A 46,535-nucleotide genomic window follows, 5' to 3' on the forward strand; every position below is an offset into this window, starting at 1 on the left:
CGCGGTGGGCCATGACCGAACCTCCGGCGCTTAGAAGACGTGATGCAGTAAACCGACCACCATCAGAGCATACCACAGCCTGTGCGGAGCAGCATCTGTAGGCCGCACGCGGTGCCCATAAGCGCCCAGCGCCGATCCTCTGAGCTTGGCGGCTACAGGACAACCTGCGACTATCGTCGAACGGAAATCCCGTCAGCATTTCCTGGAGGTGCAAACAGGATTAGAGTTAAAGGTCCCTGACCTCAGGGCCTCTGTGAATGCCAAGCTCGGTTAGGTGTCAGGTCAGCCTCGCTTTGAAGACAAGAGGGGGAGTTGCCAAGAATGATCGCGCGCATCTGGCATGGCTGGACCACAACTCAAAATGCAGATGCCTATGAAACGCTGCTCCGGGCCGAGGTCTTTCCTGGCATCCTTGCCAAGCAGATTGTGGGCTTCGAGCGGATCGAGCTATTTCGCCGTCCGTTCGAGCCTGCCGGGGAGGTCGAGTTCATGACAATCATGTGGTTCGCCACGCTTGATGCGGTGAAGAGCTTTGCGGGCGAGGATTACGAGGCTGCGTATGTCCCCGATGCCGCTCGCGCTCTCCTGACCCGCTACGATCATCGCTCGCGCCACTACGAGGTGCGAGAGGGGCAGAGCGCCTGATCGGGCGACCCAGTTAGCCTTTGGACTTCTTCCGCGCCTTAGATGATGCCTTCTTCGCGGACGGGGATTTACGAGTCGGGCGCGCTGCCGGTCGGGTCATCTCGTTCACCATCGCTTTCTGCTGACGGTGCAGCTCCGCCGCCCAGAAGCCACGGGCCGCACCGGCCCAGGTGTTTGCAGCGCTGAGCCAGAGGCTCAACCAGGGGTTCTTCGCCATGTCGAACTCAGCCTCCCAATCTTGCCTATGCAGCCGTGTGGGACTTGCGGAACGGTCTTGAAGGACAGTCGCCTGGCTTGCGCCGGTCAAGTCTCATCTTCTTCAGGCAGGGACTCCACACCGCCCATGTCCCAGACCCGGCGATCAGCACGTCTTTCCAGGGCTTCTACTTGCCGGAGAAGCTGTGTGGCGAGCATCGCCTCGCGCCGAAATCCCTCATCGCCGGGTTCGCTTCCCAAGCGCATGTGCATGTCGCGCGCTCTCGCCTCAAGAGCACGTCTCAGGACCCTTAATTGCTCTTTGGTTAGTTCGAGCAACATCGCGACACCGGGCAGGAGCGCGCCGGTTTTCAAGCTCATATGCTCCCCGCGCTCTGGCCGTCGCTGGGATTGATTCTGCTGCTCATGCCGTCTTGGAGAGCCTTCTCGCAGCGCTCCATGTGGCTCATAGCTCGCTGGCGCATCTCCTGCATGTCATGGCAGGGGTCCTTCACGTCCTGATGGCAGTATTGGCAGATCATCAACTCTGTCCTCGAAGGAGGGGGTGTCAGGCCAACAAAGGTGTAGGATAGGAGTTCCCTCTACTCCTTCACAGCTTTCTACCTCTGATGATCCTGAGCTTCCACATCATCGGCGGGAGATCTGGGGGAGGGCGGCTGAGTTAACACAAGTTATCGCCAAGCTTGCCCGTTCAGGCTAGATTCAAACCGGATCGGCGAAGACTTATTGGATGACCAAGCAGGCCAGCAGCAGACCGCTTGTCCTCGTCTCGGAGGACGAAGCCCTGATCGCGCTCAACCTCCAGGACGAGTTGCAGGATGCGGGCTATGACGTGGCTGGTCCCTTCACGACCTGTGCCGCTGCCCTGGAATGGCTCCGGACCGCAACGCCCGACACGGCCGTTCTGGATGCGGCTCTGAAGGACGGTCCCTGCCGCGAGATCGCTCTGGAGCTTAGCCGCCGTGAGGTGCCGTTCCTGATCTATTCAGGCCACCACGAGGATCGGCAGCTTCTCTCTGAATTTCAGCACATCACCTGGATCGAGAAGCCAGTCCCGCCTGCGGTACTGGTCGAAGCGTGCCAGCAGCTTCTGCCAGGCTGCCCCTGAATTGCTTTGGGACAAGGCCGCTTTAGGTTGAACCCGAGCACAACCTGCACGTTCACACGTGTGGTTCCTGTGATAACGGGCTCGTGTTGAACGATCAACGGCTCCCTTCCTGGACAGAGCATGACCGGCTCGCAGCCCTGCGCAGCTACCGGGTTCTCGACACGCCCCCCGAGCCTGCGTTCGATGATCTGGTGCAGCTTGCCGCCCGTGCTTGTCAAACGCCCGTTGCTCTCATCAGCCTCATCGACGAGCACAGACAATGGTTCAAGGCCGAGGTGGGGCTCGGGGTGCGCGAGACGCCGCTCGACCGCTCGATCTGCCTCAGCGCCATGCTTCAGCCTGGGCTGACCGTGGTTCCGGACCTGACCGGGGATTCGCGCTTTGACCATAACCCGTTGGTGGCCGGGGAGCCGCGCCTGCGCTTCTATGCCGGGGCGGTGCTGCGAACGCCCGATGGGATGCCCTTGGGTGCTTTGTGTGTGCTCGATCATGTGCCCCGTGACCTCACAGAGGAGCAGGCTTCCAGTCTGACGATGCTCGCGCGACAGGTGATGTCGCAACTGGAGCTGCGTCGGGAGATTGCCGAGCGGGATGAGCGGCTGCAGGCCGCTCGGCAGATCGAGCAACGGCAGGCCCTGCTCGTGCGTGAGCTTCACCACCGGGTCAAGAACACGCTGGCCATGGTCCAGGGGCTCGTCGGTTCCACAGGCCGGTCCACCGACAGCTTCGAGCAATTCTACCGCTCGGTCTCAAACCGCATCGCCGCTTTGGCAAAGACCCACAACCTGCTGACGGAGGACTATTGGCAGACTGCGTCTCTGCGGGAGATCGCTCTTAACGAACTCAAGCCATTTGCCGAAAGTCGAGTGCCTCGCTTCATGCTGATCGGTCCACCGGTCGAGTTGGCGGCTGATCTGGCGGTGCCGGTCGGCATGGCACTCCACGAACTGACCACGAATGCAGTCCGGTACGGCGCTCTCTCGGTTCCGACAGGCTATGTCCAGCTCCGGTGGAGCGTGAACAAGGTTGAGGGAGGCAGGGAACTCCATCTGGAGTGGCGAGAGCAAGGCGGGCCTCCGGTGACCGAACCGCAGCATCAGGGCTTTGGCTCGATGCTCCTCCAGCGGGTTCTGCCGATGCAGTGCAATGCCACAGTCGAAGTCCACCATGACAGGGCGGGCCTGCGCTTTTGTATGAATGCGCCTCTGATCGAACAGCGGCTGGTCCCGGCTTATTAGCTGGCCCAGCTGCCATGATGGCGTTGTCATGTCTGGATGGCGCCCCGCAATCTTCAGCCGCCATTTGCGGAGCAATTCGACTTGCTCGCCGCATGAACGCCTGCCAGATTTCGTTCCACCTTTGCGGCTCTAGGCCAGATTTGCGATACAGTCCGTAATTCTCACAGTCATTTTGCCCAATGCGAGTCGAAACTGAGACTGCCACTCCACTGTGAGTGTGATTAGAAGCTTCATAGACGCAAGAGGGTCGCAATCCATGCCGCAGCAACGTGCACCAAGGCTTTTCAACCCGGGCATCCACCTCAGCTCAGCGGCAGCACGGCAGGCGAACGAGAAGCGGGGTTAGTTTCGAACTGCACTCGCAAACTGTTGTAGATTGGTATCATGTGTCCTGTGACCTAATCCGCCAATAGTCCGCAAAATGAACATCATCTTGAGGCTTGGAGTGAGGCGTAAGTGCCTCGATTGGGTTTCGAGAGCCTTAGTTAGAATGCTTGATAGCATGCATTCAGCGCAGCCCTTTCATGAGGCATGTTGCATTGCAAATAAGTCGAATGCAGCCAATATGGGCATTGGCTGATTTCAACGCGGCACCGCTTTTCTTCCTCCCGGCGCTGCCGTGTCGGCCGTTCCCTCTGGAAGGTTTTGACTTCTATTTGTCGGACCTCACTTCATGCCGGGCCTTTGGCCCGGCTTTTTTTCTGAACCCTGTCAAACGAGCGTACGATCGGACGCGTCAGCACGTGGCGGGAGAGGAATGCAACTCGACTCATAGTGCCGCTCTTTCCATCTCCGATGATACGGCCCAGGTGAAGTTGCAATCGTCAGGGGAAGCGACGGAAGCTCTCAAAGATGACGTCGTAGAATCCTTCAGCATCGATATCGCGAACCACGTAGGCGTTCTTTCGCCGGTCGGTGACGCCCCACCAATCAATTATGGTCATCCCGGTTGTCAGGGGCGAGACTGTCTCGATTTCGACATTCACCTGGCGGCCTGAGAACAGCTCAGGTCGCAGGAGCCAGACAACCGTCGTGGGATCGTGCATCGGGGCTCGGTCAGCTCCGTACTTCTCCCAATCGAACTGCTTCGCGTAAGTGAGGAGTTCTGCAAAGATAGGACCGACCTTGTTTCCGATGCTGCGAAAGCGTTGGATCCGATCAGCCGTCACATGAGCTTTGTGGGTGACATCCAGCGGCATCATCACGACTGGGGCGCCAGAACTCAACACGCGGGCGGCGGCCTCCGGGTCAACGTAGCAGTTGAACTCGGCCGCAGGCATGACATTACCGCCTTCCGACAAAGCGCCGCCCATCCAGACAATCTGCTCGATCCGTCCGGCAATGCGCTCATCCCGTTCGAGGGCAAGAGCCATGTTCGTCAGTGGTCCCAGGGCACAGATCGTCACCGTCCTTGGCGGACGGCTCATGACCTCCTCAACGATGAAGTCTGCCGCGTGCTGAGGCTGGACCGGCATCGTCGGCTCCGGGAGATCATATCCGTCAAACCCGGTTTTGCCGTGGACATACTCAGCCGTGAAGAGGGGGCGGGTCAGGGGAGCCTCGGCCCCGGCGAAGGCTCTGACCTCCTGACGCTCTGCAAGCTCCAGGATCTTGCAAACGTTCCGGATGGTGTAGGGGAGGGGGACATTGCCGGCGACTGCACAGATCCCGAGCACCTCGATCAGGGGAGAGCCCAGAGCAGTCAGGATTGCCACCCCGTCATCCGGGCCTGGATCTGTGTCGATAATGATCTGCTTCTTCATTGATCCACGTTTGGGTTACGCTGTGCGAGGCTTGCGTCATTGCACAAGCGTGTGCGGAATACCGCGTTGGCGATAAACCAGTATCAGCGTCAGGGAAATGCGTCTTCTCACGCGATCTTGGAAGGCAGCAGTCTAGAATTTCCGATGGCCGGTGCGGTCATGAATGCGCTGTTCCGGCCCGAAAAGTCGAAGATCCTGGAAACTGTCTAGACGTTGATCGATGGTAGCCGCTGTCAAGCAACCGATTTGCTTAGAGAAACGGCAGGGTCATTCGTTCTTCTCTGCTTGGGTTGCCGAAGATACTTTCTTCAGCAACCTGCACTGGCTCATCGGCCGGAAGGTTTAGTTGTGAGGGGCGTGATCCATGCCTCGCCGCATCATAGCACGGGGGCCCCGCCGCTCGACCACGACCTGTCGTCCAGAGGCTGGACGAGGTGAGGTCGACAGCCGGCTTGGGGTACAGGCTGCTGGTGCGGCAGCTTTCAGAACTGCGGCCTTGACCTCGGTTTCCGGCAGGCCCATCAACATGGCGGCGATTTCCGTTTGCCCTTCAACATCATTGGCCAAGCCCTGCGCGGCGAAGATCGCCTCATCGAGCGTCGGCGGTTCAAAGCGGAGGCTGGAACGGGAGCGCGATGGTTTCTTCTTGACTGGTGGCATTGCTGGCTTCCCGAGAAGACGCTGAGGTGTTCATCCAATATCGGCAGGGTGAGGCTCGACAAGCGAACGCCCGCCCTATGGCGGGCGCGTCTTGGAGCGAGAACCGTGGCGGCTTACGCGAAAGCAGCCTGACGGGCGACACGGGCGATATCGAAACGGGCGATGCCCAGATCGGCCAGCTCACGGTCGGAGAGCTGCGCCAGCTCCCGCACGGTTTCACGGTAGAGCTTGTAGGCGCGCATCTTGGACAGGAGGTAAGTGACGAACATGGAAAGCCCCAGCAGTTGGCTGGTCACCCTGACCAGCGATCGTTGCTCTTGTTGCGATGCGGCATATAAGGACGCACGGGCGCCCTGAGGAGCGGGGATTCCTGAGGGCAGTTATGCTTCAGTGGCATGCCTACTTGCCAGATTGTGTGCCGTTATCTTGTGATCTGGTCCCTTGACGAGTGGTAGATGCTCTTGTGCTGGCCTGCTCACCTGATGGAAAAGGCGCAAGACGGCTTCCAATCACAGGAGCGTATCAGACGTGCAGGACTATATCCGAAAGATCCTGGCGGCCCGGGTCTATGACGTGGCCATCGAAAGCCCGCTCGATCCCATGCCGCGTCTGTCGCAGCGGCTCGGCAGCCCAGTCCGCCTCAAGCGCGAGGATCTGCAACCGGTGTTCTCGTTCAAGCTGCGCGGCGCCTACAACAAGATGGCAGGTCTGCCGCAGGATGCTCTTGAACGAGGCGTGATCTGTGCCTCGGCCGGCAATCACGCCCAGGGTGTCGCCCTGGCGGCCCAGAGGCTGGGCGCCAAGGCGACTATCGTGATGCCGCGCACCACGCCGACCATCAAGGTCCAGGCGGTCAGAGGGCAGGGCGGCCGGGTGGTGCTCCATGGCGAGAGCTTCGACGAGGCCTACACCCATGCCCGGCAGCTCGAGGCCGAAAAGGGCCTGACCTTCATTCACCCTTATGATGATCCTGACGTCATCGCCGGCCAGGGCACGGTCGGCATGGAGATCCTGCGCCAGCATCCCGATCCGCTCGAGGCGGTGTTCGTACCGATCGGCGGCGGCGGGCTTGCCGCAGGAGTTGTGGTCTATACCAAGTTCCTGCGGCCGGACGTGAAGGTGATCGGGGTCGAACCGGAGGACGCCGCCAGCATGGCGGCGGCTCTTGCGGCAGGGGACAGGGTCATCCTGAACCAGGTCGGCCTCTTCGCCGATGGGGTCGCGGTGAGGCAGGCGGGCGAGGAGACCTTCCGTCTCTGCCGCGAGCTGCTTGATGAGGTGATCACCGTCAGCACGGACGAGATCTGCGCGGCGGTCAAGGACATCTTCGAGGACACGCGGGCGATTGCCGAGCCCTCCGGAGCCGTCAGTCTTGCAGGATTGAAGAAGTATGTGGAACGGGAAGGGGTGCGGCTACATGGGCTGATTGCCATCAACAGTGGCGCCAACATGAACTTCGACCGGCTCCGCCATATTGCCGAACGGGCGGAGATCGGCGAGCATCGGGAGGTCTTGCTGGCCGTCACCATCCCGGAGCAGCCGGGCAGCTATCGTCGGTTCATCCAGCTTTTGGGCAAGCGCTCGATCACTGAATTCAACTATCGCTACTCGGATCCTCGGGCGGCGCAGATCTTCGTCGGCGTCCAACTCTCCGAAGGTGATCAGGAAAAACATCAGATCATCGCGATGCTGCGGGAGCACGGCTATCCCGTGCTCGACATGAGCGACAATGAAATGGCCAAGCTGCACGTGCGCTACATGGTGGGCGGACCGTCCCCTGGGCTTGAGGACGAGCTGATCTTCCGGTTCCAGTTTCCGGAGCGACCCGGTGCCCTGCTGAAATTCCTCAATGGGCTGTCCGGCAACTGGAACATCTCACTATTCCATTACCGCAACCATGGTGCCGATTACGGGCGGGTGCTCGCCGGCATCCAGGTTCCGGTTGAAGAGCAGCCGCAGCTGAAGCGCAGCTTGGATGAGCTCGGTTATCCCTATTGGGACGAGACCGACAATCCGGCCTATCGGCGCTTCCTGAGCACTGGTGCGGTGGAAAACAACGGCCAATCCTCAAGGATCTCCTCGTGACAGACTTCCTGTATCACTCCATTCTGATCGGTATCGGAGCAACCGCCCTTCTCGACCTATGGACGCTGCTGCTGAACCGGATCTTTGGGTTTCCCATGGCCAATTGGGCGCTCGTGGGACGCTGGTTCTGCCACCTCGCAGGCGGCAAGATATTTCATGAGGACATCGCCAAGGCCCGCGCTCTCCCGTTCGAGTTGGCCGCCGGGGGTGGATCGGGCACTACGTCGTCGGCATCGTTTTCGCCGGCATTCTCCTTGCCGTCGCGCCATCCGGCTGGGACGCGCAGCCGACGTTGACGCCTGCCCTGTTCGTGGGGCTCGTCACCGTCGGCGCAGGCTGGTTTTTGCTACAACCCGGGCTGGGAGCCGGCATCGCAGCCGCCAAGCGATCGAATGCCAGCCAAGTTAGGGCGCTGAACATCCTCGGTCACATTGTCTTCGGCCTTGGTCTCTACGGAAGCGCCTTCCTCATCCGATAGAATGAGAAATACCGTGACATATCCGTGAAGGCAGGATGCCAATCAAGGTCGAATACATCAACGGCTGCCCAGCACGGCGAGGTTCGGCGGCCCTTGGACAAGCGCTGACATTAAGCAATTGCGGCATTCTGTCTTGCTTGTGCGTTCGCTTCGTTTGTACGAAAGCCGGAGCAGGCTCCCGTGCTCCCTCGATCGCCATCATCCTATGACAACGACCCGCCGCTTTCTGCTTGCCCCGTCCTTTGCCCGTCTCATCCTGAGGGAGCGCGGCGGCACGAGGCGGATCGAAGGCTATTTCCCGGAACGGGATGGCCGGATCTCCTACGTGCTCCTGGATGACCGCAAGAGCGTTCTCATCCTCAGATATCGCCACCAGAACGGCTTTTCCGAAGAACGCACTGAGGTGCCCCAATCGCACGCGGAGGCTTTGCTCGACGTGACAGCCGGCGAGATCGACTACGTCCGCACCAGGCTTTCCGTCGGCAGCAGGGACGTTTTTGTCGACCAGTTCATCAGGCCCAACCCTTTGCATCTGGTGACGACCGAGTTTGAGAGCGAGGCCGAGGCGCGGGATTTTTACCCGCTGCCGTGGTTCGGCCCTGAGGTCACTTCCGATCGCCGCTACAGCTACCCGGCATTGGCCGTGAATGGGATGCCTGGCACAAGGGTGGCTGAGCCCTCCGACGCAGCTTTGGGCAACCTGCTCGACTCTTTGGAGAACAGGTTCGCTGACGTGCGGCCTCCGCAACGCGCCCCGATTAGCCAGCCCGCTCCCAGACAGGCTGGCCTTGCGGCGCCCCAGCCGTTATCGGGCGGTTTGCGTCCTGATGGGAGCCGCCAGCTGCATCAGGCCAATCTCGATGACGTTCAGGCAGCCATGATGCGGGAGATGGAACGGGCTCTGCTGAACTAGCGGCCCTACTAGATCCTCGGACGCTTACACGGACGCATATCCTGCGGCCTTGAGGTCGTTCCAGCATTCCTGCGGCTGGAACAGGTTGCAGATGTCGCCGAGGGTGCGCCAGAGCGCGTCAAAGGTGCGGGCTTGCGCGGCTTTCTCGCTCTTATGGACCGCCAGGTTGTCGAGGATCACCACGTCGCCTTGGCCCAGGGTGGGCGCCAGCTGCGTCTCGATGTAGGGGGCAAAGGCCGAGCGGGTGATCGGGCCATCGATCGTCCAGGGCGCGCTCATGCGGAGCCGCTGGCCTTTGCGAGAGCGCCCGCGCAGGCGCGTCATCTTGGTGTTGACGTACGTCTCCTCGAGGAAGATCAGCCGGTGCGGCTGCTCGCGCATGCGGGCCTGACGCCGGCCTCTCCAGACCCGGCGCTCATCCCGCACGTCGGCGCGTACGCATTCCGCGGCCATCTGGTGTTTTTTTATACGTGAAGCCGTGTCGGCACAGCAGACGTGAGAGAGCCGCCGGGGCGGCGATGCTCCCCTGCTCCTCGAGCAGCCGCACCGCGAGTTCGGGCATGGTGATGGCGGGCTGGGCCTCCCCGCATGTAGCAGAAATGCCTCATAGGAGGCCAGCTTCCTGCCTCCAGGCGGGCGGCCCTGGCGGACCGGAGCCGGCGAACCGGACTGGCGCTGCAGCAGTTTGATGGCCCAGCTGTCGCTGGCCCCAAAATGGCGTGCCGCCGCCCGGCAGGAGTGGCCGGCTTCCACAACCGCCACCACGCGCACCCGCAGATCGAGAGAGTAGCTCTGGGTCATGATCCACCTCCTGGCCTCAGAAGGGCATCACACCTCCGGCCCGGAGGGAAGCCTTTGAATCCGCGTTTCCATCCGAGGCTCTAGGCACAGACAAACCGGCTCACAATTCACTCTGGATCTGTTGCGGCGATCCAAGTGCTGTCCTGTTAACGTGCGGTTAACCATGCTGGAAGATCCTCATCATGGGACCGATGATCGGTCTATGGCTTGGTCCTCCCACTGACGAGCGCTTATGACATCCGTAATCTCCGCCGCAGAAATGAACGATAAACTCAGCACGATTGAGCGTGTCTTGTCCGGTATCGAGAGGGGGGGTGGAGCAATTCACCTGCGTGATTTGACAGCGCTTCTCGTCGAGACGATCAGCATGCTCGAACGCGATCCAGGACTTGAGGTCGCCGCTGACGATCTTTATGCCGCTGCCGAAAGGTTCGTGCGCGACAGTCACGTGGGCTCCCAGCCTCCTGCCAGGAAGCAGCGCCTCCTCACCGAGGCCCACATGCGATTTCACCGCCGGCTGAAGGGTAATGTGGAACGATGCGAATTGGACGACCAGCGGGGATGTCGTGAATCCATTACTCTGCGTGCCGCTTGACGGCTATCTGTTCGTTCTTCCCATCGCGGCACGGTAAGCCAGGCCTGCTCGGCCATGTGTCTACCCAGGCCTGAAGACGGCATGTCGCGGAGCAACGCTTGGCTCCGTTTCTCCAACTTTAGCCACGATTTGCGACAGAGCCCAAATGGCGCCTGGATGAGGTCCTGATCAGCATTGCGGGCAAGAGACACTGGCTCTGGCGGGCCGTCGGTCAGGAAGTCTACGTGCTCGACGAAATCATATTGCCGGCTTCAGTGAAGACCAATTCGTTGCCCGCTCATAAGCGGCCGCCACTCTCAGTAACAATGCCTCATCAAAGGCACGCCCAATCAACTGCATCGATAAAGGTAAAGAGCTTTTCGAGAGGCCAGACATAACGGAAATCGCCGGGTGTCCCGTCACGTTAAAAGGCGTCCGCGCCTGCCGTACATTGGCCGGAGCCTCTTGGGGCTGGGTTGGGAATGCTGCAGCAGGATCCAGCGCATTTGCTGCCAGCAGTACGTCGACGTCTCGAAATACATCATCGACCGCGGATATGAGCTGGTTTCGGCGACGCTGAGCAGCGACATAGTGACCTGCAGAGATGAAGGCGCCCACCATGAGTCTTCGGCGGGCGGCCTGTCCATAATCGCCTGGTCGCTCTTTCAGCCACTTGGAATGAATAGACCATGCCTCACTGTGAAGAATAACCCTGTTTACGGCTGCGAACTCCTTGAGGCTCGGCAATTGTACGTCGCGAACGTCAGCGCCTAGATTTCGCAATACCCCGGCAGCGTCATCAAGGGCAGCGGTCACTTCAGGGTCGGCCTCCAGATCTGTCTCATGAAAATTCCGCACGAAGCCTACTCGGACTCCGTTGATGCCACGTTCGAGATCGTTGTCGAAGCACGTTCTGGGCGCGGCAACACTGGAGGGATCGGCTGGATCGTGGCCAACTATGGCCCCGAGCAGCATTGCGACGTCAGCAACGTTGCGCGCCATTGGTCCGACGCTGTCGAGCGTGAACGACAGGGGGAAAACCCCTTGTCGAGACACCAAGCCGTACGTTGGCTTTAGTCCGACAACGCCGCATGCTGCCGATGGATGACGGACTGAACCACCGGTATCAGTGCCGAGCGCCAGAGGAAACAGCCCCGCCGCAAGCCCTGCCCCCGATCCGGATGAGGAGCCGCCGGGCTGATGATCTAGGTTCCAGGGACTGCGAGCTGGCGGAAAGGGCAGATCGAAAGACGGTCCCCCAAATGCGAATTCCCAGGTCGCCAGCTTGCCTAAGATCACCATCCCACACTGCCTCAACCTTTTTACGACGTAAGCATCAGCAGCTGGAGTGTTCTCAAGCAGGATTTTGGAATGGCAAGTCGTTGGCAGTCCAGCCACATCGATAATGTCCTTAATCGCAATCGGCAGGCCGTGCAGCGGGCCGCGCGACCGGCCATGGCTCATTTCCTGCTCGGCGAAACGAGCCTGAGCCATGGCCATTTCCACATCAAGACATGTGAACGCATTGATCTTGGAGTCGACAGCTTCGATACGCTGAAGCAGCGATTGCAGCAGTTCGACCGGCGAAAGACGGCGCGCACGAAAGGCGTCGGATATCTCGGTGGCAGAAAGCCAGTAGGGCTGTTTCATCGGCTGTCTCGCACTCGCATCGGGGGCCACGGTTCCACGTCAGGATTCATCATTAGATCCGTAAACTGCGCCACGAGGTGTGCGGCATCTTGAACCGCGAGCGCCACGTCAGCAGGAAATTCTTCCAGCGCTTTCTGCAGGCCGGCCAGCTGCGCCATCACCTTGACGGTTTCGTCTGAAGACAAATCTTGGTTCATGATAGAACTACAGGTTCTTGTTGCTAACGATAGTTGTTAAGAGCCCGGCAACGGCAAGGCTCCAGTCAGGTGCGATCGCCGGAGTTGCAAGGATATCTGTGCGACGCGGGATGCCGATCATCGCGTCAGCGCCGGATTAGAGAATCGAAATCGGGGGAGCTGAGAATGCCCCAGACAGTAGCGGCCGCGGCGAGTATTTTGCCGTCATTGTAGCGTGGGCCGACGAGTTGAAGACCCATGGGCAACCCTGACACCTCCAGGAGCGGCAGTGTGATACAAGGGACATGCAGCAACGTCCACATGCCATTGAAGATCGGATCTCCGGCGAAAGACAGGCCCTCGGGAGCGATGCCCGTCGCGGCCGGGGTAATTACCGCATCGAACGGCGCTGCGGCCCTGTCGAACTCCATTCGCAGCAATGCGGCACGGTCTAGTGCAGAGAGCAGCAACCTGTCCTGAGTCCGTTCCATACGGGCGCGAATACCGGGTGAGAGCAGATGTGGCACGGTGCGCTGGAGATTCAAAAATGCGACGCGCCCCTCCGCACGCATGATCCACTCCTTGAGATCGTTCACATCCGCAAAGGCTTCCCCAAGATCGAGTTCGGTCAGAGCGGCGCCAGCGGATTGCAATGCCGCTACGGCCGCCTCAAAGGCGGCCTGCATCCCGGCTGTGGCGCGACCCCAATATGGAGTCCGGCACCACGCGAGTTTGACGGAATGGAGTGGTGGCGGCGGTGGAAGGGATTCATCTGAAACCTCGAATACTTCGGTGATCAGAGCGAGGTCTTCCAAGGAGCGTGCGTACCAACCAATGGTGTCAAGGCTGGAAGAGAAACGCTTAGCCCCCTCGGTGCTCACGGTTCCGAACGTCGGCTTCATCCCAAAGATTCCGCAGAACGACGCCGGGCGAATGAGAGAGCCTCCTGTCTGGGTCCCGAGAGCCAATGGGATCATCTGGTCCGCAACGGCGGCCGCCGAACCGCTGGAGGACCCGCCGGGTGTCCGCGATAGGTCACGGGGATTGCGGGTCACAGCATTGCGCCCGTGCGCCGCGAACTCAATCGTCTCTGTCTTTCCGAGCACAATGGCGCCCGCTGCCCTCAATATTGCAACACAGGCGGCGTCCTGTCCCGGTCTGAATCCTTTATAGATAATAGAATTATGCTCCGTCGGGAGATCCGCGGTGTCAATCACGTCCTTAACGCCGATCGGTATGCCATGCAGCGGCCCGAGCGGTCCGTCACCCAGCAGCAGCGCCTTGTCCGCATTCCGCGCCTCGGCCAGCGCTCCCTCGGCGTTCACGGATGCGAACGCACGGACGGCCGGTTCACGCTCGGCTATGCGGGCAAGACACGCACGAACAAGGTCCTCGCTTGTGAGCGATCCTTCCGCAATAGCGGCTCTTGCCTCGGTGAGCGTCAGACGATTGGGTTGCATAACTGGTCCAATTGTGCAGAAGGTGAAAAGGATTTGATGGACTGGGAGGTCTCTGGTGCTCCTTGGTGGGCATGCCTATGCAGAGCATATGCGCTGTGCTGAGGTTCTGCTTGCTAGCTGGATTGGCTCGGCGTTCCAGTCAGGTCTCACGTGTTGCCAGGAAGCGGAATGTCTACGTCCAATAATGGGGCATGCTGTTGGGCACCATAGATGTCGGTATCGCCAACATCGCCTGATGGAATGCGTCGGGGTATCGTCGCCTTGAAGGCATTGCCGGCAGGGTAGGGTGTGAACAGCACCTCACCTTCGGAAATGCCGTAAAGCTTGGCAAAGAGCTTGGCATTCAACACGCCTGTGGCAGCGACTTTCTCGAATAGTTCCCGCGACCCAAAAACGATGTCGATGGTGAGCTCGAACGGCCCGGCATTCTTGCTTTTGCAGACCGTTGCAATGTCGGCGATGCGAGCCATCAGATAACCTCATACTCGATTGGAAACAGTTCGCACGGGTCTTTCGGACTGACTGTGTGGAAGATGCTGAATCTATAGAGCGGCTCCATTTCAATGTCCGAGGGCGAGAAGGGAAATGCCATATTGCCTTCTCGGCAAAGTCGGCCCGGAAAGTCCGTGTGTAGCAAGGAGACTCGTGCGAATGCGAGCACAGCGTTGGCGATCTCCTGGGTGTCGGCGAGCGCCTCGACGAGAATCCCCAATTCATGGCTATTGATGGACTTCACAGGCTCCATCTCGCCCATAACGCCCGACTTTCCGTATACGCGGAATACCAGCCGGTATCTGTCCGGAGTAAGACCGAAGCCGCTGACTTTCTCATCAACTGCCTTTCGAACCGAGTCAAGAAACTCGTCAAATCTTCCGATCAGCATCGGATCACGGGTGCCGCAGATTGTCATCGCGCGGAAGCCGACCAGTTCAGTGCCCTCAAGTTTCACAGTGTAAGGCATTGAGCGCCAACGCATGCCGGAGATCTTGACGGCACGATCGCTGACAGCCTCAAACACGCAATCGGTCGTGTCCAGAATACCTCCTGGTTCGACATGCACGCAGGGGCTCGAATTCTCATGGAGGCTGTGGTTCGCGACTGAGAGCGGTGTGCAGCGGCGGATCGGGTTTAGGGGCTCTGCCTCAACGGAGTCATCCCTCACTGTGACGATAAGGCAGTCGTGACCCTTCGGCAGCGAAGGAGTGGCACCGCATTCCAGCATTTTGCCCGCGTACCAGGATGGGGCAGGGGGAAGACCCGCGCGGATAGCCGCTCCTGCCCAAGGCGCTGGGTCGCTCGTGCGACCGCCCAAGATGACCTGAGCGCCGTTGTCGAGCGCACGCATGTAAGGTTCCGGCCCCATCATTCCAACAATGCGCGTCGCCCGGGATATGGACTCGGCCGTGATGTTCGGTGCGTTTCGAAGCGGGCGCATGTTGCCGTCTTCGAAGAAGCGCAACACGGTATCTTTCCGTAGTTCAGACTGAATAACCGCCATTTTAAAGTGGTGGCCTTCCTCCCGCGCGAGTTCCCGCACGATCTCCACCACCGTCGCCAGGTGAGGAGCCCCACCCGCGCCACCACAACTGCCGATGACAAGGGGGATCCGGTGAGCGAGCGCGCCGCGAAGCATGAGCGCAATGTCTCGCTTCATTGCGAAGCGCGAGTTCAGTGTCTTACCAGAGCCGAGATAATAGGGCCCTGGATCCGTGCTCCCACCGTCGACACCGATGAGGTGCGGATCGCGCTGAAGACCGGCCTTTAGGGACGCCTCGGGAAACCCGTAGCCCAGAAGGCCGCTGGTTGATATCATTCTAAACTCAGTCAAGGAGCGCATCTCCCATTCTTCGATTTTCGTGCGTCCTGCAATTGTCGCTCGGCGTGCTTCGCGACCTCAGCGGCATTCGCGAACCAAACGTCTCGGGTCTGTGCGATCCTTTCCATCGCCTCCACTACGTAAGCGACACGATGCGGCATTCCGGATAACCAAGGATGCAGATGGAGGCCGAAGAACCTGCCCGATCCGGATTTTGCAGCATCGTCGGAAAGGGTTTCGACGACGTCGTCGATAATCTTCGGAAACCGTGGTGACAGGACGCGGCGATGCCACATCAACTGGATGTCATCCCACTCTGCCTGGTTTGGAATGGACACGATCTCGGGCCCGACGCTACCAGGACCGGCGTTCATCAGGTACGGCTGATCGTCATTGGGCCAATCAGCCAGATAGGTCAGGCCTGCTTCGGCAAGCAGCGCCGGGGTGCGGGTGGACTCTGAGTAGTCCTGACCAATCCACCCTTCAGGCTTGGTACCAGTGACACTGGTAATAGCGTCGATCGACGTTTGAATGAACGAGCGCTCCTCATCCTCGTTGAGCTGGCTTGTCAGCATTCGCGTCGCGTCATGCCCGTGCGCAGCGAATTCATAGCCTCGGCCCAGCAACTGCTCAACAAGGTACGGATACCGATCAAGAGCAGAGACATTGGCAGCCACTGTGACTTTCAACGGCAGCCTGTCCAATGCTTCGAGTAGCCGGAAGATACCAATTCTGTTGCCGTACTCCCGTAACGTATACGTGCGATAGTCTGGCCGAAAGTCTCCGTAATGATCGCGGAACCGGGGATCACGCATGGTGCCCGGTTCGGGCAGAAGGTCCCAGTGCTCCAGATACAGAAATACGGTTGCGGCCAAGCGCGCATTGCCTGGCCAAATCAGCGGCGGGCGATTGATGATCGGTGAGAACGGATAGAGCTGATGATCCATTCCCGGTTTGGGTTCGGTCATGGGACGTCCGCCGATAAATGAGCTTCGATGGAAGGAAGGGCATTGGCGATATACCAATCGGCGATCTCCTCACCTGTCGCTACCCAGACCTTCTCATGCGAGAGAATATGGTTGAGCGCGCGGTCAAGGTATTTGATCCTGTGCGGCTGGCCCATCAGATAAGGGTGAAGTGCGATGCACATGACCAACGGGCGAGCCTCTGCTTCGCGATAAAGGCAATCGAAGTGGTCCGTGGCCATTCGAGCAAAATCCTCCGCCTCGATATGGTGGCGCCATGTCATCGCATCATTGATGTCCATCTGGTATGGTATCGTAATTAGCTTGCCCGAGCGCACTTTGATCGGGAACGGCTGATCATCGTGAAACCAGTCGCAGTAGTACTTGATGCCTGCCTCTGCGACGAGGTCAGGCGTGTTCATCGTGAACGTTGCCGCCGGGGAGAACCAGCCTGCCAGTTGTCTGCCGGTGTGCCGGCGATAGGCTGCAACGCAGGCTTCGATCTCTCGTCGCTCAGCAGCCTCCTCAAGATCCCAGTGGTATCTTGTATTGTACATTCCATGGGCGAGCACGTCCCATCGCCGCTTCTCACACGCTTCAAGAATCTCAGGGTAATGGTCAAACACGGCCAGGCTGAGGGATGCCGTACAACGGATCCCGTATCGATCCATGACGTCGAACATTCGCCACAGCCCAATGCGATTTCCGTAATCCCGCAGGCCATAACCGAGCACGTCCGGATGCGGAGTGCGAGGCCACGGATCTCGGACACCTTTATCCGGAAGATATTCATAATGCTCGATGTTGGGCACTACCCAAAGTGCTATTCGAGCGTTTCCAGGCCACTCAAAATGTGGGCGCGCGATGATTGGCGAGTAGATCACGCGATCGCCGCCCGTTGGGGCAGGGGACGGGTTCCGGACCATGTTCATGGCTTTACCACACGCAGGGCAAAGAGACGGCACATCCGACGGGCGAGGCGCCCTTCATAAACCGCCGCGTCGGCCTCCGCCCGCAACGAGATACCGATCTCGCGCTCGATTCCGAACCGACTGGCGACCATTGCGCGGACCCTTCCGGCAGCAATCGGAACAAACGGGCCTTGATTGGGAACGCATGCCTTGGACTCGGTGCGCAAGTAGCTCCAGCCGTAGAGAGAAAGAAGGTTACGGACGGAAATCAGCGCTGTCCCTCCTGGCTTGAGGATACGGTGGACCTCATCCAGGAGCTTTTCAGGCTCGGGTGCGTGCTCAAGCACCTGGAACATGGTGACAACGTCGATGCTGCCCGGCGCCAGCGGGATGTGACCATCCTTTATGATCACCTCGCCGACCGGACGGGAGATCCCCTCCTGTCGCAGGCGCTCTTGAATGAAGCTCAGGTTTGCCTGCGCCAATTCGGCGACATCCACTTCCACCTCTGGACCAAGCTTGCGGATCAGTTCAGTCGTGTGGGTTCCGCCCCATGGCATGACGTCCAGCACGCGCGCGCCGGGCGGGACATCACTCAAGAGCCCAACCTCGACAGAAGTCGCGTCTCCCTGCCGGCGGGATCGATAGACTCCCGCGATTGGCGACTTTGCCCAGACTGAGTACCCGCGGAAATCGGCCACGCGGTCCCAGCCCCAGACGCGAGGTCGCCATTCAGCAAATGGATTCTTGCTGTTGGTGATCCGAAAGAACGGATATTCCTGAGCTGGTCTCGCCGGGTAGATCGCGTGGTGCGGTCTTTGAAATTTGTTCCAGGACCAAACTTCGCCTCTCGGGCGGCGCGGAGCCTTAACAGCGGGAGCGGTTGGCTTGGGACTCCCGATACAAAGGGCGCCCTGGATTTCGAATGTTGGCGGTATTCCCAACATCTTGGCTATAGCTTTCGTGTCGCCGATACCAGCGTTCCAGATGCTGGCGTAGCCCCGCAAATGGGCGCTGATCATCATTTGATAACAAGCGGCAGCAACACTCTGTACGACGGAGAATTTGTCGTGAGTCCAGCCCTTCTGGAAACAGAGGTAAATGAGAACCGAGCAGAATTCGAAGTGGTGGTTGCCGCCGGAAATCTCCCTTGCGCGCTTCTTCAAAGCGGAGTCGCTGACCGCCACGAAATGCCAATTCTGCTGATTGCAGGATGAAGGTGCCTGAAGGCCACTCTCGATTATGGCATCGACGATCTCCGGATCGATGGTCGAGCCGTCGAACTCTCGGCAGGAATAGCGCTTTGCGATCCATGACAGGACCGCCTCGGCATCAGAGGTGGCGCTCTGCGGAGTGGGGGAGGCGATGGGCACAATCATAGCGTTCATCGTGAACTCTCGCTGTCCGGCGGAGTATAGCCCCTCAGCTGCCTTACTGTCGACAGTTGACGCTAGCTTTTTTTTGAGTTTCTATCTTGACTTGTAGTTCTGTCGAAGACGCGAGAGGCCTGCCCAAGGTTGGCAGTATTCTCTTAGAAAACAACAGAAGAGGGTTAACATGATCACGATCTCGAGGCGAAACGCCTTAGCTGGAATAGCTGCCGCCGCCGCGGTCGCGACTGTTGCCAGCACTGCTCTCGCGGCTGAAACGCTCAAGATCGGAGCGATCGGAAGCTTGTCCGGTGGGGGAACTGCGTGGGGTCTCGCCATCAAACGGGGCGCCGAGCTCGCAATCGACGAGGTGAATCAGGCTGGCGGATTGAGCGTCGGAGGCAAGAAATATAACCTTGAGCTCCTGATGTATGACGATCAATACACCGGCCAAGGGGGAAAAACTGCAGCTGAGCGGCTCGTATTCCAAGATAAGGTTAAGTATATCGTCGGCCCGATAGGCTCCAACCCTGTGCTCAGTGCCATGGAGGTCACAACCCCTCAAAAAGTTTTGCTGATGTCAAACGGCTATACGCCGAAAATTCTCGATAACGAGCACAAGGCCTCCTATAACTTCCGGTTTACTCTTACGAACCTGGAATATGCGCCCAGCATGATGAAATGGGTAAAGGAGAACCTGAAAGTCACCAAAGTCGGTATTCTCGTGCCGAACGACGCGATCGGACAGTCCGTCGCTCCGCCATTGGTGAAGCTCTACCAAGACAACGGCATTCAAACCGTGGTGGATTACTATGAGCGCGGTTCGAAGGAGTTTTCTCCTCTCATCACGCGCCTCATGGCTGCTGGGATCGACGGATTCGATATCAATTTCAACGCCCCTGGAGAAGCTGGGCTGATGGTCAAGCAGGCGCGCCAGATTGGATATGACAAGCTAATCTACCAAATGGGGGGGCCGTCCGTTCCAGAAATCATTGAGGTGGCCGGCCAGCATTCTGAAGGGTTCATCTCCTACGAAATGTTCGATTTCGATGCACCGTCGGCACAGCCCTTCGTGAAAGCATACGCGGCCAAGTATGGAAAGGGTATTATCAACTCCCAGACGCCGGCGTTTTACAACGCAACCAAGATTCTCCTTGAAGCAATGCGTCGCGCGGACACTGTCGATGATACCACCAAGATTCGCGATGCGGTTGAAAAGTTGGCGGGATATGATGCCGGGGTCTACGGTCCCGTACGCTGGACCGGCAAGGCAACCTACGGAGTCGATCACCAGCTCGCTCTGCCGTTCTACGTTGTCGAGGTGAAGAACGGGAAGCCGGTGACCCGGGCCGTTCTCTCCGTCGACTGATCATTGCCCGTCGAGGCGGCACAGCGCGAGAAAGCGCTGTGCCAGCTGCGTCCTTGCATTTGGAGACGAGCCCTTGCTGTCGATGCTGACCAATCCGACCATCCTGGGACAGATTGTCGTAAACGGGATGAGTTTGAGCTCCGTCTACATCCTTGTGGCCCTTGGGTTCACCCTGCTTTTCGGGATCATGCGCGTTGTAAACTTCGCCCACGGCGAATTCGCGATGCTGGGTGGCTTTGCGATGTATTATTTATACGCGGTGTTCAGTCTTCCATGGGTGGCCGCCATTCTGCTTGCCCCGCTGGCCGTAGCAATTCCAGCTCTCTTCCTGGAGTGGCTCGTTTTCCGCTGGTTTTACCAGAAGATGTTTCAGAGCATGATCGGTCTGCTCGGGCTGAGCATCGTGATGATCTACTCGGCCCTGCTGACCTGGGATGCGTTTGAACGCAATATCCCTGCCGCATTCGACGGGATTCTGAGGTTTGCCGGCGTGATTCTTCCGATCGACCGGCTGGTGACTATCGGTGTCTCGGCGCTCGCGCTGGGGGCTTTCTATTTCCTCATGGTTCATACCCGTATCGGCTTGGCTATGCGGGCGGCTGCACAAGACGTGGAGATCGCAGGCACACAGGGGATCGATACCCGGAAGATCTACCGGGCTGCCTTTTTTGTGGCGATCCTGCTCGCCGCGCTTGCAGGAGCACTCTACGGGCAAATCTACGCCGTGTCGCCATTCATGGGAGAGCGCCCACTCTTCGTCGCATTCATCGTGGTCATTCTGGGCGGGATGGGCAGCATCCCGGGTGCGGCGCTCGGAGGGCTGATACTGGGCTTTACAGAGAGCTTCCTGGGTACGTTCTATGGCGGGTCCGTTGCGTCATACGCGTCTTTCGGAGCCGTCATTCTGCTTCTGATCTTTCGGCCGTGGGGATTGCTGGGCAAGCCAGAATAGCATTGTTCTCCTAACCATTCGCAGGATCCGACATGAATTCGACCGCCGAAACAGCCCCGGTAATCTCGAAAGTTCGCCTGAGGCGCTCTACGACTACCGCCCTTGTGGGGGGCGGGGTAGCCGTCGCCGCAGCTCTTGCAATCATGCCCTATTTGTTCGACGAGCGATTTTTCTACCATATCGCGATCATGGTGTGTTTTGCAGCAATCGGCGCGAGCAGCCTGCATCTCATCATCCGAACTGGCCATGTCTCATTGTGCCATGCAGCCTTCATCGGTGTCGGAGCTTACGTGTCCGCAAACGTGGTGATGAAGCTGGGGTTGCCGTTTGTGGGCGGTCTCGTCGCAGGCACGCTCGCGGCGGCGGGCCTAGGTCTTATGATCGGTCCGGTCATATTGAGGCTCACGGGCAAATACTTCGTGCTAATCACCTTTCTGTTCGGGGAAATCCTGCGAATGGTCTTTGTCGACTGGCAGAGCATCACCGGCGGAGCCAATGGACTGTCGGGAATCCCCGCGCCCGCTCCGGTTTTTGCCGAGCCCAAGTACTTCTATGCCCTTGCTCTTCTTGCCGCGACCGCTTGCGTCGCCATTTGCGGCCGCATCCTCAGCTCAGAAACCGGTCGTTTTGTGAATGCCATTCGCGAGTCCGAGCAACTCACCGAGTGCGTCGGCGTCCCGGTTATCCGCACTAAGGTGATGATTTTCGTCATAGCGTGCGGCTTTGCTGGCTTCGCCGGTGCATTGATTGCCCATTACGCGCGCTATATCAGCCCGCCGAATTTCGGGCCCTTGGAGTCTTTGAATCTCGTGATCATGAACGTCATCGGTGGCATGCAAACCTTAGTCGGGCCCTTGCTCGGTGCCATCTTCCTTGTGCTCGTACCGGAGTTCCTACGCGGTTACGTCCAACTCCAGCACATTATGTTTGGCGTGATCCTGATCCTCGTCATGGCATTTTTACCGGCGGGTGTCGTGGGCGTGAAGGATCTGGTCGCCAGGCGCATGATTCCACACGATAGTAGGGGGGAGCAGTGAGCCCGCTTCTTGAGGTGCATAAGCTGTCCCGCTTCTTCGGCGGGCTGAGGGCCGTCAACGATCTTAGTTTCACGGTTTCTTCCGGAGAGATTTTCGGCATCATTGGGCCGAACGGAGCCGGCAAGAGCACCGCCGTAAACCTGGTCAGCGGGGTTACGAAACCTACGAGTGGCAAGGTCCGCTTCCAGGGGGCCGATGTGACAGGTCAGCCTCCGCACAAGCTGGTGCAGTATGGCCTCGCCCGTACCTTCCAATCAACAACGGTCTTCGGTAACTGCACCGTGGAGGAGAACTGCCGCCGCGGGAGTTACCTCGCACGATATCCAGGATTCTTTCACTCGTTCTTCTCGACCGCAAAGGCTGGCGAGATGCGGCAGGCCTCGGACTCACGTGTGGCTGAAGTTCTGGAGTGGCTAGATCTCAATCGGGTGCGGAATGTACGTGCTGCAGATTTGCCCTATGGTGCGCAGAAGACGCTCGGGATGGCGATCTCGCTCATGGCATGGCCGAAGCTGTTGATGCTGGACGAGCCGGTGGCGGGATTGAGCGCGGCGGAGGCTGACAATGTCCGCGACACGATCAGAAAGATCAGAGCGGAGGGCATCTCCGTGGTCGTCATAGACCACAACATGCGGTTCATGGCCGGTCTGTGTGATCGGATTCTCGTGCTTCACCATGGTCAGGAGCTTGCTCACGGGTTGCCGCAGGACGTCCTCAGCAATCAGAGTGTTATCGAGGCTTACTTGGGGCGCCGGCATGTCAAAACTTGAGTTGCGCAACGTCGGCGTCCGATACGGAAATATCGTAGGAACCCAGGATTTGTCTCTTCGCCTCGAGAACGGGCAGACCGTTGCGCTCGTGGGCTCAAATGGCGCTGGCAAGAGTAGCACATTGAAAGCGATTATGGGGCTGGCGAAGTATCCCGTTGGAGACATCCTGCTTGGCGGAAAAAGCATAAAGCAAATGCCTGCTTTCGAGATCGTGCGCGCCGGGATCGGCTATTCGCCGGAAGGACGCCGCGTCTTTTCTGGGATGTCCGTTTTGGAGAATCTCAAGGTTGGCGCCTACAGTCGAAAGGGTGAAGAGTTCGAGGCAGATCTCCAGCGGGTCTTTGGCTATTTTCCCCGGCTCAAGGAGCGAGCATCTCAAAGAGCTGGAAGCCTCTCCGGCGGCGAACAGCAAATGCTTGCCATCGGTCGGGCTTTGATGTCGCGTCCATCAGTCTTCCTGTTGGACGAGCCATCTCTTGGCCTTGCGCCCGTTATCGTGGAGCGCATTGGAGATGTCCTGCAGGAGATCCAAAAGGCTGAGCAACTATCGATCATACTTGCGGAGCAAAATGCCGCTTGGGCGCTCTCCATTGCCGATCAAGCAGTGATCGTGGAACTCGGTCGTGTGACGATGACGGGCCCAGCAGCAGAAATCGCCGAGGATCCCCGGGTGCAGAAAGCTTATCTTGGAATTTGACCGGTCACCTGGCCGTTGCGGAACGGACCGGGAGAGCCGCAAAGTCGGCTCGCGGGCCCTCAGTCGGGCCGGGGAAGCACGTCGGGTGGAAGCTGAGCTGCGAATTTGGCGATCTCGCCTGGGGTTGTGATCCAGATCTGATCGCGGTGCTTCAGGATGTGGTCCATCGCCCAACGAAAAGCGCGCATCCGGAATGGTTGGCCAATGATGAACGGATGAACCGAGACACCGAAGACCAATGGATGGCGCCTGGAGCGTTCCAGCATCTCATCGAATTGATCGATCACCATATCGGAGAATTCACGTCCGCTGTGCTGTCGAAATACTAAGGCCGGGGAGTCATTGATCTCGAGCGGGTACGGCACGGACAGGATCGGACCCGACCGTGTCTTCATCCAGAAAGGCTGGTCATCGGCAGGCCAGTCCAACTGGTAGGAATAGCCTGCCTCCTTCAACAGATCGAGGGTTCGGTCCGACTGTGCCAGATAGGGGCCCATCCAGCCTTCCGGCTTTCGTCCGGTAATACGCGTGATGGACTGCGTGCACTCGGCGATCATTCGCTCTTCGTCTGCCTCCCACAGCACGTCCTGTCGCTCGGCATTGGTCCGGCCGTGGGCAATGTACTCGTCACTGGCACGGGCATTGATCCGTTCCACAATGTCCGGACTCAGCTCAAGCGCGAGCGAGTTCACATTATGCGAGCCCGGCACCCCATAATCGTCGAGCAGATCCAGATAGTACCACAAGCCAACTCGATTGCCGTATTCCCGCCAGGCGAAGTTGCGCTGGTTCTGCGGAGCAGTTCCTGCGGCACTATCGGAACCGAGCCCAGTGCGGTAGGCGAAAACCTCGATGTTGTTGCAGAACGTCACTGCCAGCCGTGTGCCGTTCGGCCACTCGTATACCGGGCGCTTGTGGATGGGAGAGAACGGGTAGCGATTGTGGTGGGGCAGACGCAAGGCGAACCTCCGAGTATGAGAGCCCAGATGGACGTTGGCATGCAGCTATAGCATGGTCAACTGTCGACACAAAACGTGAGGATGGAATTGCTCGATCAGGCGGATGATCTCGATCTTCTCGCAAGCCGGGAACCTCGTGCGCAGTCCTCCCCATCCTCGCGCATGCTTTTAGGGCAGGCGGTTCTCCGGTGGCAGATCAGCCACGCCTTCCTTCAGGACGGCTTCCCGGCGCAGCCTCTTGAACTCGTCTGAGATGGCGTCCCGAGTGGTGTCACCCGCCAGGTGCCACTTGTCGGCTCCCAGGAAACTTCTTGGGTCAGCGGTTGCACACATTAGGTGGATAGTCTCGCGCCAGCAGAGTGCGGCGATGCTGTCCTCACCGTGCAGGCGGTCCAGCACGACCCGGGTCTTCTCGTCGGCGAAGTAGTGCTTGTGCGTGGCGCGGCAGGCCTCTTCACGACCGTCTTGCCGAGCTTCTTGGCTGGCCCTGGCTCTGTCTCATCTTCACTTCCTCAGAGACTACGATGAACCATGACCTCTTCCGTCTTCAACTCAGCCGATCTGTCTCCTGAGCGCTCACGGCGGACACTGGAGACCATCCAACGGCGGCTCAGGCGAGGTGCTACAGACTGTTGACAGTTTACATGAACTCGATAAGGTGAATTCAGGTCGGCAGCCGTCGGTCGCCGGCAGTCGCTATTCGTTCTGCTAGAGGCGGGATGGTTTATGCATTCGATACAAAAGCTGAAAAGCATTCTGGACCGGCGTGCTGCCGTCACGGTCCCTGGCGCTGCCAATGCAATGTTCGCCCGGGTTATTGAGGATCTCGGATTTGAGGCCGTCTATGTGACAGGTGCAGGCGTCGCAAACATGCACCTTGGCGCTCCCGACATCGGTTTGACCACAATGACAGAAGTGGCAGAGGTTGTCGCAACGATTGCGGACGCTGTGTCCCTGCCGCTCATCGTCGATGCCGATACTGGTTTCGGAAACGCTGTCAACATGGTGCGTACCGTCCGGACATTCGAGCGGGCAGGGGCGGCCGGCATTCAGATCGAGGATCAGGTCTTCCCGAAGAAATGCGGACATTTCAGCGGCAAGGAAGTCATCCCGGTCGGCGACATGGTTCAGAAAATCAAAGCTGCCGTCGACAGCCGGCGGAACCAGGATCTTCAGATCATCGCCCGCACCGACGCCAGGGCCATCGAAGGCTTCGATCGGGCTATGGACCGCGCCAGGGCCTATATCGCGGCCGGGGCGGATGTCACCTTTGTCGAGGCACCCACAAGCCTCGACGAACTGGCTCGCATTCCCCGCGAGCTGTCGATGCCGCAGGTGGCCAACATCGTTTATGGCGGAAAGACGCCGGATCCTGGGCGCGAGCGGCTGACCGAGATGGGCTTCTCGATTGTGCTCTATGCCAATGCAGCACTGCAGGCAGCGCTCAAGGCCTCGTATGAAGTGCTCGGCGCCTTGAAGAACGAAGGCTCGCTCGGCACAGTCGGGCACCTTCTCGCCTCTTTTGAGGAGCGCCAGCGCGCAGTCGCCAAGGACCAATGGGATGCGTATGAGGCGCGCTATCGCGCAGACACTTGAGGAGCCGGTCATGACCAAGCCCTGGGACGGAATCATCTCGGAAGAAGAACAGCGCGCCTACAACGCGGCCGGGTTCGGGCGTGCGACGGGCATCGGCAAGCGCCCGGCGTTGCTCATCATCGATGTCCAGTATCGCACGGTCGGCACGACTCCAAAGCCGTTCTGGGAAGCGATAGAGGAGTTCCCTACCTCGTGCGGCGAAGTGGCATGGAAAGCCGTCGGCAACATCAGGCGCGTGCTCGATGTGTTTCGCGAGCGCCAGTGGCCCGTCCTCTATCCGCACGTCGCACCCAAAGAGTCCTTCGATTACGGCCGCCTGTCCGACAAGGTGCCGGCGATCATGAATGTTGCTTCCAAAGGATACGAGTTCGTCGCCGAAATCGCGCCTTCGGATAAGGATATTCTCCTCCCGAAGAAGCATCCGAGCGCATTCTTCGGAACACCGCTCGTGAGCTATCTCATCAATCTCGGTTCCGACAGCCTCATCGTGACCGGATGTTCGACGAGCGGTTGTGTTCGCAGCAGCGTTGTCGATGCGTTCGCGTACAATTTCCGTGTCTTGGTCCCGGAGGATGCTGTCTATGACCGGTCAGCGACATCGCATGCCGTCAATCTCTTCGACATAGCGTCGAAATATGCGGACGTGATGCCGACGGAGGAGGCCCTTGCAACCCTGCGCGCCATCGAATGACAGTTCGACACGTGCGGTATTTCGGCGGAGCGTAGGGGGCGGCCAGAAGATCTGATCGTTGAGGATGGTTGTGATGAAGGCCCATATCGATCAAGTCGATCAACCCGAACGGGAGCGCTCGGCTGTTGCCTTTTCCACTCTGGTCGCATGGGCTGCCGAGGCCGTCAGGACGCCCGTGCCGGAGCCAGTCCGCCGCCGCGCGGCGCTTATCCTCGCGGACGATCTCGGCGCCATGGTCGCCGGAGCGGCCGAGCCACAGGTCGCCGCCGCCCGGACCGTATTGGCCCGGACGTCGAGAGTCCCGGAGGCGACGGTGTATGCGAAGGACGCTCCGCGGCTCGACCGCTATTCGGCGGCCGCGGCAAACGGGATGGCCGCGACGTGGTGCGAGTTGGATGAGGGATTCCGAGGCGTGCCCTGCCATGCCGGCGCTTACGCGCTGCCCGCGATCCTGGCAGAAGCCGAAGCCTGCAGCGCACCGGTGGAGAGCGTTCTGGCTTCCCTTGCCGTTGCCTATGAGGTCACGACCCGCATCGCGCGGGCCTTTCCTTTCGCCACGCTCACCGTTCACCCGCACGCAGCCTTCGCCGCGATTGGTGCCGCCGCAGGCGGGGCTTTGATCCGCAAGACCGATGCTGAAACCCTGCTTGCGGCCGTAAGCGGCGCCGCGAGCATGTCCTTCGCCGGGCCCTACAATCATGCAATCGAAGGCGCGCTCGTGCGCAATGCATGGACGTCAGCCGGAAGCTGGATCGGCTTGCGCTCTGTCGATTGGGCTGAGGCAGGCATCGGAGGGATGGCGGAGACCCCTTACGACGTCTTTGTCGGCGCCTTCGGCACAGGCTGGGCGCCTGATGCCTTGACGGAAAGGCTCGGCGAGCATTGGGCGGTTGCGGGCGGCTACCATAAGATCTTCGCCTGCTGCCAATACGCCCATTCCGCGATTGAGGCGACGCTCGACCTTCATGCCCGACTCGCTGCATCCGGGCGCAGGAGCGCGGACATTCTTGAGATTGTCGTCGAAACTCATCCGCACGGCTTGACCCTCGCGACCGTCGAGCCACGGACGACGCTCGCTGCGAAGTTCTCGATGCCGCACGCGGTCGCAGCATCGGCAGTTCTTGGAACCGGAGGACAGAAAGCGTTCTCTGACGCAACCCTCTCGGATCCCGAAATTGCCGCCTTGCGCCGGCGTGTCAGGCTTGTGCCTCATCCCGAGATCGGGGCTTGGCCCAAGGATCGTCCGGCGAGAATCTCTTGGCGTTTCTCCGACGGCGAGACCTGGGCGGCAGCCTGCGATAGCGCGCGAGGCGGAGCCGATCAACCCTTCGATCAGGCGACGCTGTTCGAAAAGCTGTCCGAGACGACTGGCGATACGTTTCCCAGAATGGCCGAAACGCTCGCGGCGATCGTCGCCTGCGAGCCCGATGCGCTGCGCCGTCCGTGGCGTGCCTTGGTGGCAGAGATGCTTCAAGGAGATGCTTCATGAACGAGGATGTCGATGTCCTGATCATCGGCGCCGGCGCGTGTGGTCTTGCAGCCGCGATCGCTGCTCACGACGCCGGGGCCTCGGCAGCCATCATCGAGAAGCTCGATCGGCCGGGAGGGAACTCCTCCCTGTCCACCGGCTCTGTGCCGGCGGCGAACAGTCGCTTCCAGCGGGAAGCCGGCATTGTCGATGATCCTGAAACCTACGTTCGCGATCTGATGGCCATCGCGAAAGAAACTGATGACCTTGATCTGGTAAGGCGGCTCGCCTCCGTTTCGGCCGAGACCGTTGAATGGCTCGTCGATACCGCGGGCGCGCGGATTGCGTTGGTGACGGCCTACAAACATATCGGCCATTCCGTGCCGCGCCTGCATGCGCCCGTCTCCCGTCGCGGCCAAGACCTCGTCGACGATCTCGTCTCGGCGGTCGAGCGGCGTGGCGTACCGATTGCGGTCGGGAACAGCGCCCGCGAGCTCATTGTCGAGGACGGCGTCGTCAAGGGCGCGGTCATCGACACTGGCGACGGGGTGAGCGAGATCCGTGCGAAGAAGACAATTCTCGCCCTGAACGGTTTTGCCGCGAATGCGGATCTCGTGAAGCGCTTCTGCCCGGAAATCGCGGGCGCGCAGTATTTCGGCGCACTTGGTTCGACAGGCGAGGCGGTGATCTGGGGCGAGAAGCTCGGAGCCGACTTGGCGAACATGGCTGCCTACCAGGGCTATGCGGCGGTTGCTCACCCTCATGGTAGCCTCCTGTCCTGGACGACAATCGAGAAGGGCGGCTTCCTTGTCGGCGCGGATGCCCGCCGCTTCGGGGACGAGAGCCTCGGCTATTCCGGCTTTGCCCGCGTCGTGCTCGAGCAGGGCGAATACGCCTACGCGATATTCGACCAGAAGATCTTCGACATCGCAGCGGGCGAAGAGGAATTTCTCGAGCTTGCGAAGTATGGCGGACTGAAGAAAGCCGATACGCCCGAGGAGATCGCACAGGCTTACGGCCTTGATCCAAGCGCATTGGCATCGGAACTGGAAGCCTACAACACCGCGGCGTCGGGCGCGACGGCGGATCGGTTCGGCCGTAAGGATTTCGGCACCGGTCCCTTGCGCGCGCCGCTCTATGCCTGCCGTGTTGTGCCGGGATTGTTTCACACGCAGGGAGGCCTACGGATCGATGCCGATGGGCGAGTGCTCAGGCCGGACGGATCGGCGATTGGCAATCTGTTCGCCGGCGGTGGCGCGGCGGCTGGGATCAGCGGACGGGAAGGAGCGCTCGGATACGCATCTGGCAATGGTCTCCTCTCCGCTCTGGCGCTTGGGCGCTTGGCAGGGCTCGCTGCCGCGAACGAGATCCGCGAAGGTCGGTGACAGGGAGACACCATGATGGAATATGATCTGACCATCCGCAACGGCGAGGCGATTTTGCCTGGCCGGGGCCGGACCGCCTGCGACATCGCCATCCGTGACGGCCGCATCGCGGCAATACTCTCGCCTGGCGAGAGCGCTCCCGCGCGCGAGACCATCTCTGCACGGGGACTTGTGGTCATGCCCGGTGCAATCGACGTGCATCTCCATCTTGGCCACGGCAAGGACATTTCGCGGCCGCGCGAGCTCGGCGACGCGGATCGCGAAACGGCGGCTGCCGCCAAGGGTGGCGTGACCTGCTTTATCCCGTATCTGATGGCGACCGAACCTTTCGAGGCAATCTTCGACGAGGTGGTTGCTGTCACGGAACAGGGCGCACGGATCGATTTCGGCTATCACTTCATCATCTCGACCGAGGAGCAATTGGCTGGCGTGCCGCGCTATGTCGGCGAATACGGGGCGCCGAGCTTCAAGATCTTCATGAACAACCGGGGTGGGGAGGGCGCGCGCCTTGGCTTGCCGGATATTGACGACGGGTTTCTCTTCCGGCTCTGTGAGGCAGCCGCCGCGCATGGCGGCATAGTTTGCCCTCACCCGGAGACGATCGAGATCGCCTGGGTGCTACGGGATCGGGTGAAGAAGCAGGATCCGGACGGCCGCAACGGCCTTGCCACCTGGAACGCCACCCGTCCGCCTTTTGTCGAGGCGGATGCCGTCCAGCGCTCCGCCTACATCGCCTCCCAGACGGGCGCGCCACTCTATGTGGTGCATACCTCCTCGGCGGAAGCACTCGAAGCCGCCTTGCGTCACCGCCGGGCCGGTGCGCAGGTTTTCGTCGAAACCTGCCCCCATTATCTGACCCACGATATCGGTTGGGCAGGCGGAGATATTGGTAAGATCAATCCGCCGCTCCGCGAGGCGTCCGACCGGGAGAGATTGTGGCGGGCACTGATTGACGGAGAAGTCGATACTGTCGGAACCGATCATGTCCATCGTGACATCTCCTCGAAGGAGGGCGGCGTCTGGGTGGCGTCGCCGGGCTGCCCCGGCCTTGAGACGCTTCTGCCGGTCCTGCTGAGCGAAGGACATCACCGCCGCGGGCTTTCGCTTGAGCGCATCGCCGAGGTCGCGGCCACGAACCCTGCGCGTATCATGGGGATGGGACACGCCAAGGGAGCCATCGTTCCCGGCCTCGATGCTGACCTCACGCTGGTCGACCTCGACGCGACGTGGACGCTTGAACGTTCGGACATCGTGTCGAGCGCCGGTTATTCCATCTATGAAGGCGAGACCTTCCGGGGGCGGATCAACGATACCTTCGTCCGCGGACGTCCCGTCCTGCGAGAGGGCGCATTGGTCGATGGAGCGAGCGGGACGGGCCGTTACGTGCGCAGGCGTCTCGATCTGCCAAGGAGCGCGGCCAGGTAGACTCGGCGGGAAGGTTATCCCGGTGAGCAGCGTGCAGGGGTGGCGGACCTGTCCCGTCCGCCACCCTTGCTGCTTTAATGCGTGTCGAAAAGGGCCTGCACCTCGTCGGGATTGCTCGTCTGCGTGAGCGCAAGCGCCAGGAGGATTCGCGCTTTCTGCGGGGTTAGGTTGTCCGCTCCGATCATGGCCTTGTCTTTCAGATAGGAGCGCCGGGCGACGCGGCCGGTTCCGGCACGGCTCGACTGCACGATCAGGACGCCCGCGTGCGCGGCCTTTTCGAACGACTCGCGCTCAATCGGCGTTGTCAGTCCCGGCGGCAGGCCAGCGGAGACGAGGCCGCGCGTGCCCGCAGCGACGAAAGCATCCACCGCGCAGCCATCGGAGCCGGCGTAGGAATAGACGATATCCACGCGCGGGAATTCGGTGATCCTGGCAATGTCGAAAGCGGATTCCAACGTGTGTCGCCGCAGCGGTGCGCGGTAGAAATATACTCCATCGCCGTCGACGTGACCGAGTAGGCCGAAGTCTCGGCTCTTGAAGGTCTGCAGCCGGTAAGTGGACGTTTTCGAAGCGTCGCGTGCGCTGTGGATCTCGTCATTGAGCACGATCAGCACGCCCTTGCCCAGGGCCTGCGGGTCGATCGCCGTTCGCACCGCCGACACGAGGTTCATGCCTACGTCAGAACTGAGGGCGCTGGCTGGGCGCTGAGCGCCGACGAGAACCACGGGCTTGTCAGTCTTGAGCACAAGGCTCAGGAAATAGGCGGTTTCCTCCAGTGTGGCCGTGCCGTGCAGAACGACGAAACCGCTGATGTCGGCCTGCTCGCGGGCCGTCCTCGTGATCAGCTGGGCCAGTTCCATCCAGTCTGCCGGCGCGATCTTGGTGCTCCCAACGGCGCGGAAAGGCAGGGGAAGCAGCTCTGCGAATTGCGCGGCTTCGGGCACCCGCTCGATTGCCTCCGCCGGCTCCATCTTGCGGCCGGTTTCGGGATAGTCGAGCACCTCAAGGGAGTGGGTGCTAATGGACGAAATGGTTCCCCCTGTGCCAATGACGGCAATCTTGGGCTTGCTCATGATTTGTCCTCCTAGGCGAGCATTGTGGGTTCTGTCGGTCCTGTCATGCTGGCGACCTCTGCTTCAAGCGCGTCCAACAGAAGGCGAGGCCACCGTTCCGGAAGTTCGTGGCCGATCAGTATGATCCGGGTCCGGCGCTCCGCTGACGCACTGCCCGACCCAGGTCTTGTCGCGCGTCTCGATGGTGTCACGGATCGTGGTGCCGTGTGTCCAGCGGGCGAAATCGATGATTGTCGTGGTGCCGCCGTGGATAGCGGCCTTGCTCACGATAGGAGGGGGATCCGAGAGGCCCGCTGTGCCGTCCAGGTTCGGAACATGCCAAGCGCAATGGACATGGGGATCGATCCCGCCCGGGATCACGATCCTGCCCGTGGCGTCGATCAAACGGAAGTCAGGGGCGGCTTCGAATGTGCCGGCTTCAGCGACTGCGGCAATCTTGCCGCCGGAGATGGCAATGTCATAGGCCCCGACACCATGGGAGGTCACCACCTTGTCTGAGCGGATTACGAGGTCGATCAACATCAGACTCCATCGAATGGCGTACTAAGGCTAAGCCAGCCGCATGCCGGAGAGGGCTGCAGGAGCGCCCACCCCGATAGGACTACGACGGCTGCACTATGATCTGTCGGCGGGGTCCAGCCATATGCAAGCACAGCCGGGCCTCAGGATACGTTCTAAGTCTACTGTTGACAATATGCAGCGGCTCAGTGTTCAAATCTGGTAACAGACAGTCAGGCACGCGAGTACGGCAACCGAGTCGAGCAGAGCATTGTGCTCTTCATTCCCAGCGTGATGGAGTAGGTGATGGCTGGATCATCCAAAGCCGACGATCGAACAGCATCGGCTGCCGAACAGAATAGGCGCGGACGAACGATGGAAGATCTGGCTCGCGCCAGTCTCGATCTGCAGGGCGTTCCCAGGACAGACACGCGTGTAACCGAGATCGCGGTCGAGGCCGGGAGGCTTGCTGGCAACCTCTCAGCCCATGTCGGCCTCCTGTCCTACTATGACGAGCCGTCGCATTTCGCCGTGCTGCTCATGGATGAGAAGGCCGATGAATAATTTGCACCTGCTCGACCTGTGGCAAGCGTCCGCTGCAATCGCCGAAGGGCGGGTGACCAGCGTAGCGCTGACCGAAAGCGCGCTGCGTCGGATCGAGGAACTGAACGGAACGCTGAACTGCTTCATCCGCGTCGATGCGACAGAAGCCTTGGAGACAGCGCATGAGCGCGACCGGGAACTCGCGGCTGGCCACAGCCGGGGCCCCCTGCATGGCATCCCGCTGGCGCATAAGGATATGTTTGATCGCGCGGGCCATGTCTCGACCGGCGGAACCAAGATCCTGCGGGATCGTGTGGCAGACGAGACATCGACGGTCCTGGAACGGCTCGACGCCGCGGGAGCGGTGGATCTGGGCGGATTGCACATGTCGGAGTTCGCGGCCGGACCAACGGGACATAATGTCCATTACGGCGCTTGCCGGAATGCCTATGACCAGGATCGGGTTTCAGGCGGGTCGTCGAGCGGCTCGGGGACGGCGGTTGGCGCCCGCCTCGTCTATGGGGCGCTCGGCTCCGACACCGGCGGATCGATCCGGCTGCCAGCGGCGGCCAACGGCCTCGTCGGCCTGAAGGCGACATACGGGCGGGTCAGCCGTCATGGCGCGGTGGCGCGCTCCTGGAGCCTCGACCATATCGGGCCTCTCGCCCGCACCGTGCGCGACGCTGCCCTGATCTTCCAGGCCATCGCAGGTCCTGATCCGCGCGATCCGACCACGGCTCATCAGCCGCCTTTCACACTCCCAGAGTTTCGGGCCGACCAGGACCTGAAGGGCCTTCGGGTTGGCGTGCCCGGTGACGAGGCACTGGCGAGCGTCCACCCGGAGGTCCGCGCCGCGCTGGAAGAGAGCCTGAGGGTGCTGGAGCGCCTGGGCGCCACGATTAAGCGCACACGGCTTCCAGACTTGAAGCCGCTCTACAGCGCCGCCGAAACGATCATCAAGTCGGAAGCCGCCGCCATGCACAGGCAGTGGCTCGCAAGCCGCCCACAGGACTACGCCTCCAACGTGCGGGTGCGGATCGAGGCGGGTCTTGCGATTACCGCCGCGCAGTACATCGATGCCCTGCGGCTGCGTACACATTTCACGCGCGATTTCCTCCATAACACGATGGATGGGATCGACGTCCTGCATCTGCCGACCATTCCTTTCCCGGTCCCGCGGATCGAGGATACCGATGTCGAGGCCGCCACCGGCGAGCGGGTGTTGGAAGTCGTCAGCGGCATGACGCAGTTCACGCGTCCGATCTCGCTGTTGGGTCTCCCCTCGCTCAATCTCCCCTGCGGCTTCTCGAGCGACGGCCTGCCCATGGGATTTCAGCTGATCGGGCGTCCCTTCGCGGAGGCGCGCCTCTTCGTCGTTGGGCATGCCTATCAAACGGCGACGGATTTTCATCGGCAAGCGCCTCCGGTGGCGGAGCGGACGAGCCGCGCCACTGCGGAGTGACGTCGCTGGGGCATGACGTCCTAGAGCCTCGGACCCAAAAGTGGGTTCCACTTTTAGGATTCATCCGATGCTCCCTTCATAGAGCAGCGCATCGTTCGGCGCGAACCGGAGGTCCGCACGATGCGCTAGACATCAGCACAATTGGGAGAGCCGGGTATGCTCGAAGATCACAGACGCTACGCTTACTCCAACATCGATTCACGGCCGGTCTACGACTGGCCGGGCGGCACGCGGCTTGCCGTGTACATCGCCATGAACATCGAGGTATTCCGCTATGGCAAGGGCAAGGGCGCTGCCATCGCGCCACCAGACCAGGCCAACAGCCACAGCGTCTATTCGTTCCGCGACTATGGAAACCGCGTCGGCTTCTGGCGGCTCATGGATCTCTTTGACAAGCTAGATCTCCCGGTCGAGCATCAGCTCAACACCGCCATCTATGAGCACTGCCCCGAAATCATGGAGCGGATCCGCGCGCGCAAGGACGAGATTCTCGGACACGGGATCACCAACTCGGACGAGCAGGGAGGCCTCTCGGAAGAGGAGGAACGCAAGCTGATCGAGCACTGTACCTCCGTCATCGAAAAGCACGAGGGGGTCAAGCCGACCGGCTGGATGAGCCCTTGGCTCTCCAATTCCAATAACACCTTGGATCTACTTCAGGAGGCCGGCTACCGCTACACCATGGACTGGACGATGGATGACCAGCCAGTCTGGGCGAAGACGCGCTCCGGGCGGATTCTCCTAATGCCCTATCCCATCGAGAACAACGACAACCGGGCTCTTGTCTGGTACCGCTACAGCTCGGCCGAATTCGCTGACATGATCATTGGCACCTTCGACGAAATGCTGGAGCAGTCGAAGGACCGGCCGCTGGTGTTCCCGATTTCGCTGCATCCGTTCCTCGTCGGCCGGCCCTACCGGCTCAGGGAGCTGCGCCGCGCGCTGGAACACATTGCAAGCCACCGCGACAAGGTCTGGCTGACCCGTCCGGGCGACATCAGCCGCCACATCGAGGGCCTGCCCAAAGGCACTGTGCCCGGTGACGACTATTAACCGCAGGCATCGCGCACGCCAGGACCAGCTCTGGAGTGCGCACTCCCGGTTTCCGGCACGCCGGCAACATTACAGGCCGGCGGAGGGATGCACATGAAAATCGATATTCGCAGTCTCGGGGCGAACGACCAGTACAAGGTGATGTCGTCGGTCGTAGTGCCGCGGCCGATCGCGCTGGTCTCAAGCCGCTCTCCGGCTGGCATTGACAATGTCGCGCCTTACAGCCTCTTCAACATGTTCGGCGAGGATCCGCCTGTCGTCATTCTGGGCCTTCAGGACCACCATGACCGGAGGATCAAGGACACGACGCTCAATATCGTGGAGACCGGCGAATACGCGATCAACCTGGTGGACGAGGGCATCGCCAAGGCGATGAACATCTGCGCAACCGAGTTCCCAGAGGAGATCAATGAGGCCGACATGGCAGGCCTGACGCTCGCTCCCTGCGATCTGGTGAAGGCGTCGCGGGTCGTGGAAGCGCCGGTGACCTTGGAATGCAAGCGCATCGCGGTGGTCCAGGTCGCGCCCCAGCGCAAGATCGCCATCGGAGAGGTCGTGATGATGCACATGCGCGATGGCCTGATGGACCCGGATACGCTGCGCATCGACATCGAGGCCTACAAGCCCGTCGGCCGCCTGTTTGCTTCCCTTTACACGCGCACGCGTGACCGGTTCGAGATGAAGCGTTTGAGCTACGACGATTGGCTTAAAGAGAACCGCGCCTCAAATCAGGAGTGATGCAGCGCCTCTGTCTTAGTGCTGTCTTACCCCAGAAGGTGAGACAGTCCTTCATATGTCAGTCTGAGGGAAAGGAGGAGAAGTCCAGTCTGGACAACAACGAAGAACTCGCGTTCCGGAATGATACGAACCAGCCGCACACCGACAAGTGTCGCCAGGATTCCGGCTGGAACGAGAAGAGCTGAAGATCGCAGGCTCGCCGGCGAGAGCTGGCCGAGAGCCCAGTAGGGCACGAGCTTCGTCGCGTTGATGACTGCGAACAGAATGGTCGTCGTGCCCGCATAGATCACTTTGTCCAGTTTCTGGGGGAGCACATAGAATTGATATGGCGGTCCTCCGGCATGAGAAACAAAGCTCGTAAATCCTGATAGGGCCCCCCAGAAGACGCCTCTCCCCACATCTGCCGGCTGAGGCTTGATGGGCGCGTGCCGTCTCAGCCAGTTGTTGAGGCAAAATGCAATGCCGACGCTTCCGACGAGCACGGCCACGGACGCTTCGGTGACAAACGACGCGGTCGCCCACCCAATGCCGACCCCGGCAATGGCTGCCGGGGTAAGAATCTTCAGGTTCCGGGGATCGTAGTCGCGGCGATAAAACCACAGCCCGAACATATCCGTGATGACGTAGATGGGGAGGAGCAGGCCGGCGGCTTCGAGTGGAGACGTGACGAGCGCCAGAAGCGGTACGCTGACCATCCCAACGACCGGCAGGCCCCCTTTCGCCAATCCCACCAGCATCGCGGCTGGAATGGCAACCCCGTAGAATGTGAGCGATATATCCAACATTGATCGTATCTTGGTTACACCACGTCGAAACAGGGATCCGGACGTGCATTCGTTGCTGGCCCTGCATAATCGGCGCAGTTGAAACCGTGAATGCAATCAACATCATATCCCGGCCAACGAAGTAGCCGCGCTGCTACAAAATCCAGAGACATTCCAGCCGGATTTCGCAGCATGATACTTACTACAGTAGACTGTTGACAGCTACTCCTGAGGTTTTACAATTCAGTCATGTCAACAGCCGACACCCGGATTGGTGCTGGCGAAAAAGGGGACCGGGAATTCAAGTATAGGCTTGGCCGCGGGCAGGGGAGGAACACGACTTGGACAATGCTCCTCTGCCTCTCACGCATGGCTCTAAGGATCGGGAGGTTTCGATGAGTTCTCATGATACGGATCCGGCGCGAGCGCAGAAGAGGCCGGACCCAGCTCGCGTGCAGATCGAGGCAGCGAACCTTGAGACGGTTTTCGTTGCTTTTCCCGACGACGTGCTGGTGGCGATAGAGCAGGCAGCCCGATACAACAAGGCCATTTCAGAGCAGAAGATCCCGGAGCGGCTTCTCGGGGAGATTTTCGTGCCGGAGCCGAACCCATGAACGAGATCGCATGGCTTTCGGCAGCGGAGCTGGCTTCGGCATACCGGACACGCGAACTGTCGCCTGTGACGGTCGTCGAGCATCTGCTGGAACGGATTTCGGGTCTCGACGCGAGGGTCAACGTCTTCGTGCATCTCGATGTGGAGGGCGCCCTCCGGCAGGCACGAGAGGCGGAGACCAGCATCCTCGCCGGACGGGATCATGGTCCGCTTCACGGCATTCCGGTCGGCATAAAAGACATCATCGATGTTGCGGGTCTGCCGACGACCTGCCATTCCCGCATGCTGACCGACAATATTGCCAAGGAGGATGCAGAATGCGTAGCGCGCCTGCGAGATGCCGGAGCGATCATTCTCGGCAAGGTCGCGACACATGAGTTTGCGATAGGTGGGCCTTCCTTCGATCTTCCTTATCCCCCTGCACGCAATCCCTGGAACCTGGACCATCACCCCGGTGGATCGTCATCTGGATCCGGAGCTGGTCTTGCGGCTGGCTTCTTCCCGCTGGCCCTCGGGACCGACACCGGAGGTTCCGTGCGTAACCCGGCGGGTGCGTGCGGAGTCATCGGGCTGAAGCCAACCTATGAGCGGGTCTCGCGCAAGGGTGTCTTTCCGCTCTCCTGGACTCTGGATAATGTCGGTCCGATGGGCAGGCGTGTCGAGGATGTCTCCCTCTTTTTGGATGCGCTTACAGGTAAGGCGCATTCCACATCTCGGCTGGCCCGGGATATTGCCGGCATGCGTATCGGTTTCGTGCGAAAATTTCATGAGCAGGATTATGTTGCCGGGCCAGATACCGCCGCGGCGCTCGAGACAGCAGCGAATGTGCTTGCCGAACTCGGTGCCATCGTCACGGATATCGAGTTGCCTCCGCTTCAGGATTTCGCCGCCGTCAGCCGGACGATCCTCACGTCCGAGGGTTGGTCTATCCATGGCGAGGCAATGCGTGCACACCCGCAAAAGTACGGAATGCTGAGTCGACAGCGACTGCTGGTCGGAGCCTTCATCACGGCGGAAAACTACATTCGGGCGAGAATGCTGGCCGCGAAGCTGCGGCAGGATGTGGATGATGCGTTCCGCGGAGTCGATGTTCTCCTCGCCGCCAACGCAATGAATCCCGCCTGCAGGATCGACGATGAGAAAGCTATCGTCACCAACTATCTCCAGCATGCACGCGCGCCTTTCAACGTGACCGGACATCCGGCACTGTCGATGATGTGCGGGCTCTCGCAACAAGGCATGCCCATTGCCATGCAGCTCATTGGACCCCGGCAACGGGAAGATGTCGTCTTCCGGGTGGCGGCCGCATATGAGCGCGCCACCGATTGGATAGTAATGAGGCCGCCAGGCTTCGTGGGTTCGACATGTTGATGCTCAAGGTCATGAAACGAACCTGCAAAAAAGGGCGATACTCGCATGCCGACAGCTCCTCCGCTCGGAGAGAGCTTGTGAAAAGGGAGGAAGAAATATGAGACATGTCGCAAGACAAATTGTTCAAGGCTTGGTGGTGGCGCTGGTGCTGAGCGCGGCTCCATCGGCCCAGGCACAGGATTATCCAAGCAGGGACATCACGTTCATCGTCCCGTTCAATCCGGGCGGCTCTTCCGATCCGCTCTCGCGCGCCTTCGCAACTCAACTGGAGAAAGCCCTGGCCCGCAACGTCAACGTCGAAAACAAGCCCGGCGGATCCGCAACGATCGGCACTAATCTCGTCGTGCGCGCCAATCCGGACGGCTACACCATTGGCCTCGGCGACAGCGCAGCGCTAATGTATCAACCGCTGGTCAACAAGGACTTGGTCTACAAAACAACCGACGATTACGAGATCATCACGAAGCTCGCAGACGTGCCGGGCATGCTGGTCGTGCGTCCGGATGCCCCATGGAATACGTTCGAAGAGTTCCTGGCCGACGTGAAGAAGAACCCGGGCAAGATCCGGGTCGGCGTGTCGGGTGTGCGGTCGATCTCCGACATGGTTGTCCAGCAGTTCAACCGCGCTGCCGATGTGAAGATCACAACGGTTCCATTCACCGGCGGTGGCGGCGAGGCCTTGCTGGCGGTAATGGGCGGCCGGATCGAGGGTGCTGTCGGTTACGGTGGAAACACGATCGCTCAGATCGAAGCCGGCAAGCTGAAGGTGCTGGGAGTGTTTGCGAAAGGAAAGTATGAGCCTGTTCCGAACGCAACGTCGATCCCCGATGCGGGTTATAATGCCACCATACCATCCAGCTATACCGTGATTGCACCGAAGAGTTTGCCGAAGGATGTCCGGGATAAGCTGGTTGCGGCCTCGCAGGAAGCGGTGCAGAGCCCGGAGTTCAAGGAGTTCACTAAGAAAAACGGTTTCGTGCTCGATTTGAAAAGCCCCCATGAGGCCGCTGCCGAGCTGGGTGAACTCAGAAAGGAGTTCGTTGGCTTGATCGAGTGGCTCGATAAGAAGAGTGCCGCCAAATGATGTCTGCTTCTCTCCAGAAGCGTAAGGGATATCTCACTATCGGCGGCATCGGTACATTCCTTGCCACCGGGTATCTCGGCATGGCGCTCCAGTTGCCTCTCGGCCAACTGGAGCAGCCAGGAGCGGCGGTTTTCCCACTGATTGCTGGTGCTCTTTTCCTGCTCGGCAGCCTAGCCACCCTCTGGGAGGGCTGGATGATGGATCCGGCCGAGCGGATTGCTGTCCCGGCAGGTATGAACCTTGTGCGGCTGCTGAGCCTGGTCGGTCTGCTGCTGGGCTATTTTATCGTATTGCCGTGGGCAGGCCAGCTGATCAGCAGCGCAGTGTTCTGCGCATTGCTGATGCGCGTCCTGTCTAACCTCCCGTGGCCACGCATTGCCGTGTATTCGGTGATGATAACGGGGGCACTGTACGTGGTGTTTATCTACCTGCTCAAAGTGCCGCTGCCACGCGGTATGCTGTTCAGCTAACGCGGATCGATCGTTATGAGTGCCATAGATGGTTTGCTGTACGGTCTCAGTGTCGTTCTGACCTATCAGAATCTGCTGGCGGCATTCCTGGGCGCGTTGGCCGGCACGGCGATCGGCGTGCTGCCCGGGCTCGGGCCTGTGGCTGGGATTGCCATGCTGCTGCCGGTGACATATTCGCTCAGCCCGAGCGCCGGCCTCATCATGATGGCGGGTATGTATTACGGCGCGCAGTATGGTGGATCCACCACTGCCATATTGATCAATATGCCGGGTGAATCGGCGTCAGTGATGACGTGCATTGACGGCTACAAGCTGACGAAGAACGGACGGGCTGGGGGCGTCTTGTCGGTTGTGGCGATAGGGTCGTTCCTTGGTGGAACGGCTTCAGTGATTGGGGTCATGCTGTTCTCGCCGGCGTTGGCTGATTTCGGCATTATGTTCGGGCCGGCGGAGTTTTTCGCGCTGACGGCGGGCGGACTTCTGATCCTCTCCCGGATGTCGGGCGGATCGCTGGCAGCCGGTGTCCTGCCGATGGCGCTCGGGCTGGTGCTCAGCACCATCGGCGAAGAGCAGGTGACGGCCCAGAACCGCTTTACGTTGGGATTCAACGATCTCAGGCAAGGCGTCGAACTGGTAGCACTCGTGGTGGGCCTTTACGGCCTGGCGGAGATCATGAGCGTCGTCGAAACGATCCAGCATCAGGTAAAGCCGATCAGGGTCAAACTGCGGGAGATGCTGCCGACCCACGATGAGATGCGGCGCGCCTGGGCTCCATATGGTCGCGGTACCATTATCGGCTTCATCTTCGGGCTGCTGCCTGGTCCATCCGCAACCATGTCGAGCTTCGCGAGCTACCGCTTGGAGAAAGCAGTCTCGAAATATCGCGACGAGATCGGCCATGGCGCGATTGAGGGAGTTGCTGGACCTGAGACGGCCAACAATGCGGCGGCAACCTCCTCAATGGGACCACTGCTTTCCCTTGGAATCCCATTTGGCTCCGTGACCGCATTGATGCTGGCAGCCTTGATGGTGCACGGCGTGCAGCCAGGACCACTCCTGCTGACCAACCATCCCGAAGTCTTCTGGGGTGTGATCGTCTCGATGTTTATCGGGAATCTGATGCTGTTGATTCTCAACATTCCGCTGATCGGCGTGTGGGTCAGCCTGTTGCGGATCCCGCACCACATCTTCCTACCCTTGATCCTCATTCTAGTCGTGATCGGCTCCTACAGCGTACGCAACAGCATGCTGGACCTTCACATGCTGTTGCTTCTGGGCTGCATAGGCTACGTGGTGCGCATGTTCGATTTCCAGCTGGCTCCGATGGTGGTGGGCTTGGTGCTTGGGCCTCTGATCGAGAAGCATTTGCGGGAAGCGCTGTTCATGAGCCTCGGAGACGTCTCCGTGTTCTACAGCAGCCCGATTGCCGTCGGGATCTGGATTGCTGTGCTGTTTATCATGACATTCGGTTTACAGCGCGCGCTGTTCGAGAAGCTGTCGGGCATCAGGTTCAAGAGGACAGCATTGGGCAATGTCGAATGATGGCGGTTAACGGTTCTGTCGCAAATCCTGACCACAGACAGAATGTATGCGAGATGGGCTTGTAAACGTTCATGCGGCGAGCCTCTCAAACTGATCGGCGAGTGAGAGCTGCGCCTCGCAGACATAATTCGCCTGCCCTTTGCGGATCATATGCACCATTTCGATGCCGCCCAGAACCGCGCGAGCGCTGTCCACGGACTTGAAGCCGAGCATCGGTTGAACCCTCCGTCTGACCGCACGATGGCCCCGCTCGATCCGATTGTTGAGATATTGACTCGGGCGAATCCGAATTGGTTTGAGGTCCCTTCTTGACCTATCCTTCAGCCGCTCTGTCGTGCCGCAGGACAGAATAGTCTCGCGATTAGCGCATCGTGCGGAACCGCAGGTCCGCGTCAGCGATTCGAACGGCCAGGCCCGTGAAACGTGGATCCGGTTATTCGCTGGCGCGGCCCTTCGGGTCGCCTGAACGATGCTCTAGGATGGCTGCCATCGATGACAATCCGCTCGGGTCGAGCATGCCGCTTCAGAGCGCGAAAGGAAGCGCTTGGCGGCAGCCAGATTACGGCGCTCGCTGAACCAGAAGCCCACCGTGTCGCCGTTGCTATCGACCGCACGATACAGATACCGCCACTGGCTACGGACCTTGATATACGTTTCATCCCCGTGCCGTTTCCGGCTGACGGGTCGTTTGCGCTGATTGAAGCGGTCGAGAAGATCGGGGGAGTAGCGAACGCCTCAGCGATGGACTGTGGCTTGGTCGACTGAAACGCCCCGTTCGGCCATCATCTCTTCCAAATTCCCGAGACTGAGACTGTAGGCCAAGTACCGCCGAACGCAGAGCAAGATTAACGACTTATCAATAATGCCTGACCTTGAACACTGCGTCCCCCGCCATTGAGACTGCAGGCACAGTCGTTGAAACTCTGAAACAATGTGTTTGCGACACAGCCGCGGATCCTGTTCGCAAAGTTCTGGCCGAATTTCATCGCCCTTTGCCGGACTGTCTCGTGGCTGACCAGGATACCTCGGGCGGCCAGCAACTCCTCGACCATGCGCAGGCCGAGGGGAAATCGGAAATACAACCAGACAGCATGGCTGATCACTTCAGCCGGGAAGTGGTGACGGGCATAGAAAGGATGACGGGTCGGTTTCATCCCTCACGTGTGCCAGCATCCCGTGACCCGCGGGTTCAGCTGACGGTGCCCCGCATAGCGTTGCTTAGCTTTCACAGGCTGCGCATGCAAAACGAGCGATCCAACGTCAATCTGCATATGCATCTGAGTGCCGTAGACTTTTATCTCGTTGAGTTTGAGATCGGCCAGCGCCACCCGGAGCGTATTGTTGACGCTCCTAATAGCAAAGTACACATCGTGATGCAGATTAGATTAAAGAAGTACTGGACCGGACATGCTTCCAAGTCGCATACTGACGCTTAAGCCAGTGAAAGAGCAGAATGCTGATTGGTTATCGCGCAGAAAGGCAACGGTCCAGCCTGGAGGCTTTGGCAGCCTGTATGCGAGGCGATCCGCCGTGCGCCCCGAACTGGGACAATATCATCCGCGAGGCCAATAAGCATCTCGTTGGACCGGCTCTCCATGTGGCCTTGGCCAAGAGCAGGAGACCTGTCTCGGTTCCAGATGATGCCAAAGCCTATCTGCGGCTGCAGCACGATCTTAATTGCGAGCGGAACGCCCGACTTAGGACGCAATGCCTCGAAGCTGTTGCTGCCTTGAATAAGGCGGGGATCGAGCCGATCCTCCTTAAAGGGACCGCGATCCTGTGGACGGCCACGGAGGATGCTTTGGGGCTGCGCATGATCTCCGATCTCGACCTCCTTGTCCCTCCGGAGCAACTGTCCCAGGCGATGGAGGCTCTTCTCAGCCAAGGCTACAAGGCTAACTTCAAAGCTGGCGACCATGCCCATGCCAAGCTCTACCGCACTCGCGACGCGGGAACCGTCGATCTGCATCATCGCCCTCCCGGACCGGCTCACCTCTATCAGGGGCATCCTAATTCCGCCGCTGAGATCGTGGACGTTGCGGGCCATCGAGCAAGGATCCCGCCCGTCACGGATCGTATGATTCACCTTATTGCCCATGACATGATCAATGACCGGCATTTCCTGCGCGGTTCGATCGATCTAAGGCATCTCCTTGACCTCCGGGACTTGATCAAAACCGGGGCCGTCGACTGGAGCGCGCTTCATTCGAGGTTTCGGCTCCGAGTGCTGCCTTGGGCCTTCAAGCTGTGCCTCATCAATCTACGTGAGCTCCTCCGTGTCGATATCCAGGACGCCGCTGCGAGCGGGTTCCTTCCGCGCGTGCTCTATGGCCGTCAGATCTTCTTGGAACGCAATCCCTGGTTCAGGCGAATAGAGCCAGTCTGGACAATCTTTCGCCTGTACCGACGCCTTCAAGGAAAGATCAGCGCTTGATCCCAGCCTACCTCGTTCGAGCTAAGACGCCTTTGTTCAGCTTTCGGCTGTTGCATGTGTTATAACTTTCTAGTCGGCGCTTCATTGCCGTCGCCCCAAACCGACTCACGAGTAGTATTATGGCGGAAGGTTCAGATCGCTCACTCAACACAAGTTTACCAGTTGAGGATGAATCAAGGCGTAGTTTCTTGAAGAAGGCGGGCCGCTTCGCCGCGCTTACTCCTCCCACCGTGACCTTGCTGCTTTCAACCAGCATGGACTCGGAAGCGATTGCCGGTTCCGGTGGCAAACTGTTCCCGGGCGGCGGCGCAACCGGCGGAGTCTTCCCCGGTGGCGGCCAGGGCGGAAAGCGGTTTGAGTAAGTGGGTCTGCGGCCTCATCGGGGTATCGTCCTTACCGTCCTTGACAATCGTGGTGTGCTCTTCTCGGAGCTGGACCAGCAGCTGTATCTCCTTGATGCGCTAGCTGCAGCCGTTTGGCATGATCTTTGGGTCGAGGGAGTATCATGCGATGCTGTTATCATGCGGCTCTCCGCGAGTACCGGCTGTTCGCGCGAGCAGATTGAGGGCTATATCGCCTCCTGCCTCGAGCAGTGGGAGGCCGCAGGTTTCATCAGACCGCCGGAGCCTCCGGAGCTCCGAGCTTGGACACAGAGCCCAGCTGCACCGGCTTTTGAAGCGAACGCCAACGCGACGGAGTCTTTCCGTCTCGCTGGCGTTCGGATTTTCGTGTCCTTCCCCGATGAGACCATAGCCGGCGCGATTCGGGACGTGTTCGGGCATCTGCGCGCCTTCGATGAAGCGCCCGCGGATTTCACCTTCATGATTTCTCGTGCTTCGGGAGGATACCGGCTTCTTGGGCCCAATGGGGCAGACCGCCTGCTGCCAGACCCTGCGGCAGTCATCGTCTGGCTTAAGATCGAACTCTTGGAGAGTCTCCTGATCCAGCAGCCGGATAGTTTTGCAATCCATGCGGCAGGCCTGCGGAGCCCTGCGGGTGTCGTGTTGCTAACTGGATCCTCCGGTAGCGGCAAGAGCACCCTCGCGGCGATCCTCAATGCCCGTGGATGGCCATTGGTTGCCGATGATGTCGTGCTGATCCGAAACGGGTGCTCAGCAGTCTCTGGACTCCCTCTCGCCTACGCGGCCAAGCCTGGGAGCTGGCCCATTCTCCAAAAGTTTTTTCCGGGCATGGAAGAGCTTCAGGTTCATCTCAGGCCCGACGGGCGAACGGTGAAGTACATACCTCCTCGAGCGGTGGTTCATCCAGAGAAGATTCCGGTCACGGCCATCGTGTTTCCACGTTACGAGCCATCCATGTCTTTCGAGGTCCGTCCCTTCGATCGAGTCGAGGCCTTGGTCCGCCTCCTGGAAGAAGCCCGCAATGCGCGCCACCACCTCTCCATCGAGGGATTTCTCACGCTGAGCGCTATGGTCGGCAGGTCCTCCGTTCTCGAACTCAGCTATGACAATGCTTCCGAGGCTGCAAATATGTTGATCGACAGCCCTGCAACGCTCCAACTTATTGAGAGCGAGCTCACCTCGGGCCAAGATTAAATGAGTTTCTAAAGCATCGGCCCCAAAAGTGGAGCCCACTTTTGGGGCCGATGCTCTCTTCCTTGATGAGCACTGCCTGTATGCCCTCCCGCCCACCATTCCGCACCTGACGCGCTCATCGCTGCATCGCTGCCTGCAGCGGCATGGGATTGGGCG

At 59.9% G+C, this 46,535-nt stretch carries 45 protein-coding genes and 6 pseudogenes; 30 read left to right on the forward strand and 21 right to left on the reverse strand.

The genetic code is table 11. The annotated features are described in order from the left end of the window. Positions 1 to 321 precede the first annotated feature (321 nt). On the forward strand, positions 322 to 645 hold the full coding sequence (locus DC522_RS36160; protein ID WP_116530847.1) for an antibiotic biosynthesis monooxygenase: 324 nt from the start codon (positions 322 to 324) through the stop codon (positions 643 to 645). 13 nt (positions 646 to 658) lie between these two features. Here the strand turns inward: DC522_RS36160 and DC522_RS22410 are convergent, their stop codons facing one another. Together DC522_RS22410 and DC522_RS22415 are read right to left on the reverse strand one after the other, a co-directional pair. Continuing rightward, on the reverse strand, positions 659 to 862 hold the full coding sequence (locus tag DC522_RS22410) for a hypothetical protein (protein WP_116530848.1): 204 nt from the start codon (positions 860 to 862) through the stop codon (positions 659 to 661). Between the two features lie 86 nt (positions 863 to 948). Beyond that, positions 949 to 1,221: a hypothetical protein gene (locus DC522_RS22415; protein ID WP_116530849.1), complete on the reverse strand. Its 273-nt coding sequence runs from the start codon at positions 1,219 to 1,221 to the stop codon at positions 949 to 951. Between the two features lie 370 nt (positions 1,222 to 1,591). On the opposite strand from DC522_RS22415, the gene DC522_RS22420 reads away from it, so the two are divergent. Both DC522_RS22420 and DC522_RS22425 read left to right on the forward strand, forming a co-directional pair. Further along, the gene (locus DC522_RS22420; RefSeq protein ID WP_116530850.1) at positions 1,592 to 1,969 is read left to right on the forward strand and encodes a response regulator; all 378 of its coding nucleotides are present in this window, start codon (positions 1,592 to 1,594) and stop codon (positions 1,967 to 1,969) included. Positions 1,970 to 2,052: 83 nt separating this feature from the next. Beyond that, entirely contained in the window at positions 2,053 to 3,207 is a 1,155-nt protein-coding gene (locus tag DC522_RS22425; RefSeq protein ID WP_116530851.1) for a sensor histidine kinase, read from the forward strand. Between the two features lie 824 nt (positions 3,208 to 4,031). On the opposite strand, the gene DC522_RS22430 is transcribed toward DC522_RS22425, so the two are convergent. The 3 genes from DC522_RS22430 to DC522_RS22440 all read right to left on the reverse strand — a co-directional run bounded on the left by DC522_RS22430 (position 4,032) and on the right by DC522_RS22440 (position 5,899). Beyond that, positions 4,032 to 4,970 carry a nucleoside hydrolase gene (locus tag DC522_RS22430; RefSeq protein ID WP_116530852.1) on the reverse strand — a complete coding sequence of 313 codons (939 nt, stop codon included), beginning with the start codon at positions 4,968 to 4,970 and terminating at the stop codon, positions 4,032 to 4,034. A 342-nt stretch (positions 4,971 to 5,312) separates the two neighbouring features. After that, positions 5,313 to 5,630 carry a hypothetical protein gene (locus DC522_RS22435; protein ID WP_116530853.1) on the reverse strand — a complete coding sequence of 106 codons (318 nt, stop codon included), beginning with the start codon at positions 5,628 to 5,630 and terminating at the stop codon, positions 5,313 to 5,315. Between the two features lie 113 nt (positions 5,631 to 5,743). Continuing rightward, positions 5,744 to 5,899 (reverse strand): DUF1127 domain-containing protein, encoded by a 156-nt coding sequence (locus tag DC522_RS22440; protein ID WP_116530854.1) that lies wholly within the window; start codon positions 5,897 to 5,899, stop codon positions 5,744 to 5,746. Between the two features lie 247 nt (positions 5,900 to 6,146). Between DC522_RS22440 and ilvA the strand changes: the two are divergent. The 3 genes and pseudogenes from ilvA to DC522_RS22455 all read left to right on the forward strand — a co-directional run. Then, positions 6,147 to 7,715: pseudogene (ilvA, locus tag DC522_RS22445) on the forward strand (threonine ammonia-lyase, biosynthetic); the annotation flags it as partial. Continuing rightward, positions 7,712 to 8,193 (forward strand): annotated as a pseudogene (locus DC522_RS22450) (DUF2938 family protein). The pseudogenes ilvA and DC522_RS22450, both read left to right, overlap by 4 nt. A 205-nt stretch (positions 8,194 to 8,398) precedes the next feature. Beyond that, complete coding sequence (locus DC522_RS22455) at positions 8,399 to 9,106, forward strand: hypothetical protein (RefSeq protein ID WP_116530856.1); 708 nt, start codon at positions 8,399 to 8,401, stop codon at positions 9,104 to 9,106. 24 nt (positions 9,107 to 9,130) lie between these two features. On the opposite strand, the pseudogene DC522_RS22460 reads toward DC522_RS22455, so the two are convergent. After that, positions 9,131 to 9,907, reverse strand: a pseudogene (locus DC522_RS22460) (IS630 transposase-related protein). A 232-nt stretch (positions 9,908 to 10,139) separates the two neighbouring features. Between DC522_RS22460 and DC522_RS34345 the strand changes: the two are divergent. Together DC522_RS34345 and DC522_RS22470 are read left to right on the forward strand one after the other, a co-directional pair. Then, positions 10,140 to 10,502 (forward strand): hypothetical protein, encoded by a 363-nt coding sequence (locus tag DC522_RS34345; protein WP_133239342.1) that lies wholly within the window; start codon positions 10,140 to 10,142, stop codon positions 10,500 to 10,502. A 146-nt stretch (positions 10,503 to 10,648) separates the two neighbouring features. Next, positions 10,649 to 10,744, forward strand: a pseudogene (locus tag DC522_RS22470) (IS6 family transposase); the annotation flags it as partial. On the opposite strand, the gene DC522_RS22475 reads toward DC522_RS22470, so the two are convergent. From DC522_RS22475 to DC522_RS22510, 8 genes are all read right to left on the reverse strand, one after another. Continuing rightward, a complete protein-coding gene (locus DC522_RS22475; RefSeq protein ID WP_116530858.1) occupies positions 10,740 to 12,131 on the reverse strand; it encodes an amidase in 1,392 nt (463 codons plus the stop codon). The pseudogene DC522_RS22470 and the gene DC522_RS22475 overlap by 5 nt on opposite strands. Continuing rightward, positions 12,128 to 12,328 (reverse strand): hypothetical protein, encoded by a 201-nt coding sequence (locus DC522_RS22480; protein WP_116530859.1) that lies wholly within the window; start codon positions 12,326 to 12,328, stop codon positions 12,128 to 12,130. Before DC522_RS22480 ends, DC522_RS22475 begins: the two co-directional genes overlap by 4 nt. A 125-nt stretch (positions 12,329 to 12,453) precedes the next feature. After that, positions 12,454 to 13,767 carry an amidase gene (locus DC522_RS22485; RefSeq protein ID WP_116530860.1) on the reverse strand — a complete coding sequence of 438 codons (1,314 nt, stop codon included), beginning with the start codon at positions 13,765 to 13,767 and terminating at the stop codon, positions 12,454 to 12,456. A 146-nt stretch (positions 13,768 to 13,913) separates the two neighbouring features. Continuing rightward, complete coding sequence (locus DC522_RS22490) at positions 13,914 to 14,237, reverse strand: DUF4387 domain-containing protein (RefSeq protein WP_116530861.1); 324 nt, start codon at positions 14,235 to 14,237, stop codon at positions 13,914 to 13,916. Next, positions 14,237 to 15,400 carry an acyclic terpene utilization AtuA family protein gene (locus DC522_RS22495; protein ID WP_205769721.1) on the reverse strand — a complete coding sequence of 388 codons (1,164 nt, stop codon included), beginning with the start codon at positions 15,398 to 15,400 and terminating at the stop codon, positions 14,237 to 14,239. The genes DC522_RS22490 and DC522_RS22495 overlap by 1 nt, the downstream gene beginning before the upstream one ends. A gap of 191 nt (positions 15,401 to 15,591) precedes the next feature. Further along, on the reverse strand, positions 15,592 to 16,551 hold the full coding sequence (locus DC522_RS22500; RefSeq protein ID WP_116530862.1) for a polysaccharide deacetylase family protein: 960 nt from the start codon (positions 16,549 to 16,551) through the stop codon (positions 15,592 to 15,594). Continuing rightward, the gene (locus tag DC522_RS22505; protein ID WP_165820261.1) at positions 16,548 to 17,360 is read right to left on the reverse strand and encodes a polysaccharide deacetylase family protein; all 813 of its coding nucleotides are present in this window, start codon (positions 17,358 to 17,360) and stop codon (positions 16,548 to 16,550) included. Before DC522_RS22505 ends, DC522_RS22500 begins: the two co-directional genes overlap by 4 nt. A gap of 116 nt (positions 17,361 to 17,476) precedes the next feature. Next, positions 17,477 to 18,847, reverse strand: coding sequence for a nitroreductase family protein (locus tag DC522_RS22510; RefSeq protein WP_116530864.1), 1,371 nt, complete (start codon positions 18,845 to 18,847; stop codon positions 17,477 to 17,479). 169 nt (positions 18,848 to 19,016) lie between these two features. On the opposite strand from DC522_RS22510, the gene DC522_RS22515 reads away from it, so the two are divergent. The 5 genes from DC522_RS22515 to DC522_RS22535 all read left to right on the forward strand — a co-directional run bounded on the left by DC522_RS22515 (position 19,017) and on the right by DC522_RS22535 (position 23,654). After that, positions 19,017 to 20,198, forward strand: a complete 1,182-nt coding sequence (locus tag DC522_RS22515; RefSeq protein ID WP_116530865.1) for an ABC transporter substrate-binding protein — start codon at positions 19,017 to 19,019, stop codon at positions 20,196 to 20,198. Positions 20,199 to 20,280: 82 nt separating this feature from the next. Beyond that, entirely contained in the window at positions 20,281 to 21,150 is an 870-nt protein-coding gene (locus DC522_RS22520) for a branched-chain amino acid ABC transporter permease (protein WP_245444426.1), read from the forward strand. A 32-nt stretch (positions 21,151 to 21,182) separates the two neighbouring features. Next, complete coding sequence (locus DC522_RS22525; protein ID WP_116530867.1) at positions 21,183 to 22,187, forward strand: branched-chain amino acid ABC transporter permease; 1,005 nt, start codon at positions 21,183 to 21,185, stop codon at positions 22,185 to 22,187. Continuing rightward, the gene (locus DC522_RS22530) at positions 22,184 to 22,957 is read left to right on the forward strand and encodes an ABC transporter ATP-binding protein (RefSeq protein WP_116530868.1); all 774 of its coding nucleotides are present in this window, start codon (positions 22,184 to 22,186) and stop codon (positions 22,955 to 22,957) included. The genes DC522_RS22525 and DC522_RS22530 overlap by 4 nt, the downstream gene beginning before the upstream one ends. Beyond that, positions 22,944 to 23,654 carry an ABC transporter ATP-binding protein gene (locus tag DC522_RS22535; protein ID WP_116530869.1) on the forward strand — a complete coding sequence of 237 codons (711 nt, stop codon included), beginning with the start codon at positions 22,944 to 22,946 and terminating at the stop codon, positions 23,652 to 23,654. Before DC522_RS22530 ends, DC522_RS22535 begins: the two co-directional genes overlap by 14 nt. 59 nt (positions 23,655 to 23,713) lie before the next feature. Here the strand turns inward: DC522_RS22535 and DC522_RS22540 are convergent, their stop codons facing one another. Next, entirely contained in the window at positions 23,714 to 24,613 is a 900-nt protein-coding gene (locus tag DC522_RS22540) for a polysaccharide deacetylase family protein (protein WP_116530870.1), read from the reverse strand. A gap of 168 nt (positions 24,614 to 24,781) precedes the next feature. Next, the gene (locus tag DC522_RS22545; protein WP_116530871.1) at positions 24,782 to 25,012 is read right to left on the reverse strand and encodes a hypothetical protein; all 231 of its coding nucleotides are present in this window, start codon (positions 25,010 to 25,012) and stop codon (positions 24,782 to 24,784) included. 327 nt (positions 25,013 to 25,339) lie between these two features. Between DC522_RS22545 and DC522_RS22550 the strand changes: the two genes are divergently transcribed. From DC522_RS22550 to DC522_RS22570, 5 genes are all read left to right on the forward strand, one after another. Next, positions 25,340 to 26,209, forward strand: coding sequence for an oxaloacetate decarboxylase (locus tag DC522_RS22550; RefSeq protein ID WP_116530872.1), 870 nt, complete (start codon positions 25,340 to 25,342; stop codon positions 26,207 to 26,209). Between the two features lie 10 nt (positions 26,210 to 26,219). Beyond that, positions 26,220 to 26,900, forward strand: a complete 681-nt coding sequence (locus DC522_RS22555; protein ID WP_116530873.1) for an isochorismatase family protein — start codon at positions 26,220 to 26,222, stop codon at positions 26,898 to 26,900. Between the two features lie 73 nt (positions 26,901 to 26,973). Further along, positions 26,974 to 28,389 (forward strand): MmgE/PrpD family protein, encoded by a 1,416-nt coding sequence (locus DC522_RS22560; protein ID WP_116530874.1) that lies wholly within the window; start codon positions 26,974 to 26,976, stop codon positions 28,387 to 28,389. Beyond that, entirely contained in the window at positions 28,386 to 29,753 is a 1,368-nt protein-coding gene (locus DC522_RS22565; protein WP_116530875.1) for an FAD-binding protein, read from the forward strand. The genes DC522_RS22560 and DC522_RS22565 overlap by 4 nt, the downstream gene beginning before the upstream one ends. Positions 29,754 to 29,765: 12 nt before the next feature. Then, positions 29,766 to 31,178 carry a dihydroorotase family protein gene (locus DC522_RS22570; protein WP_116530876.1) on the forward strand — a complete coding sequence of 471 codons (1,413 nt, stop codon included), beginning with the start codon at positions 29,766 to 29,768 and terminating at the stop codon, positions 31,176 to 31,178. A 74-nt stretch (positions 31,179 to 31,252) separates the two neighbouring features. On the opposite strand, the gene DC522_RS22575 is transcribed toward DC522_RS22570, so the two are convergent. Both DC522_RS22575 and DC522_RS22580 read right to left on the reverse strand, forming a co-directional pair. Further along, positions 31,253 to 32,251: an asparaginase gene (locus DC522_RS22575; RefSeq protein WP_116530877.1), complete on the reverse strand. Its 999-nt coding sequence runs from the start codon at positions 32,249 to 32,251 to the stop codon at positions 31,253 to 31,255. A gap of 63 nt (positions 32,252 to 32,314) precedes the next feature. Beyond that, positions 32,315 to 32,773, reverse strand: coding sequence for an amidohydrolase family protein (locus DC522_RS22580; RefSeq protein WP_116530878.1), 459 nt, complete (start codon positions 32,771 to 32,773; stop codon positions 32,315 to 32,317). 351 nt (positions 32,774 to 33,124) lie between these two features. Between DC522_RS22580 and DC522_RS34350 the strand changes: the two genes are divergently transcribed. The 4 genes from DC522_RS34350 (at position 33,125) to DC522_RS22595 (ending at position 36,545) form a co-directional block, all read left to right on the forward strand. Continuing rightward, complete coding sequence (locus DC522_RS34350) at positions 33,125 to 33,313, forward strand: hypothetical protein (RefSeq protein ID WP_133239343.1); 189 nt, start codon at positions 33,125 to 33,127, stop codon at positions 33,311 to 33,313. After that, positions 33,306 to 34,754, forward strand: a complete 1,449-nt coding sequence (locus DC522_RS22585) for an amidase (protein WP_165820262.1) — start codon at positions 33,306 to 33,308, stop codon at positions 34,752 to 34,754. Before DC522_RS34350 ends, DC522_RS22585 begins: the two co-directional genes overlap by 8 nt. 156 nt (positions 34,755 to 34,910) lie before the next feature. Further along, positions 34,911 to 35,807: a polysaccharide deacetylase family protein gene (locus DC522_RS22590; RefSeq protein WP_116530880.1), complete on the forward strand. Its 897-nt coding sequence runs from the start codon at positions 34,911 to 34,913 to the stop codon at positions 35,805 to 35,807. A 93-nt stretch (positions 35,808 to 35,900) separates the two neighbouring features. Further along, positions 35,901 to 36,545 (forward strand): flavin reductase family protein, encoded by a 645-nt coding sequence (locus DC522_RS22595; RefSeq protein ID WP_165820263.1) that lies wholly within the window; start codon positions 35,901 to 35,903, stop codon positions 36,543 to 36,545. 26 nt (positions 36,546 to 36,571) lie between these two features. Here DC522_RS22595 and DC522_RS22600 read toward each other — a convergent pair whose 3' ends face one another. Then, complete coding sequence (locus DC522_RS22600) at positions 36,572 to 37,330, reverse strand: sulfite exporter TauE/SafE family protein (protein ID WP_116530882.1); 759 nt, start codon at positions 37,328 to 37,330, stop codon at positions 36,572 to 36,574. Positions 37,331 to 37,704: 374 nt separating this feature from the next. On the opposite strand from DC522_RS22600, the gene DC522_RS22605 reads away from it, so the two are divergent. The 5 genes from DC522_RS22605 to DC522_RS22625 all read left to right on the forward strand — a co-directional run bounded on the left by DC522_RS22605 (position 37,705) and on the right by DC522_RS22625 (position 42,389). Further along, on the forward strand, positions 37,705 to 37,923 hold the full coding sequence (locus DC522_RS22605) for a hypothetical protein (RefSeq protein ID WP_133239344.1): 219 nt from the start codon (positions 37,705 to 37,707) through the stop codon (positions 37,921 to 37,923). Next, complete coding sequence (locus tag DC522_RS22610) at positions 37,920 to 39,293, forward strand: amidase (protein WP_116530884.1); 1,374 nt, start codon at positions 37,920 to 37,922, stop codon at positions 39,291 to 39,293. The genes DC522_RS22605 and DC522_RS22610 overlap by 4 nt, the downstream gene beginning before the upstream one ends. Positions 39,294 to 39,390: 97 nt before the next feature. Beyond that, positions 39,391 to 40,377 (forward strand): tripartite tricarboxylate transporter substrate binding protein, encoded by a 987-nt coding sequence (locus tag DC522_RS22615; RefSeq protein ID WP_116530885.1) that lies wholly within the window; start codon positions 39,391 to 39,393, stop codon positions 40,375 to 40,377. After that, positions 40,374 to 40,847, forward strand: coding sequence for a tripartite tricarboxylate transporter TctB family protein (locus DC522_RS22620; protein WP_116530886.1), 474 nt, complete (start codon positions 40,374 to 40,376; stop codon positions 40,845 to 40,847). The genes DC522_RS22615 and DC522_RS22620 overlap by 4 nt, the downstream gene beginning before the upstream one ends. A gap of 15 nt (positions 40,848 to 40,862) precedes the next feature. Next, positions 40,863 to 42,389: a tripartite tricarboxylate transporter permease gene (locus tag DC522_RS22625; protein ID WP_116530887.1), complete on the forward strand. Its 1,527-nt coding sequence runs from the start codon at positions 40,863 to 40,865 to the stop codon at positions 42,387 to 42,389. Positions 42,390 to 42,461: 72 nt separating this feature from the next. On the opposite strand, the pseudogene DC522_RS37365 reads toward DC522_RS22625, so the two are convergent. After that, positions 42,462 to 43,284 (reverse strand): annotated as a pseudogene (locus tag DC522_RS37365) (IS6 family transposase); the annotation flags it as partial. A gap of 55 nt (positions 43,285 to 43,339) precedes the next feature. Continuing rightward, positions 43,340 to 43,543: pseudogene (locus tag DC522_RS36165) on the reverse strand (IS6 family transposase); the annotation flags it as partial. A 359-nt stretch (positions 43,544 to 43,902) separates the two neighbouring features. On the opposite strand from DC522_RS36165, the gene DC522_RS22645 reads away from it, so the two are divergent. The 3 genes from DC522_RS22645 (at position 43,903) to DC522_RS22655 (ending at position 46,379) form a co-directional block, all read left to right on the forward strand. Continuing rightward, positions 43,903 to 44,823, forward strand: a complete 921-nt coding sequence (locus DC522_RS22645; protein WP_165820265.1) for a nucleotidyltransferase family protein — start codon at positions 43,903 to 43,905, stop codon at positions 44,821 to 44,823. 119 nt (positions 44,824 to 44,942) lie between these two features. Further along, on the forward strand, positions 44,943 to 45,185 hold the full coding sequence (locus DC522_RS22650; RefSeq protein WP_116530889.1) for a hypothetical protein: 243 nt from the start codon (positions 44,943 to 44,945) through the stop codon (positions 45,183 to 45,185). A gap of 159 nt (positions 45,186 to 45,344) precedes the next feature. After that, a complete protein-coding gene (locus tag DC522_RS22655; protein WP_133239345.1) occupies positions 45,345 to 46,379 on the forward strand; it encodes a hypothetical protein in 1,035 nt (344 codons plus the stop codon). Positions 46,380 to 46,535: the final 156 nt, after the last annotated feature.

The organism is Microvirga sp. KLBC 81 (genome assembly GCF_003075415.1).
In the GTDB taxonomy this organism is placed as follows: domain Bacteria; phylum Pseudomonadota; class Alphaproteobacteria; order Rhizobiales; family Beijerinckiaceae; genus Microvirga.

Bases quoted from the DNA above. Each gene is read 5' to 3' on its own strand.
- DC522_RS22440 (WP_116530854.1), bottom strand. From the start codon at position 5,899: ATGTTCGTCACTTACCTCCTGTCCAAGATGCGCGCCTACAAGCTCTAC.
- DC522_RS22565 (WP_116530875.1), top strand. From the start codon at position 28,386: ATGAACGAGGATGTCGATGTCCTGATCATCGGCGCCGGCGCGTGTGGT.
- DC522_RS22570 (WP_116530876.1), top strand. From the start codon at position 29,766: ATGATGGAATATGATCTGACCATCCGCAACGGCGAGGCGATTTTGCCT.
- DC522_RS22645 (WP_165820265.1), top strand. From the start codon at position 43,903: ATGCGAGGCGATCCGCCGTGCGCCCCGAACTGGGACAATATCATCCGC.
- DC522_RS22485 (WP_116530860.1), bottom strand. From the start codon at position 13,767: ATGCAACCCAATCGTCTGACGCTCACCGAGGCAAGAGCCGCTATTGCG.
- DC522_RS22510 (WP_116530864.1), bottom strand. From the start codon at position 18,847: ATGAACGCTATGATTGTGCCCATCGCCTCCCCCACTCCGCAGAGCGCC.
- DC522_RS22455 (WP_116530856.1), top strand. From the start codon at position 8,399: ATGACAACGACCCGCCGCTTTCTGCTTGCCCCGTCCTTTGCCCGTCTC.
- DC522_RS22595 (WP_165820263.1), top strand. From the start codon at position 35,901: ATGAAAATCGATATTCGCAGTCTCGGGGCGAACGACCAGTACAAGGTG.
- DC522_RS22560 (WP_116530874.1), top strand. From the start codon at position 26,974: ATGAAGGCCCATATCGATCAAGTCGATCAACCCGAACGGGAGCGCTCG.
- DC522_RS22515 (WP_116530865.1), top strand. From the start codon at position 19,017: ATGATCACGATCTCGAGGCGAAACGCCTTAGCTGGAATAGCTGCCGCC.
- DC522_RS22490 (WP_116530861.1), bottom strand. From the start codon at position 14,237: ATGGCTCGCATCGCCGACATTGCAACGGTCTGCAAAAGCAAGAATGCC.
- DC522_RS22625 (WP_116530887.1), top strand. From the start codon at position 40,863: ATGAGTGCCATAGATGGTTTGCTGTACGGTCTCAGTGTCGTTCTGACC.
- DC522_RS22435 (WP_116530853.1), bottom strand. From the start codon at position 5,630: ATGCCACCAGTCAAGAAGAAACCATCGCGCTCCCGTTCCAGCCTCCGC.
- DC522_RS22580 (WP_116530878.1), bottom strand. From the start codon at position 32,773: ATGTTGATCGACCTCGTAATCCGCTCAGACAAGGTGGTGACCTCCCAT.
- DC522_RS22550 (WP_116530872.1), top strand. From the start codon at position 25,340: ATGCATTCGATACAAAAGCTGAAAAGCATTCTGGACCGGCGTGCTGCC.
- DC522_RS22495 (WP_205769721.1), bottom strand. From the start codon at position 15,400: ATGCTTCGCGGCGCGCTCGCTCACCGGATCCCCCTTGTCATCGGCAGT.
- DC522_RS22590 (WP_116530880.1), top strand. From the start codon at position 34,911: ATGCTCGAAGATCACAGACGCTACGCTTACTCCAACATCGATTCACGG.
- DC522_RS22555 (WP_116530873.1), top strand. From the start codon at position 26,220: ATGACCAAGCCCTGGGACGGAATCATCTCGGAAGAAGAACAGCGCGCC.
- DC522_RS22430 (WP_116530852.1), bottom strand. From the start codon at position 4,970: ATGAAGAAGCAGATCATTATCGACACAGATCCAGGCCCGGATGACGGG.
- DC522_RS36160 (WP_116530847.1), top strand. From the start codon at position 322: ATGATCGCGCGCATCTGGCATGGCTGGACCACAACTCAAAATGCAGAT.
- DC522_RS22520 (WP_245444426.1), top strand. From the start codon at position 20,281: ATGCTGACCAATCCGACCATCCTGGGACAGATTGTCGTAAACGGGATG.
- DC522_RS22585 (WP_165820262.1), top strand. From the start codon at position 33,306: ATGAATAATTTGCACCTGCTCGACCTGTGGCAAGCGTCCGCTGCAATC.
- DC522_RS22410 (WP_116530848.1), bottom strand. From the start codon at position 862: ATGGCGAAGAACCCCTGGTTGAGCCTCTGGCTCAGCGCTGCAAACACC.
- DC522_RS22575 (WP_116530877.1), bottom strand. From the start codon at position 32,251: ATGAGCAAGCCCAAGATTGCCGTCATTGGCACAGGGGGAACCATTTCG.
- DC522_RS34350 (WP_133239343.1), top strand. From the start codon at position 33,125: ATGGAAGATCTGGCTCGCGCCAGTCTCGATCTGCAGGGCGTTCCCAGG.
- DC522_RS22600 (WP_116530882.1), bottom strand. From the start codon at position 37,330: ATGTTGGATATATCGCTCACATTCTACGGGGTTGCCATTCCAGCCGCG.
- DC522_RS22610 (WP_116530884.1), top strand. From the start codon at position 37,920: ATGAACGAGATCGCATGGCTTTCGGCAGCGGAGCTGGCTTCGGCATAC.
- DC522_RS22535 (WP_116530869.1), top strand. From the start codon at position 22,944: ATGTCAAAACTTGAGTTGCGCAACGTCGGCGTCCGATACGGAAATATC.
- DC522_RS22525 (WP_116530867.1), top strand. From the start codon at position 21,183: ATGAATTCGACCGCCGAAACAGCCCCGGTAATCTCGAAAGTTCGCCTG.
- DC522_RS22605 (WP_133239344.1), top strand. From the start codon at position 37,705: ATGAGTTCTCATGATACGGATCCGGCGCGAGCGCAGAAGAGGCCGGAC.
- DC522_RS22475 (WP_116530858.1), bottom strand. From the start codon at position 12,131: ATGAAACAGCCCTACTGGCTTTCTGCCACCGAGATATCCGACGCCTTT.
- DC522_RS22650 (WP_116530889.1), top strand. From the start codon at position 44,943: ATGGCGGAAGGTTCAGATCGCTCACTCAACACAAGTTTACCAGTTGAG.
- DC522_RS34345 (WP_133239342.1), top strand. From the start codon at position 10,140: ATGACATCCGTAATCTCCGCCGCAGAAATGAACGATAAACTCAGCACG.
- DC522_RS22480 (WP_116530859.1), bottom strand. From the start codon at position 12,328: ATGAACCAAGATTTGTCTTCAGACGAAACCGTCAAGGTGATGGCGCAG.
- DC522_RS22655 (WP_133239345.1), top strand. From the start codon at position 45,345: ATGCGGCTCTCCGCGAGTACCGGCTGTTCGCGCGAGCAGATTGAGGGC.
- DC522_RS22420 (WP_116530850.1), top strand. From the start codon at position 1,592: ATGACCAAGCAGGCCAGCAGCAGACCGCTTGTCCTCGTCTCGGAGGAC.
- DC522_RS22500 (WP_116530862.1), bottom strand. From the start codon at position 16,551: ATGACCGAACCCAAACCGGGAATGGATCATCAGCTCTATCCGTTCTCA.
- DC522_RS22415 (WP_116530849.1), bottom strand. From the start codon at position 1,221: ATGAGCTTGAAAACCGGCGCGCTCCTGCCCGGTGTCGCGATGTTGCTC.
- DC522_RS22620 (WP_116530886.1), top strand. From the start codon at position 40,374: ATGATGTCTGCTTCTCTCCAGAAGCGTAAGGGATATCTCACTATCGGC.
- DC522_RS22615 (WP_116530885.1), top strand. From the start codon at position 39,391: ATGAGACATGTCGCAAGACAAATTGTTCAAGGCTTGGTGGTGGCGCTG.